The 56261-nt window shown below is 62.7% G+C and carries 58 protein-coding genes and 1 riboswitch (2 of these 59 cut by a window edge); of the genes, 30 read left to right on the forward strand and 28 right to left on the reverse strand.

Annotated features, from left to right (window positions below):
• From DBV08_RS27355 to DBV08_RS27395, 9 genes are all read right to left on the reverse strand, one after another.
• Positions 1–257, reverse strand: partial view of an enoyl-CoA hydratase/isomerase family protein gene (locus DBV08_RS27355; protein ID WP_124569486.1) — the 5' portion only. The gene continues 802 nt to the left of window position 1, outside the view; only the first 257 of its 1059 coding nucleotides appear in the window; it begins with the start codon at positions 255–257; its stop codon lies beyond the left edge, outside the window.
• Complete coding sequence (locus DBV08_RS27360; RefSeq protein ID WP_007726145.1) at positions 254–1414, reverse strand: isobutyryl-CoA dehydrogenase; 1161 nt, start codon at positions 1412–1414, stop codon at positions 254–256. The genes DBV08_RS27355 and DBV08_RS27360 overlap by 4 nt, the downstream gene beginning before the upstream one ends.
• Before the next feature lie 14 nt (positions 1415–1428).
• Positions 1429–2946: a CoA-acylating methylmalonate-semialdehyde dehydrogenase gene (locus tag DBV08_RS27365; protein WP_124569487.1), complete on the reverse strand. Its 1518-nt coding sequence runs from the start codon at positions 2944–2946 to the stop codon at positions 1429–1431.
• 132 nt (positions 2947–3078) lie between these two features.
• Entirely contained in the window at positions 3079–3798 is a 720-nt protein-coding gene (locus DBV08_RS27370) for a copper homeostasis protein CutC (RefSeq protein ID WP_124569488.1), read from the reverse strand.
• A gap of 1 nt (position 3799) precedes the next feature.
• Positions 3800–4579, reverse strand: a complete 780-nt coding sequence (nagB, locus tag DBV08_RS27375) for a glucosamine-6-phosphate deaminase (protein ID WP_007726140.1) — start codon at positions 4577–4579, stop codon at positions 3800–3802.
• Positions 4567–5808, reverse strand: coding sequence for an N-acetylglucosamine-6-phosphate deacetylase (locus DBV08_RS27380; protein ID WP_124569489.1), 1242 nt, complete (start codon positions 5806–5808; stop codon positions 4567–4569). Before DBV08_RS27380 ends, nagB begins: the two co-directional genes overlap by 13 nt.
• Complete coding sequence (gene ptsP, locus DBV08_RS27385; RefSeq protein WP_124569490.1) at positions 5805–7478, reverse strand: phosphoenolpyruvate--protein phosphotransferase; 1674 nt, start codon at positions 7476–7478, stop codon at positions 5805–5807. Before ptsP ends, DBV08_RS27380 begins: the two co-directional genes overlap by 4 nt.
• Positions 7478–7747 carry an HPr family phosphocarrier protein gene (locus DBV08_RS27390; protein WP_095971572.1) on the reverse strand — a complete coding sequence of 90 codons (270 nt, stop codon included), beginning with the start codon at positions 7745–7747 and terminating at the stop codon, positions 7478–7480. Before DBV08_RS27390 ends, ptsP begins: the two co-directional genes overlap by 1 nt.
• 2 nt (positions 7748–7749) lie before the next feature.
• Complete coding sequence (locus DBV08_RS27395; RefSeq protein ID WP_003941307.1) at positions 7750–9093, reverse strand: PTS transporter subunit EIIC; 1344 nt, start codon at positions 9091–9093, stop codon at positions 7750–7752.
• Between the two features lie 327 nt (positions 9094–9420).
• Between DBV08_RS27395 and DBV08_RS27400 the strand changes: the two genes are divergently transcribed.
• Entirely contained in the window at positions 9421–9651 is a 231-nt protein-coding gene (locus DBV08_RS27400) for a glucose PTS transporter subunit EIIB (protein ID WP_003941324.1), read from the forward strand.
• Complete coding sequence (locus tag DBV08_RS27405; RefSeq protein ID WP_003941386.1) at positions 9648–10106, forward strand: glucose PTS transporter subunit IIA; 459 nt, start codon at positions 9648–9650, stop codon at positions 10104–10106. Before DBV08_RS27400 ends, DBV08_RS27405 begins: the two co-directional genes overlap by 4 nt.
• A 54-nt stretch (positions 10107–10160) precedes the next feature.
• On the opposite strand, the gene DBV08_RS27410 is transcribed toward DBV08_RS27405, so the two are convergent.
• The 3 genes from DBV08_RS27410 to DBV08_RS27420 all read right to left on the reverse strand — a co-directional run bounded on the left by DBV08_RS27410 (position 10161) and on the right by DBV08_RS27420 (position 14640).
• A complete protein-coding gene (locus DBV08_RS27410; RefSeq protein ID WP_095971570.1) occupies positions 10161–10910 on the reverse strand; it encodes a GntR family transcriptional regulator in 750 nt (249 codons plus the stop codon).
• Between the two features lie 143 nt (positions 10911–11053).
• Positions 11054–11827, reverse strand: coding sequence for an SWIM zinc finger family protein (locus tag DBV08_RS27415; protein ID WP_124569491.1), 774 nt, complete (start codon positions 11825–11827; stop codon positions 11054–11056).
• Positions 11824–14640 carry a DEAD/DEAH box helicase gene (locus DBV08_RS27420; RefSeq protein ID WP_124569492.1) on the reverse strand — a complete coding sequence of 939 codons (2817 nt, stop codon included), beginning with the start codon at positions 14638–14640 and terminating at the stop codon, positions 11824–11826. The genes DBV08_RS27415 and DBV08_RS27420 overlap by 4 nt, the downstream gene beginning before the upstream one ends.
• 92 nt (positions 14641–14732) lie before the next feature.
• Between DBV08_RS27420 and DBV08_RS27425 the strand changes: the two genes are divergently transcribed.
• Positions 14733–15653 (forward strand): NADP-dependent oxidoreductase, encoded by a 921-nt coding sequence (locus DBV08_RS27425; protein ID WP_124569493.1) that lies wholly within the window; start codon positions 14733–14735, stop codon positions 15651–15653.
• A 53-nt stretch (positions 15654–15706) separates the two neighbouring features.
• The gene (locus DBV08_RS27430; RefSeq protein ID WP_124569494.1) at positions 15707–16408 is read left to right on the forward strand and encodes an HNH endonuclease family protein; all 702 of its coding nucleotides are present in this window, start codon (positions 15707–15709) and stop codon (positions 16406–16408) included.
• A 1-nt stretch (position 16409) separates the two neighbouring features.
• Here DBV08_RS27430 and DBV08_RS27435 read toward each other — a convergent pair whose 3' ends face one another.
• Positions 16410–17642, reverse strand: a complete 1233-nt coding sequence (locus DBV08_RS27435) for an amidohydrolase family protein (protein WP_124569495.1) — start codon at positions 17640–17642, stop codon at positions 16410–16412.
• 158 nt (positions 17643–17800) lie between these two features.
• On the opposite strand from DBV08_RS27435, the gene DBV08_RS27440 reads away from it, so the two are divergent.
• The gene (locus tag DBV08_RS27440; protein ID WP_124569496.1) at positions 17801–18436 is read left to right on the forward strand and encodes a TetR/AcrR family transcriptional regulator C-terminal domain-containing protein; all 636 of its coding nucleotides are present in this window, start codon (positions 17801–17803) and stop codon (positions 18434–18436) included.
• On the opposite strand, the gene DBV08_RS27445 is transcribed toward DBV08_RS27440, so the two are convergent.
• Positions 18423–19997, reverse strand: a complete 1575-nt coding sequence (locus tag DBV08_RS27445; RefSeq protein WP_124569497.1) for a molybdopterin-dependent oxidoreductase — start codon at positions 19995–19997, stop codon at positions 18423–18425. The genes DBV08_RS27440 and DBV08_RS27445 overlap by 14 nt on opposite strands.
• Positions 19998–20124: 127 nt before the next feature.
• On the opposite strand from DBV08_RS27445, the gene DBV08_RS27450 reads away from it, so the two are divergent.
• Positions 20125–20943: a shikimate 5-dehydrogenase gene (locus DBV08_RS27450; protein ID WP_124569498.1), complete on the forward strand. Its 819-nt coding sequence runs from the start codon at positions 20125–20127 to the stop codon at positions 20941–20943.
• A 13-nt stretch (positions 20944–20956) separates the two neighbouring features.
• On the forward strand, positions 20957–21418 hold the full coding sequence (locus DBV08_RS27455; RefSeq protein ID WP_095971548.1) for a DUF6328 family protein: 462 nt from the start codon (positions 20957–20959) through the stop codon (positions 21416–21418).
• A 1-nt stretch (position 21419) separates the two neighbouring features.
• Here DBV08_RS27455 and DBV08_RS27460 read toward each other — a convergent pair whose 3' ends face one another.
• Both DBV08_RS27460 and DBV08_RS27465 read right to left on the reverse strand, forming a co-directional pair.
• Positions 21420–22256 (reverse strand): sulfurtransferase, encoded by an 837-nt coding sequence (locus DBV08_RS27460; protein ID WP_124569499.1) that lies wholly within the window; start codon positions 22254–22256, stop codon positions 21420–21422.
• Between the two features lie 22 nt (positions 22257–22278).
• Entirely contained in the window at positions 22279–22902 is a 624-nt protein-coding gene (locus DBV08_RS27465) for a LysE family translocator (RefSeq protein ID WP_095971546.1), read from the reverse strand.
• Positions 22903–23004: 102 nt separating this feature from the next.
• On the opposite strand from DBV08_RS27465, the gene DBV08_RS27470 reads away from it, so the two are divergent.
• Genes DBV08_RS27470 through DBV08_RS27480 form a run of 3 tightly spaced genes read left to right on the forward strand, consistent with a single transcriptional unit; the run spans position 23005 to position 25199 of the window.
• A complete protein-coding gene (locus tag DBV08_RS27470) occupies positions 23005–23478 on the forward strand; it encodes an Lrp/AsnC family transcriptional regulator (RefSeq protein WP_003941284.1) in 474 nt (157 codons plus the stop codon).
• A 36-nt stretch (positions 23479–23514) separates the two neighbouring features.
• Positions 23515–24753 (forward strand): benzoate/H(+) symporter BenE family transporter, encoded by a 1239-nt coding sequence (locus tag DBV08_RS27475; protein WP_124569500.1) that lies wholly within the window; start codon positions 23515–23517, stop codon positions 24751–24753.
• A complete protein-coding gene (locus DBV08_RS27480; protein ID WP_124569501.1) occupies positions 24750–25199 on the forward strand; it encodes a thioesterase family protein in 450 nt (149 codons plus the stop codon). Before DBV08_RS27475 ends, DBV08_RS27480 begins: the two co-directional genes overlap by 4 nt.
• Here the strand turns inward: DBV08_RS27480 and DBV08_RS27485 are convergent.
• Positions 25196–26224 (reverse strand): phosphotransferase family protein, encoded by a 1029-nt coding sequence (locus tag DBV08_RS27485; RefSeq protein WP_095971619.1) that lies wholly within the window; start codon positions 26222–26224, stop codon positions 25196–25198. The two genes, DBV08_RS27480 and DBV08_RS27485, sit on opposite strands and share 4 nt — an antisense overlap.
• Positions 26225–26445: 221 nt before the next feature.
• Between DBV08_RS27485 and pdhA the strand changes: the two genes are divergently transcribed.
• The 5 genes from pdhA to DBV08_RS27510 are packed head-to-tail and all read left to right on the forward strand — an operon-like array spanning position 26446 to position 31603.
• Positions 26446–27534, forward strand: a complete 1089-nt coding sequence (gene pdhA, locus DBV08_RS27490; RefSeq protein WP_124569502.1) for a pyruvate dehydrogenase (acetyl-transferring) E1 component subunit alpha — start codon at positions 26446–26448, stop codon at positions 27532–27534.
• Positions 27531–28508: an alpha-ketoacid dehydrogenase subunit beta gene (locus tag DBV08_RS27495; protein WP_124569503.1), complete on the forward strand. Its 978-nt coding sequence runs from the start codon at positions 27531–27533 to the stop codon at positions 28506–28508. The genes pdhA and DBV08_RS27495 overlap by 4 nt, the downstream gene beginning before the upstream one ends.
• Entirely contained in the window at positions 28505–29704 is a 1200-nt protein-coding gene (locus DBV08_RS27500) for a dihydrolipoamide acetyltransferase family protein (protein WP_124569504.1), read from the forward strand. The genes DBV08_RS27495 and DBV08_RS27500 overlap by 4 nt, the downstream gene beginning before the upstream one ends.
• A 10-nt stretch (positions 29705–29714) precedes the next feature.
• The gene (locus tag DBV08_RS27505; RefSeq protein ID WP_124569505.1) at positions 29715–30920 is read left to right on the forward strand and encodes an MFS transporter; all 1206 of its coding nucleotides are present in this window, start codon (positions 29715–29717) and stop codon (positions 30918–30920) included.
• A 29-nt stretch (positions 30921–30949) separates the two neighbouring features.
• Positions 30950–31603: a hypothetical protein gene (locus tag DBV08_RS27510; protein WP_095971539.1), complete on the forward strand. Its 654-nt coding sequence runs from the start codon at positions 30950–30952 to the stop codon at positions 31601–31603.
• A gap of 372 nt (positions 31604–31975) precedes the next feature.
• Here the strand turns inward: DBV08_RS27510 and DBV08_RS27515 are convergent, their stop codons facing one another.
• From DBV08_RS27515 to DBV08_RS27525, 3 genes are read right to left on the reverse strand one after another with little or no spacing between them, the layout of a single operon-like run.
• Entirely contained in the window at positions 31976–33406 is a 1431-nt protein-coding gene (locus DBV08_RS27515) for an NAD(P)(+) transhydrogenase (Re/Si-specific) subunit beta (RefSeq protein WP_003941368.1), read from the reverse strand.
• Entirely contained in the window at positions 33406–33729 is a 324-nt protein-coding gene (locus DBV08_RS27520) for an NAD(P) transhydrogenase subunit alpha (RefSeq protein WP_003941319.1), read from the reverse strand. The genes DBV08_RS27515 and DBV08_RS27520 overlap by 1 nt, the downstream gene beginning before the upstream one ends.
• Positions 33729–34838 carry a Re/Si-specific NAD(P)(+) transhydrogenase subunit alpha gene (locus DBV08_RS27525; RefSeq protein WP_095971538.1) on the reverse strand — a complete coding sequence of 370 codons (1110 nt, stop codon included), beginning with the start codon at positions 34836–34838 and terminating at the stop codon, positions 33729–33731. Before DBV08_RS27525 ends, DBV08_RS27520 begins: the two co-directional genes overlap by 1 nt.
• Positions 34839–35112: 274 nt before the next feature.
• Here DBV08_RS27525 and DBV08_RS27530 point away from each other — a divergent pair, with 274 nt between their 5' ends.
• On the forward strand, positions 35113–35274 hold the full coding sequence (locus DBV08_RS27530; protein WP_235169793.1) for a DUF488 family protein: 162 nt from the start codon (positions 35113–35115) through the stop codon (positions 35272–35274).
• 91 nt (positions 35275–35365) lie between these two features.
• Here DBV08_RS27530 and DBV08_RS27535 read toward each other — a convergent pair whose 3' ends face one another.
• Positions 35366–36904, reverse strand: coding sequence for an AMP-binding protein (locus DBV08_RS27535; protein ID WP_124569506.1), 1539 nt, complete (start codon positions 36902–36904; stop codon positions 35366–35368).
• Positions 36905–37095: 191 nt separating this feature from the next.
• Between DBV08_RS27535 and DBV08_RS27540 the strand changes: the two genes are divergently transcribed.
• Both DBV08_RS27540 and DBV08_RS27545 read left to right on the forward strand, forming a co-directional pair.
• Positions 37096–37914: a maleylpyruvate isomerase family mycothiol-dependent enzyme gene (locus tag DBV08_RS27540; protein WP_095971536.1), complete on the forward strand. Its 819-nt coding sequence runs from the start codon at positions 37096–37098 to the stop codon at positions 37912–37914.
• Positions 37915–37966: 52 nt separating this feature from the next.
• Positions 37967–38590, forward strand: a complete 624-nt coding sequence (locus DBV08_RS27545; protein ID WP_124569507.1) for a Type 1 glutamine amidotransferase-like domain-containing protein — start codon at positions 37967–37969, stop codon at positions 38588–38590.
• 40 nt (positions 38591–38630) lie between these two features.
• Here DBV08_RS27545 and DBV08_RS27550 read toward each other — a convergent pair whose 3' ends face one another.
• A complete protein-coding gene (locus DBV08_RS27550) occupies positions 38631–38957 on the reverse strand; it encodes a hypothetical protein (protein ID WP_003941297.1) in 327 nt (108 codons plus the stop codon).
• Between the two features lie 574 nt (positions 38958–39531).
• On the opposite strand from DBV08_RS27550, the gene DBV08_RS27555 reads away from it, so the two are divergent.
• The gene (locus DBV08_RS27555; RefSeq protein WP_007726096.1) at positions 39532–39801 is read left to right on the forward strand and encodes a GNAT family N-acetyltransferase; all 270 of its coding nucleotides are present in this window, start codon (positions 39532–39534) and stop codon (positions 39799–39801) included.
• A 185-nt stretch (positions 39802–39986) separates the two neighbouring features.
• Positions 39987–41189 carry an MFS transporter gene (locus DBV08_RS27560; RefSeq protein ID WP_172436617.1) on the forward strand — a complete coding sequence of 401 codons (1203 nt, stop codon included), beginning with the start codon at positions 39987–39989 and terminating at the stop codon, positions 41187–41189.
• On the opposite strand, the gene DBV08_RS27565 is transcribed toward DBV08_RS27560, so the two are convergent.
• Positions 41182–42750: a carboxylesterase/lipase family protein gene (locus DBV08_RS27565; RefSeq protein ID WP_124569508.1), complete on the reverse strand. Its 1569-nt coding sequence runs from the start codon at positions 42748–42750 to the stop codon at positions 41182–41184. The two genes, DBV08_RS27560 and DBV08_RS27565, sit on opposite strands and share 8 nt — an antisense overlap.
• Positions 42751–42854: 104 nt before the next feature.
• Positions 42855–42950, forward strand: a riboswitch (TPP riboswitch).
• On the opposite strand from DBV08_RS27565, the gene DBV08_RS27570 reads away from it, so the two are divergent.
• The 7 genes from DBV08_RS27570 (at position 42938) to DBV08_RS27605 (ending at position 49346) form a co-directional block, all read left to right on the forward strand.
• The gene (locus DBV08_RS27570; RefSeq protein WP_124569509.1) at positions 42938–43681 is read left to right on the forward strand and encodes a TenA family protein; all 744 of its coding nucleotides are present in this window, start codon (positions 42938–42940) and stop codon (positions 43679–43681) included. Its footprint overlaps the riboswitch before it by 13 nt.
• The gene (locus DBV08_RS27575) at positions 43681–44709 is read left to right on the forward strand and encodes an ABC transporter substrate-binding protein (RefSeq protein ID WP_095971618.1); all 1029 of its coding nucleotides are present in this window, start codon (positions 43681–43683) and stop codon (positions 44707–44709) included. The genes DBV08_RS27570 and DBV08_RS27575 overlap by 1 nt, the downstream gene beginning before the upstream one ends.
• Entirely contained in the window at positions 44687–45490 is an 804-nt protein-coding gene (locus DBV08_RS27580; protein ID WP_124569510.1) for an ABC transporter permease, read from the forward strand. The genes DBV08_RS27575 and DBV08_RS27580 overlap by 23 nt, the downstream gene beginning before the upstream one ends.
• Positions 45491–45498: 8 nt before the next feature.
• Positions 45499–46293 carry an ABC transporter ATP-binding protein gene (locus tag DBV08_RS27585; RefSeq protein ID WP_124569552.1) on the forward strand — a complete coding sequence of 265 codons (795 nt, stop codon included), beginning with the start codon at positions 45499–45501 and terminating at the stop codon, positions 46291–46293.
• Positions 46294–46581: 288 nt separating this feature from the next.
• Positions 46582–47139, forward strand: coding sequence for a LysM peptidoglycan-binding domain-containing protein (locus DBV08_RS27595; RefSeq protein ID WP_020908363.1), 558 nt, complete (start codon positions 46582–46584; stop codon positions 47137–47139).
• A 165-nt stretch (positions 47140–47304) separates the two neighbouring features.
• Positions 47305–47787: a hypothetical protein gene (locus DBV08_RS27600; RefSeq protein ID WP_124569512.1), complete on the forward strand. Its 483-nt coding sequence runs from the start codon at positions 47305–47307 to the stop codon at positions 47785–47787.
• A 212-nt stretch (positions 47788–47999) separates the two neighbouring features.
• The gene (locus tag DBV08_RS27605) at positions 48000–49346 is read left to right on the forward strand and encodes a T3SS (YopN, CesT) and YbjN peptide-binding chaperone 1 (protein WP_124569513.1); all 1347 of its coding nucleotides are present in this window, start codon (positions 48000–48002) and stop codon (positions 49344–49346) included.
• Between the two features lie 21 nt (positions 49347–49367).
• Here DBV08_RS27605 and DBV08_RS27610 read toward each other — a convergent pair whose 3' ends face one another.
• The 3 genes from DBV08_RS27610 to DBV08_RS27620 form a co-directional block, all read right to left on the reverse strand.
• Positions 49368–50735 (reverse strand): acetamidase/formamidase family protein, encoded by a 1368-nt coding sequence (locus DBV08_RS27610; RefSeq protein ID WP_124569514.1) that lies wholly within the window; start codon positions 50733–50735, stop codon positions 49368–49370.
• A 113-nt stretch (positions 50736–50848) separates the two neighbouring features.
• Positions 50849–51967: a class I SAM-dependent methyltransferase gene (locus tag DBV08_RS27615; protein ID WP_124569515.1), complete on the reverse strand. Its 1119-nt coding sequence runs from the start codon at positions 51965–51967 to the stop codon at positions 50849–50851.
• 129 nt (positions 51968–52096) lie between these two features.
• The gene (locus tag DBV08_RS27620) at positions 52097–53212 is read right to left on the reverse strand and encodes a Glu/Leu/Phe/Val dehydrogenase (RefSeq protein WP_124569516.1); all 1116 of its coding nucleotides are present in this window, start codon (positions 53210–53212) and stop codon (positions 52097–52099) included.
• A gap of 219 nt (positions 53213–53431) precedes the next feature.
• Between DBV08_RS27620 and DBV08_RS27625 the strand changes: the two genes are divergently transcribed.
• Positions 53432–53944 carry an Lrp/AsnC family transcriptional regulator gene (locus DBV08_RS27625; protein ID WP_003941343.1) on the forward strand — a complete coding sequence of 171 codons (513 nt, stop codon included), beginning with the start codon at positions 53432–53434 and terminating at the stop codon, positions 53942–53944.
• 46 nt (positions 53945–53990) lie between these two features.
• Entirely contained in the window at positions 53991–54452 is a 462-nt protein-coding gene (locus tag DBV08_RS27630; protein ID WP_070797143.1) for a 6,7-dimethyl-8-ribityllumazine synthase, read from the forward strand.
• 56 nt (positions 54453–54508) lie between these two features.
• Here DBV08_RS27630 and DBV08_RS27635 read toward each other — a convergent pair whose 3' ends face one another.
• Together DBV08_RS27635 and DBV08_RS27640 are read right to left on the reverse strand one after the other, a co-directional pair.
• Positions 54509–54745, reverse strand: a complete 237-nt coding sequence (locus tag DBV08_RS27635; protein ID WP_260395782.1) for a hypothetical protein — start codon at positions 54743–54745, stop codon at positions 54509–54511.
• A gap of 98 nt (positions 54746–54843) precedes the next feature.
• Complete coding sequence (locus DBV08_RS27640; RefSeq protein ID WP_311716942.1) at positions 54844–55371, reverse strand: DUF3558 domain-containing protein; 528 nt, start codon at positions 55369–55371, stop codon at positions 54844–54846.
• Positions 55372–55551: 180 nt separating this feature from the next.
• Here DBV08_RS27640 and DBV08_RS27645 point away from each other — a divergent pair, with 180 nt between their 5' ends.
• On the forward strand, positions 55552–56261 hold the beginning of the coding sequence (locus tag DBV08_RS27645) for an FAD-dependent oxidoreductase (protein WP_019749255.1). 967 nt of this gene lie beyond the right edge of the window; only the first 710 of its 1677 coding nucleotides appear in the window; the start codon lies at positions 55552–55554; its stop codon lies beyond the right edge, outside the window.

Genomic DNA, 56261 nt, shown 5'->3' on the forward strand with positions numbered 1-56261 from the left:
AAGTCGAGCGAACCGGTCTTGCCGTCCTTGGCGTCGTGGTAGATCGAGACGATGTCACCGCCCGCGCACAGACCGCGTTCGCCGGCGCCCGTGAGTACGACCGCCTTGACGTCGTCGTCGGACTTCCATTCCTCGAGTGCCTTGGCCATCGCCTTGACCATCGAATGGTTGAGGGCGTTGATCGCCTTGGGCCGGTTGAGGGTGATGAGCCCCAGTCCGTCACGCTTTTCGATCAATACCTCGAGCTCGTCGCTCATGCTGCTCCCTGCTTTCCCTGACCTGATGCGACCACGCTGCGCGCGATGACCACCCTCATGATCTCGTTGCTGCCTTCGAGGATCTGATGAACCCGAAGATCGCGGACGATCTTCTCGATCCCGTACTCAGCAAGATAGCCGTAACCGCCGTGAAGCTGGAGAGCCTTGTTGGCGACGTCGAATCCGGTGTCGGTCGCGAAGCGCTTGGCCATCGCACACAGCTCCACGACGTCGGACGCTCCGTCTTCGAGTGCTGCGGCGGCGCGCCACAGTAGTGTCCTGGCCGCTTCGAGTTCTGTGCGCATGTCGGCGAGCTGGAACTGCAGGGCCTGCGACTCGATCAGCGCCGAACCGAAAGCCTTGCGGTCCACCAGATATGCGACGGCTTTCTCCAGCGCAGCTTGAGCTCCACCCACCGAGCAGGCGGCGATGTTCAGTCGGCCGCCGTTGAGACCCTTCATGGCGATGCGGAATCCACTGCCCTCTTCACCGAGCATGTTGGCAGCGGGAACGCGCACGTCTTCGAAGATCACCTGACGAGTCGGCTGTGCGTTCCAGCCCATCTTGACCTCGTTGGCGCCGAACGACAGTCCGGGTGAATCCTTGGGCACGATGAACGCCGAAATGCCCTTGGCACCTGCAGATCCGGTGCGCGCCATCACGACGTACACGTCGGAAGTGCCTGCGCCGGAAATGAACTGTTTGACGCCGTTCAGGATGTAGTCGTCACCGTCGCGAACGGCCTTGGTGCTCAGGCCCGCAGCATCGGAGCCCGCACCGGGTTCGGTGAGGCAGTAGCTGCCCAGTTGATCCATCGAGCAGAGTCCGGGCACCCACTTGTGGCGCTGTTCGTCGTTGCCGAACTGGTCGATCATCCACGTGACCATGTTGTGGATGGAGATGTATGCGGCGATCGACGGATCGCCCTTGGCCAGTTCTTCGAAGATCCGGGCAGCGTCGACGCGGCTCAGTTCACTGCCACCCACGTCTTCACGAATGTAGATACCGCCCATCCCCAGGGACGCCGCCTTACGGAGGACGTCCACCGGGAAATGCTTGGTCTGATCCCACTCCACTGCGTTGGGCGCCAGATGCTCGGCCGCGAAGTCGCGGGCAGTGTCACGAATCGCCCGCTCGTCATCGGTCAGAGTAAACATGGAAAGTGTTCCGATCAGTTCATCGTGGGGATGACGAAGTGGTTGGTCTCTTCCTTCTTGCCGGAAGGCCAGCGCTGCGTCACGGTCTTGGTCTTGGTGTAGAAGCGGAAGGAGTCGGGACCGTGCTGGTTCAGGTCACCGAATCCGGAGCGCTTCCAGCCACCGAAGGTGTGGTAGGCGATCGGGACCGGGATCGGCACGTTGACGCCGACCATGCCGACGTTGACGCGAGCGGTGAAGTCACGTGCGGTGTCGCCGTCGCGGGTGAAGATGGAGACACCGTTACCGTACTCGTGTTCGGTCGGAAGACGCAGCGCCTCTTCGTAATCGGCAGCGCGGACCACCTGAAGGACGGGTCCGAAGATCTCTTCCTTGTAGATGCGCATGTCCGAGGTGACGTTGTCGAACAGGGTTGCGCCGGCGAAGAATCCGCCTTCATGGCCTTCGAGAGTGAAGCCGCGGCCGTCGACGACTGCCGTTGCGCCCTCGTCGATGCCGATCTGCACGTAGTTGTTGACGCGGTCGAGGGCATCCTGGCAAACGAGCGGGCCGAAATCGACACCTTCGTCGTCACTGCGACCGATCTTGAGCTTCGCTACGCGCTCCTTCAGCTTCGCGACAAGAGCGTCCGCGGTCTCCTCGCCGACGGGAACGGCAACCGAGATGGCCATGCAACGCTCACCGGCGCTGCCGTAGCCTGCACCGATCAGGGCGTCGGCAACCTCGTCGAGGTCGGCGTCCGGCATGACGATCGCGTGGTTCTTGGCGCCACCGAAGCACTGTGCGCGCTTGCCATGAGCTGCGGCCGTCTCGTAGATGTACTGAGCGATCGGCGTGGAGCCGACGAAGCCGACAGCCTTGATGCGATCGTCGGTGAGCAGGACGTCGACAACTTCCTTGTCACCGTTGACGACGTTGAACACGCCCGCGGGCAGGCCGGCTTCGAGGAACAGTTCAGCCAGACGCAGCGGGACGGAGGGGTCACGCTCGGAGGGCTTGAGGATGAAGGCGTTACCGGCGGCGAGGGCGGGGCCGGCCTTCCACAGCGGGATCATCGCCGGGAAGTTGAAGGGCGTGATGCCGGCGACGACGCCGAGCGGCTGACGCATGGAGTACACGTCGATGCCGGTGCCGGCACTCTCGGTGAATTCGCCCTTGAGCAGGTGCGGAGCGCCGACGGCGAATTCGATGACCTCGAGGCCACGCTGAATGTCACCCTTGGCGTCGGCGACGGTCTTGCCGTGCTCGGACGAAAGGAGGCGCGCCAGAGAATCCATCTCGGCCTGAGCGAGCTGGAGGAACTTCATCAGCACACGGGCGCGCTTCTGCGGGTTGAACGCCGCCCACACCAGCTGCGCCTCTTCGGCATTGGCGATGATGACTTCGGTCTCGGCCTTGCTCGCGAGGGGGACGCGGGCCTGCACCTTGCCGGTGTTGGGATCGAACACGTCCGCAAATCGATCAGATGTCCCGGGAACACGCTTGCCACCGACGAAGTGCGTCAACTCGTGAACCGTCGCATTTTCAACCATTGTGCTAACCCGTTCCTTGCTCGTATGGACCGCCCAGGAGGCAGCAGTGAATATGTCTACCATCCTATAGTTGGATGTCCATGTATGTCTAGAGCCGAACGGCCGTGAGTGGCTAAGGAGTCCCAGGGCTCTCTAAGCACTCACAGCGCGGAGCGCTGACGCCGCATCCTGCGCGACGTCGGCATCGGTGACGTCGTAGCCATCCGATCCCCCGCCAGGGCCGCCGGACACCGCGACGACCTTGCGTGCCGAGAGATGCACCGCATCGACGCCGACGGCAGCGATAGCCGGGATGTCGTCGACGGTGATTCCGCCACCGGCCATGATCTGGATCCGGCCCGCGGCATGTTCGACCATTCGACCGATCTCGTCGAGCCCCTGACTGCAGGTATCCGCACCCCCGGACGTCAGCACGCGGGTCACGCCCAAGTCGATCAGTTCGTCCAGCGCGGTCAGACGGTCGGCCACCACGTCCATCGCACGATGCACTGTCACCTCGACCCGCGCACGGTCCATGCATCCGATGATGCGACGCAGCACGACGGTGTCGATCGTATTGTCTTCTGTCAGTGCGCCGATCACGACGCCGGAAGCTCCTCCGGCCACGGCAGCACGTACGTCGTGCTCCATCACCCACACTTCGTCGGGTGAGAACACGAAACCTCCGGCGCGCGGACGGATCAACGGGTGAACCGCAATCCCCACTTCCGACGCAGCCTCGATCACTCCGATGCTGGGCGTCAATCCCCCCGTCGGGCCGAGTGCCGCACACAACTCGACTCGAGTCGCTCCTACCGAACGCGCGATCCTCGCCCCCCGCACGTCCTGCACAGCCAGCTCCAGAACCGCCATGTCAGAAGGACTGCCACGACGGCTTGTGTTCGAGCGCATACCGGTAGTAGTCGGCAAGTTTGAGCGAGCTGGCCGCAGCTTCGTCGATGACGACGGTGACATGGCGATGCAATTGCATCACCGAGGCCGGGCAGAACGCGGACAACGGCCCCTCGACGGCGGCAGCGATCGCATCGGCCTTGCCTTCGCCGGTCGCGATCATCACCAGATGCCGTGCATCGCTGATGGTTCCGAGCCCTTGGGTAAGCACGTGGTGTGGGACGTCGTCCACACCGTCGAAGAAGCGTGCGTTGTCGATCCGGGTCTGCTCGGTCAGCGTCTTCACGCGGGTTCTCGAGGTCAACGACGATCCGGGCTCGTTGAAGCCGATGTGGCCGTCGGTACCGATGCCGAGCAACTGCACGTCCACTCCCCCGGCCGCCGCGATGCTCTGGTCGTACCGGGCGATCTCCTGCTCCGGGCACGGCGCTTCACCGTTGGGGCTGGACACCATCGCCGGATCCAGGTTGACGTGATCGACGAACTCCGACCGAATCACCGAGTAGTACGACTGCGGATGGCGTTTCGGCAATCCGAGGTACTCGTCGAGCAGGAATGCCCGGGCCAGCGAGAAGTCGAGTTCGGCGTCGCGATGCCGCGCTGCCAATTCACGATAGGTTCCGATCGGCGACGACCCCGTTGCAAGCCCAAGCGTCGTCGCCCCGGCTCTGACATATCCTTCGACGATGTCCGCGACGGTCGAGTCGACCTCCGCGGGTGTCGGCTGAATTACGATTTCCATGATTGTTCCTTTCCGGCGGCTTTTCCGCCGAGTAGCACACGCCCCAGGCGCAATTGACGATCGGTGACCAGGATGTCGGCTCGGCAGCCCGCGGCCAGCGTTCCGATCAGGTCGCCAAGCCCCAGCAACCGCGCTGGGCTCCGAGTTGCCGCTGCAACAGCGTCTTCCATCGCAACCCCGCCGTCGAAGACGGTGCTGCGCAGTACGTCGAGCAGCCTCGCGGTCCCTCCTGCGATCGCGCCGGCAGAGCCGTCGATTGTCGCGAGCCGTGCGACTCCCCCGTGAACCGTGACGTCGAGGGCACCAAGTTGGTAGTCGCCGTCGTCCATTCCGGCAGCGGCCATGGAATCACTGACCAAGGCGATCTGGTCCGGGCCGACAGCGTCGAAGACCATCGACACGGTCTCGGGTGCAAGATGCACACCGTCTGCGATCAGTTCCACCACCATCTCGCCTCTCGCGGCAGCCGCCAGGCACGCTGAGACGGGCCCCGGTGATCGATGGTGCAGCGGCGGCATCCCGTTGAAAAGGTGGGTCGCGCTGATCTGACCGGCCCAATCCCCCTGCACCGCAGCACCGATGCGCGCCGACGTCGTTGCCGCATCCGCATCCGTGTGACCGAAACTCGGCACGATGTTGCGATGACGCATGATCGCGAGCAACTCTTCGAAGTTCTCGGTCTCGGGCGCCAGAGTCATGGACCGTACGGTCCCCCGTGCGGCGTCACACACGGCTTCGAGCAGAACCGGATCGCCGGGAATGATCGCCGCCGGATCCTGGGCACCGCAGCGGACGCCGTTGATGAACGGCCCCTCGAGGTGAATACCCAGAAGTTCTCCGCGTTCGACCAGATCGGCGAGCATCGTTGCTTGTCGCACCAGATCTGCGCGCGGCGCGGAAACAAGGCTGGCCAACATCCCGGTCGTGCCGTGCTCGCAATGGTGCGCCGCCGCGCGACTCGCTCCCTCGGCGTCGGTGTTCGGGAAACCGGCACCCGCTGCGCCGTGACTGTGTACATCGATCAGCCCAGGCATGATCACAGCGTCGGTCCGATCCGGAATAGCCACGACCGGTGCGGACGCCACGTAGTCCGCAGCCGAGCCGATCCAGCTGATCTTCTCGCCGTCCACGACGACAACCCCGTCGTGAATCTTCCCGATCGGAGAGCCGATCACCGTTCCCCGCAACACGATCGGATCGCCTACAGCGGCCGAGCCTGGCGTACTCATACGGACTCGCGAATCCGGGCGACGGCCGCTCTACCCTCGATCGGGTTTCGCGCGCCCCGTGCCGCCGCGGCCATGTCCTTGCACACCGCCAGGTCGAGAGAGGCCAGTTGCGCGCGAACGGCACCCAACGCGGGGACCGACATCGACAGGCTCGTGATGCCCAAACCGACCAGAACCGGCGCCAACAGCGGATCCGACGCGGATTCACCGCACACACCGACCGGTTTCCCGGCGTCGGCGCCCGCCTGACCGACCATCGCGATCAGATCGAGGACCGCCGGTTGCCACGGATCGAGTAATTGCGCCAAGCTCCCGGCCATACGATCCACCGCGCAGGTGTACTGGCTCAGATCATTGGTGCCGATACTGACGAAATCGAGATGCTGCAGGAGGTCCCTCGCCCGCAAAGCTGCGGCCGGAATCTCGATCATCGCTCCCACCTTGCCGATCCCCCGCGAACGCGCAAGTTCTGCAAAGTCTTTCGCTTCGTCGGCCGTGGCCACCATCGGCGCCATGACCCACAACTCGGCGCCAGACGCGTTTCCTGCGGCAGCAAGAGCGTCGAGCTGACTGATGAGCGTGTCGGGATAGACCGTGCCGACACGGAGCCCGCGGATACCAAGGGCCGGGTTCTCCTCGACCCCGAGATCGAGAAACGGCAACGGCTTGTCCGAACCCGAATCGAGAGTGCGGACCACTACCTTCTCGCCGGCGAAGTGCCCGAGCACCGACGCGTATGTCTGTGCTTGCTCCTCCACCGAAGGTGCGTCGTGGCGCCCGAGGTACGAGAATTCCGTACGGAACAATCCGACGCCCTCACAATCGGCCGCCCCGGCCCGCGCAGCGTCCTCGAGGGTTCCGATGTTGGCCGACAACCTCACCGCGAACCCGTCACGCAAGCGTCCTGGGCCATGTGCCGAAGCCGACTGCTCTGCCACGAACGATGCTTCGAGGACAGCGCGCTCGCGCATTTCTGCCGAGGGATCGATGGTGACCGTCCCGGTGGTGCCGTCGAGGATGAGGAGTTTCCCCTCCGTCAGCTGATCGGTTCCCGAGCAGTTGACCACGGCCGGGATTCCGAGCGACTTCGCCAAGATCGCCGTATGGCTGGTCGGACCTCCTTCCGAAGTCAACAGTCCGACCACGTCACTGTTGCCCAGCGTCGCTGTATCCGCCGGCGCGAGGTCGCGCGCCACCAGGATGTACGGGTAACCGGGGGTGGGGATTCCGGGCATCGGCTCCCCTCGAAGAACGGCTACGGCTCGCTGCCCGAGATCGCGCAGATCGGTTGACCGTTCGGCCATGTACCCGCCGAGCGCCGTGAGCTTTTCGCAGAATGCGTCGAAGGCAACTGCGACGGCGTGGGCGGTCGGCAGCCCGGATTCCAGGTTCGCCTTGGCCGCCTTCACGATGCCTGCATCGCGCGCCATCGCAGCCGACGTCGTCAGAATCTCCGCGGAGACGCCCTCGACTGTCTTTGCACGCGAGAGCAGTTCCTCCGCGACGGCGTCCAGTGCCTCACGGATCCTGATCAGCTCCGCCTCGGGGCTGCCCGTGATCGGGTCCGACGCAGAGGTCGGCTCAGGCGTGGAGAATCGCAACCACGGCGCACAGACCGAACCCGCGCTCACTCCGATACCCGCGATGCGGTTGTCCACACTCGCCGTCATCAGGCTTCGTCCAGTTCGGATGCGAGAAGCTCTGCGAGCGAACCGAGCGCAGCATCGGCGCCGTCACCGTCGGCACGCAAGGTCACCGAATCCCCGAATGCGGCACCGAGAGTCATGACAGACAACATGCTGGAGGCATCGACGGGTTCGCCGTCGCCGAGCGCAATGGTGACGTCTACCGGTAGATCGGCTGCGGCGCGCGCGAAGAGCGCTGCGGGTCGTGCGTGGAGTCCGACGCGGGATCCGATTGTCGTGGTTGCGATCGCCATGTTCAGCGTCCTTCCAGTTCCTTGTCGAGCTTGTTTTCCAGTTCGGCGACGAGCGGGGCGTCGGTGCGGCTGTCACCTTCGGCAGCCAGCGCCAGTTCGGCCTCGAGCAGCGCGGGGTCGGGCTCACCTGCGGCCACCTCGACCTCTTCTTCTCGTCCCGGCGTGCGCAGATTCCACTTCTTGATGACGAAGCTGAAAAGGAAGTAGTAGATCACGGCGTAGCCGAGTCCGATCGGGATCAACATCCATGCGTTGGTTGCCTTGCCGAAGTTCAACACGTAGTCGAAGAAGCCTGCGGAGAACGTGAATCCGTCGTGAATCCCCAGCGCATTGACCAAGGCCATCGACGTTCCGGTCAGGAGCGAGTGGATGACGTACAGGGGCCACGCGACGAACATGAAGGAGAATTCGAGCGGCTCGGTGATACCGGTGAGGAAGGCGGTCAGGCCGGTGGAGAGCATGATGCCGCCGACGAGCTTCTTCTGAGAAGGCTTGGCGTTGCGCCAGATTGCGAAGGCCGCAGCGGGGAGGGCGAACATCATGATCGGGAAGAAGCCGGTCATGAACGTACCGGCGGAGGGGTCACCGGCGAAGAACCGGTTGAGGTCACCGCGAACGATCTGACCGCTCGCGTCCTGGTAGTCGCCGATCAGGAACCACACGGCGGAGTTCAAGATGTGGTGCAAGCCGGTGGGGATCAGGAGACGGTTCGCTGCGCCGTAAATGCCGCCGCCCACAACGGTATTGGAAGCAACTGCTTCACCGACCCAGTTGAGGCCGGAGTTGAACAAGGGGTACACGAATGCCATCAGGACACCGACGACAAGACCGGTGATCGCTGTCAGAATGGGAACGAGCCTGCGCCCGTTGAAGAATCCGAGATAATCGGGAAGTTTTGTTCGATAGAATCGCTGCCACAAGATCGCCGACAGCAAGCCCATCACGATGCCGGCGAGCACACCGTAGTTGATCAGGGATTGATCCCCGTTCGGGTCCGTCTTCCCTTCGAGGACGATCGGCGACATCGCCTTGAACACACCGTCGATCACCATGTAGCCGACGACGGCGGCCAAGGCAGTCGAGCCGTCGGCCTTCTTGGCCCAGCCGATCGCGATACCGACCGCGAAGATCAGCGGCAGCCACGTGAAGACTGCTTGTCCTGCCGCAGAGATCACTGCCGCAGCGCTGTGCATCGAACTGAATCGCCCGAGCAGATCGTCCTGGCCGAGGCGGAGCAAGATTCCCGCAGCCGGCAGAACGGCGATCGGAAGCATCAAGCTTCGGCCGAGGCGTTGAACCCCGGCGAACACTTTCGATTCCTTCTTCGGGGTGTCTTCGAGAGTCATCAAGGACCTTCTTCGTTCGCCGGGCCGCGTCGCGATCGGCCGCTGGTTCTGGAAATTCGGGTGTCGTACACGTGCAGGTTTCGTGAAAATGCAGGTCACGGTTCTTGCTCGCAAGTGAGGGCAAAACCGTTTTGTCGAAACTGTTGTGGAGCCGGACTTCCAACGGGTACTGTCCGGTCATAACCAGTTGTAGTTTTACCTGGTGGAGGCGAGTTGTCAACACCCAAATGTGACATACGTAACCGGGATAGCCTTGACCAGCAACTAGTCAGCCCACCTGTACGACCGTTCAACGATCACGACCAACCCGACAATCAGGAGCAGCAAATGTCGAAAGCGGAAGCAATCATCAAGGGCCTCGGCGGCGCAGAGAACATCGTCGAGATCGAGGCTTGCATCACCCGCCTGCGTACCGAGGTCAAGGACGGAGCGAAGGTGAACGAGTCCGCTCTCAAGGCTGCCGGCGCACACGGCGTACTCAAGGCCGGAACGGTTGTCCAGGTCATCGTCGGGCCCGAGGCCGACACCCTTGCCGAGGACATCGAGGACATCCTGTGACGGTCGTCCTCGCCCCGCTGCCCGGCCGGGTCGTCGCACTTGCCGACGTACCGGACCCGGTGTTCGCTCAGCAGATGGTCGGCTCGGGCGTCGCGATCGAACCCGCTCGCGGTCAGGGCCCGCTCACGGTCGTGGCGCCGATCAGCGGGAAGATCCTGAAACTTCACCCTCACGCATTTGTGATCTTCGGCGAGAAGGCCACGGGCGTGCTGGTCCACATCGGCATCGACACGGTCAAACTCGAAGGCGACGGATTCACCCTCATCGCCGCCGAGGGTGACACCGTCAATGCCGGTGATCCCGTCGTCAGCTTCGATCCAGCGCACATCGACACGACCGGTTACTCGGCGATCTGCCCGGTAGTCGTGATGGATTCCAAACCGGACACCGTCGAATCCCCTTCCGTCGGTGGAGACGTCGCCACCGGCGACACTCTGTTCGACTGGTCGGCGTAACACAAAGGGCGGGCACACCGGAAGGTGTGCCCGCCCTTTCGTTTCGAACGATGGCTACTGGTCGCCGCGTGTCTTGGGCCGCGCTTGGCCCTGGACTTCCATCTGCAACTGGTAGCGGTCGGATCGGTACCAACTACGAGTGTGCTCGACCGGTGCGATCTCGCTGAACGACACTCGATCGAAGTACAGAACCGGGGCGCCTTTACGAGTACCGAGGAGAGTCGCGATCTCCGTACTCGCACCGTCTGCACTGACCGTCTGTTCGGCCCGATCGATCGGCTTGTCGTACTTGTCGGCGGTCGCTCGGTAGATCGAACCCGTCAAGTCCATGTCGAGTAGACCCGGCAACAGTTCGGGATTGAACCAGCCGTCGTCCACACTCACGGGCTCGCCGTCGGCGAGGCGCAAGCGCTTGACGTGGTAACCGTCGGAACCCGGTCGCATATTCAGTGCGGCAGCAGTGCTTTCGGGGACCGGCCCCTGCTCGCTGACCAGGACCACTGTCGTGGGGTGATGCCCCTGGGCGCGCATTTCCTCGGTGAAGGATGCAAGGTGCAGCTTGGACTGGACGGCACGGTGCGCAACGAAGGTGCCCTTGCCACGCACGCGAACGAGGTGTCCGTCATTTACCAGTTGTCCGATGGCCTCGCGAACGGTGATCCGACTGACGCCGTAGTCCTGCATCAGGTTTCGCTCACTGGTCATCAAGTCGCCAGGCTGGAGTTCTTGGGTGCACTTGCGCAGGAGAATGGTGCGCAACTGTTCGTGTTTGGGTATTGCGCTGTCGCGCAAATGAACGGGCATCACAGCGACTGTCCCTCCGAGAAATGAATAGTCGTCTATTCGCCAACGATATGAAATCGCAGGCAGGTCCCGACCGGACCGGTCCAATAAACGATACTGGAATTCACGACAGGAAACTAGCACCAGTCCGGAGTTGTCCGATTTCAACCGTCCAACCGTCGGTAGATGGACCGTATTTCGTCCAAGGCGACGTTCTGCTGAGCCATGTCCAATCCCAGTGCCGCAACCGCCTCGCGCAACCGCCGGATATCCAGATCGTCGATCGCCGCACGAAAAGGCACCTTCGGTAGCGCCGGCAGGGCAGCCGCGATTCCGAACCAATTCTCGACGTCCACCGCAACGGTCGACTCGTCTTCCACTCCCCCGATCAACTGCTCCAGGTCGACCCCGCGAAGTCTCAGCAACCTCAGCGGATCGGTGTCGATCCGCTCGGCGGTCAAGAACGCCACGGCCGCAGCGTGTTTGCACGGCCAACCGACATCGGGGCAGGTGCAGTCGAAGCGAAAAGCCGACGGGCCGTCCGGTATCAGTTGGGCGGCAAGCATGTCCGGGACAGTGCCGGACACCAGTGCGGCAAGGCTTCCCGGCACTCGGCGGATCTTGGTGATGATGTCGTCGATATCCGATTGATCGAGTGTGTCGATCGACAGCGTGGAAACGAACGGCTGAAGTTGGCTGCCCTGAACCTCGGCCGTCACCACTCCCGGTTCGATGTCGAGCGCCAAGACCTGACCCGAACGCGCATACGTACGCCCACGCGTGACGCGAGGTTTGTCGCCGATCTCTTCGACGACGCGGACAAAAGCCTTGCCCCAGAACGTCCTCCCGAACGCTGGACGAGGCTTGACCGGCGCGGGTGCCCGCCGCCGAGGCCCGGTGTACTCGCTGAAATCGGGACCCTTACCGCGCGGACTCATTCGCCCACCGCGTCGTCGCCGAGTCGCAACAACTCGTCCAATTGCTCGACACTCATCTCCGTCACCCAGTTCTCACCGGTCCCGACTGCAAGTTCGGCGAGTTCACTTTTACTCGCGATCATCGTGTCGATTCGCTCTTCCAAGGTTCCGACGCACACCATCTTGCGGACCTGAACGTTCTTTCTCTGACCGATGCGGAAGACACGGTCCGTCGCCTGGTTCTCCACCGCGGGGTTCCACCATCTGTCGAGGTGAACCACATGGTTGGCCGCTGTGAGATTCAGGCCCGTGCCGCCGGCCTTGAGCGAGAGCACCATGATGGGCGGGCCGTCTTCACCTTGGAACGCCTCGACCATGGCGTCGCGCCCGGCTTTCGACACTCCGCCGTGGAGGAACGGAACTTCGGTGGTGAACCGGTCTGCCAGGTACGGCACCACCAACTCGCCGAACTCACGAAACTGTGTGAACAACAGAACCTTCTCGTCGTCGCCGATGACCGACTCGACGATGTCCTCGACCAGTCCGAGCTTTCCCGAACGGTGTTGCCCGCGTCGCATCACCGGCGATCCGTCGCGCAGGAAGTGCGCCGGATGATTGCATACCTGTTTGAGTTTGGTCAGCGCAGACAAGACGGCACCCTTGCGCTTCATACCTTCCGTCCCCTTGATCTGCGCCATCATCTCGTCCACCACCGCGCGGTACAACGCGGCCTGTTCCTCACTGAGATTCGCTCGAACCGTCATCTCCAACTTCTCCGGGAGGTCCGCGATCACGGCGGGATCGGTCTTCACGCGCCGCAGCACAAAGGGGGACGTGACGGCGCGCAGTCGCGAGACGGCAAGTTGATCCTTTTCCCGCTCGATCGGTACGACAAACCGTTTGCGGAACATCTGCTCCGAGCCGAGTACACCGCGATTGGCAAAATCGAGGATGGACCGCAACTCGTCCAGTCGGTTCTCCACCGGCGTTCCGGTCAGAGCAACGCGATGATCCGCGGGGATGCTGCGAGCAGCTCTCGCCTGAGATGTCTTGGCGTTCTTGATGTGTTGAGCCTCGTCGAGCACTACGCGCCGCCAGTCGAGTTCCTTGAGGGCCGCGACGTCGCGGGTCATGAGCGCGTAGGTGGTGATCACCAGATCACTCTCACGAACAGCGTGTTCAAGCTCCGTCCCGGTAGCGCGGTCCGAACCGTGATGAACGTAGACGCGCAGGCTCGGCACAAATCGCGCCGCTTCACGCTGCCAGTTTCCCACGACCGACATCGGACACACCAAAAGTGTTGCCGTCTTGGACTTCTCGTGGGCAAGTAACGCCAACAATTGCAGCGTCTTCCCCAGCCCCATGTCGTCGGCCAAAACCGCGCCGAGACCGAGTGCACTCATGTAGGCCAACCAGTCGAGACCGCGTCGTTGATACGGACGCAAGGTCGCGTTGACCGTCGACGGCACCGCGACCTGCCGCGGTGCCACCGACTGGTCGAGTAGTGCGGAGGCCCATCCGGTCGCCTTCACTTCCTCGACCGGTAGGTCTTTGAGGTCGTCGGCGATCAAGTCCTTGATCAGATCGACAATCGCTCGATCCCCGCTCGAATGCCGCTGACTGACAAAACGAGCCGCGCGGGCCAGTACGTCTTTGTCTGCCTGCACCCACTCGCCGCGCAACTGGACCAGATCGGACTTCGCGTCGACGAGTCGGGTCATTTCCTCGGCGGTGAGCACCTTGTCTCCGAGCGCCAATTCCCAATCGTATTCCAGCAATTGATCCATACCGACCGTGCGATTCTCCGCAACGATCGGAGACGACGCCGAGGTCACCCGCACACGCAGCGAAGGAGACACCACGTTCCAGGCGCGGGGAAGCAGCAGCGTGATTCCCCGCTCTCGCAAGACAATCGCGCCGTGTCCGACCAGGTCCATCACGACCGGCGTGGGCAGCAACAGATCGAGACTGTCTTCGTCGCGCGGCACGTCGCGAAAACGTGGGTACGCCTTGATCGCCTCTTCGAGCTTCCGACTGCCGAGCTGGATGCGTTTAGGGTCGGCCCGGTGCAGTCGAACACGCTCGGGCGCTTCGCCTTCGGGACGCAGGCACACCTGCAGACGCCACAGCGCATCGTCGTCCGGATCGGAATTGTCGTCGAGTTCCGGCTCGATCAGCCGCAGAACCAGGTCCGGCTCTCCGGCGGTGAACGTGGATCCCCATTCGGCGAGTCCCTCGGCCGCTCGTACCGACACGTCGTCGAAAGGGTCCCCGGACAACACGGCCTGCCAGAGCGAGGTCTGCATCGCCGGCACCGAGCCACCGAGAACACGGCGGACGATCGGGTCCGTGAGTTCGTTGGTGATGTCTTCGATCATCGCCCTCGGCGAGCCGACGGCCCGCTGTACCGGTGGCATGGCCACGACCAGTTCACCGATCCACGCGCGCTGACGTTCCCCCACCGACAACTGCCAGCGTGGCCACCAACTTCCTTCGGCCCGCGTCAGCGCCGGCACCACCCGCCCGGCACGAACCCAACGGTCGATCCCTCGCGCCACGTGCACGAGAAAATGCAGGTCGCCCGCGATTCGCTGGTCATCAGCCTTGAACCGCAACAGGAGATCGACCGCGTCCGGCGGTGCCAACGCAACGGCTGCGTACTCACTCTGCAAAGGCCCGCCAGGCACAGGCGGCATGGGGACGTTGACACGATGACGGAACTTGCGGTGCAGGACAGCACTGACCGGATCACGGGGATCGTCGGTCCCGGCACCGTCGTGCCCGTCGACCCACAGTTTGAGCCCCGATCCCGGTGACCAGAGTCCATGCAGCATCCGACCATCCAATCAGGTGCCACCGACACCGCTGTTCGTCACCACCCTTCCGGACCGCCCTTCCGGCATGCCGGGGCAATAGGCTGGCAGGCATGACGACGGCATACGGCTTCACCGAGTACGGCGGCCCCGACACACAGTCCTACTTCGACGTCACCCTCCCACCTCCCGGTGCGGGACAACTGCTGGTGTCGGTCCGAGCTGCGGGCGTCAATCCAGCCGATTGGAAGGTTCGCGCTGGTACGCGGAAAGACACCGTGCCAGTGACGCTGCCTGCGGTTCTGGGCCGCGAAGTGTCCGGTGTCGTCATCGGAGTGGGTCCGCGGGTCACCGAGTTCGAGGTCGGCGACGAAGTGTTCGGCGCTACCGCGACCGGCTTCGGCGGCTACGCCGAGTCGACCATGCTCAACGTCTCGTCGACAGCACACAAGCCGCCTGCCGTGTCGTGGGCGGATGCCGCGGTGTTGACGGTTGCGGCGGGGACGGCCTACGACGCGCTCCACGGCCTCGGACTGAAGCCCGGGGCAACTCTCCTGCTCCTCGGCGCCGGTGGCGGCGTCGGCCGCAGCACCACCGCGCTTGCATTGGCACAGGGTGTCAACGTGATCGGTGTCGCGAGCGAGTCCAAGAGAACCGCGATCGAGGACGCGGGAGCACGCTGGGTCGAGTCGGGAGACGGATTCGCAGACAAGGTGTCCGCGCTGTCCTCAGGTGGGGTGGACGCGGTTTTCGACCTTGTCGGCGGGGACACTCTCGCTCGCGGTGCTGCGCTCACCCGACCGGGTGCGCCCATCCTGAGCATCGCCGATCCCCTGGCGGCGAGCCGACTCGGCGGCGGTCGTGTCGAACGCCGAAGGACCACAGCAGTATTCACGGAGGTCGCGGCGCTCGTGAGCGACGGGACCCTCGACCCGTCCGTGTCCGGCCGCTACCCGTTCTCCCGCGCCGGGGAGGCGCTCGCTGCAGTCGAAAACGGCCATGCCGCCGGCAAGGTGGTGATCGAGTTCGGCTGATCTCTGTCGGACGCCGATGGTTCAATCACCGTCTACGACGGGCGGGGGCACAGGTGGTTGCACGGTTAACTGCGATCCTTGCAACGCTCGTGCTCGTATGTCTCGTCGCGTCCTGCGGATGGTTCGGGAACGCGCGTCTCGATTCTGCCACGGGCAGCCCGACTCGATCGGAACTGGAGGAGCTCCTGTCCCGGACCGCGGTCGTCGACAACCGACCACATCCGGGTGGATACGAGCGCGGCTGCGGTAACGGCGAGGCCTGCGTATTCGGCCCCGCGTGGTCCGACGACCAGGACGCACCAGGTGGCCACGACGGGTGCGATACCCGCAACAACGTTCTGGCCCACGATCTATCGGACGTGGTGTTCAAACCGGGAACACGTGACTGCCTCGTATTGTCCGGCGTGATGACCGACCCGTACTCCGGTGACCGCGTCGAATTCGAACGAAGCCGGGCCAAGTCCGTCCAGATCGACCACGTCTTCCCACTCGCCGCGGCCTGGGACTTCGGCGCGAACTCCTGGACGCCCGAGCTTCGGATGAGGTTCGCGAACGACACGTCACTGAACCTGTTGGCCGTCAACGGCCCCGACAACCAGTCGAAAGGCGACAGCACGCCCAGCGACTGGTTGCCGCCCAATCCTGCGTACCGATGTTTCTACGCGGGCAAGTACTTGACCGTCGCGATTTCCTATGGCTTACCGGTCAGCCGGGCGGATCACTCGGCGTTGACAGAACTCGCCACTCGCTGTTGAGCTACCGGCCGTCCTTCACCACTCGACCGCTCTGAATGACGAGTGCGATGCGCTCACGATCAGCGAAGATGGACGGATCCGTCAACGGATTGCCGCGGAAGGCAACGAGGTCGGCGAACTTGCCGACTTCGATGGTGCCGACCTCGTCGGCGATGCCGAGAATGTCGGCGTTGATCCGGGTAGCGGAAACCAATGCGTCCATCGGGGTTTCGACCTTGGCGCGCAGGACAAGCTCCATCCCCCGGCCCGTTTGATCGGTACCGATAAGGTCCGATCCCAATCCCACTCTGACGCCGGCATTTCGAGCGGCGAGGAGTCCGTCGATCTGCCCCTGCATCATCTGGCCGATGCGCGCCGAAATCGATTCGGGTAGACCCGCTGACGCCGCGCTGTCCGAGAGCGCCTGCACCACAGCCAAGGTCGGTACCAAAGCGACGTCGTGCTCGGCCATCAACTTGGCCGTCTCGTCGTCGATGTCGGAACCGTGCTCGACGCATTTCGCGCCGGCGGTAACCGCGTTCCGGATTCCCTCGTTGTTGTGAGCGTGCACCGTGACATACGTACCGCGCGCATTGGCTTCCTCGACGGCAACTCCGATCTCGTCGACCGTGAACTGCGTGTCGGTGAGCTTGTCATGAGTGGATACCACTCCCCCGGTGACGCACAGTTTGAGGAAGTCGGCACCTCTGCGGAACGTCTCACGAACGTTCTTTCGCATTTCGTGCGGGCCGTCGGAAAGCAGAGACATACAACGCAATCCGGGGATGTCGTGATCGGACCAGTCCGAAGTCGGCTCCCACTCGGCCGCCAGGTGTCCGTGTCCGCCGGTCTGGCATTGGATCGGGCCACACTGAATGATCCGCGGCCCCGGAATCTTGCCCGAGGCGACAACTCCGGCGAGTCCACCGTCGATTCCGCCGCAGTCACGAACCGTGGTGAATCCCCCGTCGAGAGTAGACGCGCAGGTCGCGAACATGTCTGCGGCCAGTTCGGCTACCGATATCTGACGCCGCAGGCTCGGGGCGAGATCACTCGATCCACCGAGATGAACGTGTGCGTCGATCAGTCCGGGCGTGATCGTCAACCCGGTGCAGTCCAACACCTCTACCCCCTCGGGCGGCGTGCCACCGATCGCACTGATGCGTCCGCTTTCCACAGCAACAGCACAGTTCTCGATCGGTTCGGCTCCCGTACCGTCGATGATCGTTGCACCGGTCAGCCATACGACAGACATATTGAATGTTCCTCCGACGTGTACCGATCGCCGGAAGAATCCGCCGACATACCGAATAGGGTTCGGTTAGTATGATGCATGTCGGCTCCTGAAATCAAGGAGTTGTCATCAATCGATCGAGTCCGAGATTGCCGACGAATCCCTCACCAGGAGAATCGATGCCGCGCCCCACCCAGCCGATACTGTCCACGGGCAACATCACCGACGCGGCCCTGGATGCTGTCGACGCGACCGGTGACTTCACCATGCCCGGAATCGCCAAGCAATTGAACGTGACTCCGTCTTCGCTCTACACACACGTTTCGGGTCGATCCGAGATCGTCGAACTCATGCGCATCCGCGTGATGTCGTCGATCGCGGTCCCGCAACCACCCGCAGGATGGAGCGAGCGGGTCAGCGCGTGGGGGTGGGCCTATCGCCGAGCTGCGGTCGAGCATTGGCGTCTCATCCCGCTGCTCATGACGCGAAGCGTCCGCACCGAGGCGACTTTCGACATCGATACCGCACTGGTCCAAGCATTTTCGGATGGCGGGTTCGATCCGATCGACACTCGTCACGCAATTTCCACGCTGGACAGTTTGGTCCTCGGATCAGTCGTCAAGCTGTCGACGCCGGATGTCGCGTGGACTCAATCCTCGAACCCGAGCGAGATCACCCGTGAGGCCACGACCCCACTGCGAACCGACGACACCTTCGACTTCGGCCTGAGAACCCTGATCGCCGGATGGATGGCCCAGTGCGTCATCCGCCTGTATACCGAATCCAATTCGGATCTACCTGTCACTTCACCGTGAACGACCTCGTATGCCATCCCGTGGCGCCACCGGGAATCGGCGGAGTGCGCTCTTCCACCTGAATGTTCCCGTCCAAATCCGTCGCCCTGACCTGCACGGTGTGCAAACCTGAGCCTGCATCCCACATCCACGACCATTGCCGCCAGGTGTCGATCGAGTACTCCTGCGCCAGTGTCGCCGGTTGCCATTCGCCGTTGTCGACGCGAACCTCGACCTTCTCGATCCCGCGATGCTGCGCCCAGGCCGTTCCCGCCACCAACACCTGGCCCGGCTCGATCGGCGCCAAAGCGGCCGGCACCTCGATACGCGACGACGTCTTGATCGGTGCCTGCGCACCCCAACCGCGCTGGGTCCAATAGGCCTCGACCTTGTCGAAACGCGTGAGTTCCCACTCCGTCACCCACTTGGTGGCGGAGACGAAACCGTACAGGCCGGGAACCACCTGCCGAACGGGGTAACCGTGCTCGAACGGCAACGGCTCACCGTTCATCGCCACGGCGAGAATCGCGTCACGACCATCGGTGACTATCTCGACGGGAGTGCCGACTGTGAAGCCGTCGACGCTGGTCGAGAGAAGCATGTCCGCGTCGGGATGGACACCGACTTCGTCGAGCAGGTCCTTCATGGGATAACCGATCCACTTCGCGTTCCCAGCCAGGACACCACCCACCTCGTTGGAAACACACGTCAGCGTGATCACCCGCTCGATGGGCGTTCGCGCCACCAGGTCGTCGAACGACAACGTCATCTCGCGGTCGACCATGCCGTGAATCCGCAGTTCCCATGAGTCCGTCGTCAATTGCGGAACGAGGAGAGCGGTGTCGATGCGATAGAAGTCGTCGTTGGGCGTGATGTACGTCGACGCACCCGCAATCCCGATGTCCGCACCCGCCGGAATCGGCGGCGCCGGGTCAGCGGCGGTGGGCACGACAAAATCTTCACGATTCGCGACTGCTCCAGCGATTCTCTGCCCCACGAACTTCCCGGCGGCACCCGCGGCCGCAGCCACTGCCAACGCCGCACCTGCCAGCAGAAGGAACTGACGACGAGGCAACCACGAGTCGGCGACGCCCGGCGAGAGCGGCACCTCCAGTTGCGTGATCAGCAACCGCAGAGTCGCGACACCCGCCACCACACCGACCAGTGTCGGGAACACGTACATCGCATCGGCAGTCGGGCGCTGCATCGCCGCATACACACCAACCGCGCCCAGAAGAACAAGGATGACACTGCCGATCGGGCGGCGCCGCCGTTCCAACAGCCCGGCCACCGCACCGAGCAGAACGATCAAAATCGACATTCCGATGAACAGCGCCGGCTTGTCGTTGGTGCCGAAGGTGTCGATCGCGAACTCGCGAGCCCAGGCCGGGGTTCGGTCGACGGTCGTTGCCCCGACGGCGTAGAAGGGCGACGCGTCGGGGTTGATCGGCAGCGCCACCAGTTCACCGACGCCCAGGACGACAGCCGCGGCCAAGACCCCGGAGATCGCGTGAGCAGCCCATCTACGACGCGGTGGACGAGATTCGGTGCTCGGGTGCTCGTCGATGTTCTGTGTGACCATGTCGTCTCGGCTCTGTCGGTGCGAGTGGTGCTTCGATCGGATACCCGACATTCGGCGCTGCGGGACGTCCGGATGGGTGCACTCCTCCATCAAGAACTACTCCGAACTCGCGATTAGAGTGGGAACGATGACCGTCGACCTCAACAAGGACACGCTCCTGTGCATGTCGCTCTCCGGGCGACCGAGCAACATCGGCACCAGGTTTCACAATTACCTCTACGAGGAATTGGGCCTGAACTTCGTCTACAAAGCCTTCACGACCGAAGACGTACCCGCGGCGATCGGCGGCATACGAGCACTCGGGATTCGAGGCTGTGGGGTGTCGATGCCGTTCAAGGAACAGGTCATCGAGCACATCGACGTCATGCACGATTCGGCCAGCGCCATCGACTCCGTCAACACGATCGTCAACGAGTCCGGAGTGCTGCACGCCTACAACACCGACTATCAGGCGGTGGCCGATCTGCTGCGTGACAACGACGTCGATACGAGCCTGTCCGTCGCTGTCGCCGGCAGCGGCGGCATGGCAAAAGCAGTCGTCGCCGCGGTACGCGACACCGGATTCACCGACGTCACCGTAATCGCCCGCAACCAGGAAGTAGGGTCGGCGCTCGCCGAGCAGTACGGCTTCGACTGGCAGGCCGAACTCGGTCCGCTTCGTCCCGGTGTGCTGATCAATGCGACCCCGATCGGAATGTCCGGCGGTGCTGAAGCCGATGCACTGTCGTTCCCCGAAGAAGCAGTTCGCGCAGCGGAAGTAGTCTTCGACGTCGTCGCGATGCCCGCGAACACTCCTCTGATCGCGTTGGCGACCGAACTCGGGAAGACGGCGATCACGGGAGCGTCGGTCATCGCTCTTCAGGCAGCCGAGCAGTTCGTGCTCTACACCGGCGTTCGTCCGAGCGCGGAGCAGATCCAGCGAGCGTCGGAATACTCACGGACGTAGGAACCACGTCATCGTGAACGAGACCGGGGAGACTCCACCTCAACAGCTGGCGCGGAATTTCAACGAGTTGTTGCAAGAACTGCGCGTTGCACTCTCGGGTGTTCAGATCCTGTTCGCCTTCTTGCTGGCCGTGGCATTCACCGAACGCTACGAGGAGGCCTCGACGTATATCCGCGGCATCCACTTGGTGACGGTGATACTTGTGGCCGTCTCCTTCGGGTTCCTGATGGCGCCCGCGGTGTGGCATCGTATGCTCTTCCGCCGTGGGCACCGCGAGAACATCTTGCCCATCGCCAACCGATTCGCGCTGTGCGGCATAGCTTTTCTCGCCGCCTCCATGACCGGCACGGTCCTGCTGATTGCCGAGGTCGCCGTCGGCGGAGTTGCCGCAAAGATCTTGGCTGCGTGCGCCGCCATCATGTTCACAGCACTGTGGTTTCTCGTGCCGTCATTCATCGATCGCGCCAAGGGCTGACTCAGGCTCCGGTTTCGACAGCGCGAGTGCCGTCGTTCGACCACTGCGACCACGAGCCCGGAAACAGGGTCGCGTCGTACCCTGCGATCGCGAGTGCGGCAATCTCGTGCGCCGCAGTCACTCCGGATCCGCAGTACACCGCCACCCTGTCCCCGACGCCCAGGCCGGCGAACCGCTCACGCAACGCGGCCGCATCCAGGAATCGACCGTCGCCGGTGATGTTCTCTGCGGTCGGTGCGCTCACCGCACCGGGAATGTGACCCGCGACGGGATCCATCGGCTCGACCTCGCCGCGGTACCGCTCCCCGGCCCGGGCGTCGAGCAGGACACCGCCCTCGCTCGTCCAGTTGCCGACGCCGTCGATGTCGACGGTCGGCATGTTGCCTCCCGTGAAAGTCACATTGCCCGGGCTGACGGACTCGCCGATACCGGCCGCCAACGGCAGTCCCGCGGACTCCCAGGCCTGCAACCCGCCGTCGAGGAGTCGTACGTCCGAGAGTCCGGCCCACCGCAGCAGCCACCAACCGCGGGCAGCGGCGGTATTGCCGGTGGCGTCGTAGAGCACCACCGAATCACCGTCGTCGATTCCCCAACGACGCGCGGCCTCCTGCAGGTCTTCGAGTCCAGGCAGCGGGTGCCTTCCCTTGTCCGTCGACGGCGTCGAAGCCAGTTCGTCGTCGAGGTTCACGAATACCGCACCGGGAATGTGTCCGTCGCGAAAATGCTGCTCGCCGTTCGAATCACCCAGCGCCCACCGGACATCGAGCAATCGCGGCGCGGCTCCGGCCTCGATGAGAGCGGACAGTTCTTGGACGTCGATCAGCACGGGAAGTGTCATGAGCCCATCCTGACACGACCTCTCACGCAACCCCGAAGAAGGCACCGAGACCCACCAACAACACTCCAGTCACGACATCGATGCGCTTGCCGACGCCAGGACGACGCAGCTTCTTGCCGGCTCCGGCCGCCATCACCACCACGATCGCCCACCACAGTGCCGCGGCGACCACCGTCGCTCCCGCCAACATCAGTGTGCGCAGCCCTGCTCCTTCACCGGGCTCGATGAATTGTGGGAGTAGCCCGAGAAAGAACAACAACGCCTTCGGGTTCAGCAAGTTCGAGAGGAAGCCGTAACGAAACGCCGTGGTGACCGCGATCGGTTCTTTCGCTGCCGGAAGTCCCTCGTCCGAGGCTCGCGCCTTGAATGCACTTCGGATCGCGGAGATGCCGAGCCAGGTCAGATATGCCGCCCCGGCGTAAGTGAGCGCAGAGAGCAACTGCGGACGCGTCGCGACGAGTGCGGAAAGGCCCAGTGACGCGGCCGCCGTGTGAACGAAGAGCCCCGAAATCACGCCGGCCGCCACCACCGCACCGGTCCGTCGATCTGCCAGAGAATGACGCAGGATCAGGACAAAATCCGGTCCCGGCGTGAACAGGACGATGGATAGCAGGGAGCCGAAAGCAAGCCATTGACCGACACTCATCCGAAATACCTCACACCCGAGCTGATTCGAGACACATGTTCATGCCAGGAGTGTGCAACTGGATCCGGGAACTTCAAAACGACTCCGGATATAGTTCGGCAGATGACGAAGAATGAGCCTCTGGATCCGGTGGACTGGAAGATTTTGGCCGAATTGCAGAACGACGCGTCGATCACCAACAAGGTGTTAGCCGATCGTGTCGGCTTGGCGACGTCCTCGTGCCACGAGCGCGTACGACGCCTGCGTGCCAACGGAACGATCAGCGGTATCCATGCGGTTGTCGACCCGGCCGCGGTGGGCCGCTCGATGCAGGCGATCATCGCCGTGCAATTGCGACCGCACCGACGCGACCTCGTCGACCGCTTCACAGCGGACGCGCTCGCGTTGCCGGAAACCCTTGCGCTCTTCAACGTCTCGGGGCCCGAGGACTTCTTCCTCCACGTCGCGGTCCGCGACAGTGCGCATCTACAGCGAGTATTGATCGACCACCTCGCCGCGCATCCCGAAGTCTGGCACGCCCAAACGCACCTTATCTACGGCAAAGCGGTCACCTCACCCATCCGGCCGGACAGGTAAATCGCGCCCCGAGCGGGTCGGGCAGAATCACTGACCATGTCGGACTCCACAGAAACCACCGAACCGGAAGCCGTTCGTAGCAACTCGCAACCGATGAGCGCAGGCATCGTCACGGCCCTCGTCGGCTTCACCAGTTCGTTCGCGGTGGTCCTCACCGGCCTCGCCGCTGTCGGCGCGGACGCGACCGAGGCGGCGTCCGGACTGCTGGTTCTGTGTGTGACCCAAGCGTTGGGAATGCTCTGGCTCTCACGCCGGTACCGGATGCCGATCACCCTGGCCTGGTCGACGCCCGGTGCCGCTCTGCTCGCCGGCGCCGGAGCCGTCGAGGGTGGGTGGCCGGCGGCGGTCGGAGCATTCATCGTCGTCGGAATCGCGATCGTGCTGACCGGACTGTGGCCGACGCTCGGAAGGATCATCTCGGCAATCCCGACGCCCCTCGCGCAGGCGATGCTCGCCGGAGTTCTGATGCCGTTGTGCCTGGCGCCGATCATCGCCGTCCGGGACGCACCGGCAGCAGTCGCGCCGGTCATCCTGGTTTGGCTTGCGGCGCAGCGCTTCTCCAAGCGATGGGCGGTTCCGCTCGCGTTCCTCACCGCAGCGGTCGTGATCGGGATCAGCCTCGTCACGTCGGATCGAGTGCTCGACGCCGGCGCCATGATTCCCCGCATCGATCTCACCGCGCCGTCGTGGACCTGGCAGGCGATGATCGGCATTGCGATTCCGCTCTACATCGTCACGATGGCTTCGCAGAACATTCCCGGTGTGGCCGTGATGAATTCGTTCGGCTACACCGTTCCCTGGCGGCCGTCGATGATCGTGACGGGTATCGGCACCATCGTCGGCGCTCCGGCCGGTGGCCATGCGATCAACCTCGCGGCGATCAGCGCAGCCCTGGCCGCCGCCCCCACCGCACATCCGGATCCCAAACGTCGATGGATCGCTGCCTTCACCGCAGGCTGGGCCTATCTCGTTCTCGCTGCCGGCGCGGCCGCCGTGGCCGCTCTGGTAGCCGCCGCTCCAGCCGGAGTCGTGGAAACTGTTGCCGGACTGGCGCTCCTGGCAACTCTTGCCGGCGCCCTCACATCGGCGCTGAGCGAGGCGAGTGAACGTGAAGGTGCCGTGGTCACGTTTCTGATCGCCGCATCCGGGGTCGGTATCCTGGGAATCGGTTCGGCATTCTGGGCACTGTTGGTGGGACTGATCGTGCGTGCCGTCCTGCAGGGCACCACCCTGCCCTCACTCTCGCGGAAGTCGTCACTACAGTCGAAGCCGTGAGCACAGCGCAAACGCCCCCGTCGATCAGCGAGTTTCCCGTCCTCTGGCCCGTCCCGACGCGGTGGGACGACAACGATCACTACGGCCACGTCAACAACGTGACCTACTACTCGTACTTCGACACCGCGGTCAACGCCTGGCTGATGTCTTCCACCGGAGCCGACATCCGCAATCTGCCTGCCATCGGCGTCGTCGCCGAGACGTCGTGCCGGTACCTGAGCGAACTGTCGTTCCCCGAGCTGTTGCAGGTGGGTATCTCCGTCGAGAAACTCGGCACCAAGAGCATCGTCTACGCCCTGGCGATATTCCACGAGGTCGACGATGGCAATTGGGAACCCGCCGCCTCCGGACGCTTCGTCCACGTCTACGTCGACGCCGACACCCGTAAGCCGGTGGAGATCCCGGCCGCCATCAGATCGGCAGCCGGGACCTTGACCGAAAACTAGCTCAGACCGAGCTGATCTGCCGTCAAGACGGCGCGTGCAACGATTCCGTCGATCAGCGCGACCGTCGGGCCGCCGTGCTCGGCCTTGTTGCGCGGATCGTCGAGGATGCGTCGCAGCACGCCCTCGGCGATGATCGAGAGCTTCCACAGCGCGAGTACGTGCCAGTATCCGACGGCTGACACGTCGCGGCCCGTCGCCTCGACGTAGGCCGCGACCAGCTCCTCGCGGTTCGGAAAGCCCTCCAGCGTGGACGCCATGAACGGACCGGCAACTTTGTCACCGGCTTCCGGCCAGTACGCGAGCAGTGCACCGAGATCCGCGAGCGGCTCCCCCAACGTGCACAACTCCCAGTCGACGACCGCAACGATGCGACCCTCGACCGGATCGGTGATGACGTTGTTGAGGTGGAAGTCGCCGTGAACCAAGGTCACTTCGTTCTGTTCCGGAATGTTTCGGTGCAGAATCTCGGCCAACCGGTCGACGTCCGGAACATCGCGGGTCTTCGACTTCTCCCACTGCGCCGACCACCGTTTGAGCTGACGCTCAGCAAAGGGCTTTCGGCTGGCCAGATCCTCGAGGCCGGTCTCTTCGAGGTCGACCCCGTGGATGCTCGCGAGGGTTTTGGGCATCGCCAGTCCGACCGCACGACGCTCGTCCTCGGTCAACTTCTGAGCCACCGGGACGCCGTCGATCACAATGCCGTCGATATAGCTCATCAGGACCAGCGGAGCGTCCGTGATCTCCGGGTCTTCCGTGATACCGAGGATTTTGGGAACCGGAACCTTGGTTCCCTGGAGCGAGGACAGAATGCGGTGCTCACGAACGACGTCGTGCGCCGACGCCAACAACGTGCCCAGCGGAGGTCTGCGCAGTACCCACCGTCCTCCGCCCGCATCCGTCACGGAGTAGGTCAGATTCGATTGCCCGTTACCGATCCTCTCGAAAGTCAGTGGTGTCGTGGCGCCGACCCCCAGTTCGGCGATCCACGCGGAAACAGCTTCTTCGTTCAAACCGACTGCAGTCACCGCACCGATGCTAGCGGTTGACACCGGATCGGTTGGGCGTACCGACACGTTTGTTACTCGCCAGTTCTCAGTCCAGGTCTTGATACGGCAGTGAAAATACTTGCGGATTTCCCAATCAGGGGGATCCTGATGGTAGAGCGACAACTGCATACAACACATCGGGATTGTGCGGCGTACTCACGAGGCGCGCCGGGCATGAGCAGAAACCGAGGTGAGCGAAGATGATCGACAACCTCGATTATCCGGTCCAACTCATCCAACCGAACGGCGCACGAGTGTGCCGGCCCGAATTCGACCGTCTGATAACAGACATCGGGCCTGACGAACTGCTGTCGTTGTATCGCGATCTCGTCGTCAGTCGCCGAATCGACACCGAAGCTGTTGCCCTGCAGCGTCAAGGCGAAATAGGTTTGTGGGCTCCGATGCTCGGCCAGGAGGCCGCGCAGGTCGGTTCCGCGAGAGCGCTTGCCTCCGACGACTTCGCCTTCACCAGCTATCGCGAACATGCCGTCGAGTACTGCCGGGGAGTTCCCCCCGAATTGCTGACCACGATGTGGCGCGGAATCTCCCATTCCGGTTGGGATCCAGAACAATTCAACGTCACCAATCCGGCGATCGTCGTCGGCTCTCAAGGGCTGCACGCCACCGGATACGCATTGGGCGCACATCTGGACGGCGCCGAGATCGCGACGATCGCCTACTTCGGTGACGGCGCCTCGAGTCAGGGCGACATCGCCGAGGCGATGGGATTTGCTGCCAGTTTCCGTGCCGGCGTTGTCTTCTTCTGCCAGAACAATCAGTGGGCCATCAGTGAACCGGTATCCCTGCAGTCCCGCACACCCATCTCACATCGGGCGATCGGTTACGGCATCCCGGCGATTCGCGTCGACGGCAACGACGTACTCGCCGTGCTCGCAGTCACGCGCTGGGCACTCAATCGCGCACGGGAAGGCAGCGGCCCGACGTTCGTCGAGGCGATCACCTGCAGAATGGGCCCACACACGACGTCCGACGATCCGAGCAGGTACCGCGCCGATACGGATATGTCGGAGTGGAGAAACCGCGATCCGCTCGAGCGCGTGCGTCTGCTCCTGGAACAACGCGGCCTTCTCGGTGAGAAAGAACTCACTACCATCGCGGCGGCCGCCGACGACGTCGCATCTGGACTACGACGCGCAACCATCGCGCTCGCCGATCCGCCCCCGTCAGCGCTCTTCGATTACGTCTACGTCGAGGCACACCCACTGATCGACGCCGAACGTGAAGAGCATCGCGCGTATCTCGGCAGCATGGAAGGGGCGCTGTCATGACCGTCATGAATCTGGTGACCGCACTCAACACCGGCCTGCGACGCGCACTCGAAGACGATCGTCGCGTGGTGATCATGGGAGAGGACGTCGGCCGTCTCGGCGGTGTATTCCGGGTTACCGACGCCCTGCAGAAAGATTTCGGTGATACCCGGGTGATCGACATGCCGCTCGCCGAATCAGGGATTGTGGGAACGGCTTTCGGCTTGGCTCTGCGCGGGTACCGGCCGGTCTGCGAGATCCAGTTCGACGGTTTCGTCTACCCGGCTTTCGACCAGATCGTCTCGCAGGTGGCAAAGATCCACTACCGCACCCGGGGAGCCGTGACAGCGCCACTGACGATTCGGATTCCCAGTGGCGGCGGAATCGGTGCCGTGGAACATCATTCGGAGTCGCCGGAAGCCTACTTCGCTCACACCGCAGGACTGCGGGTGGTGTACCCGAGCAATCCGGTCGACGGTTTTCACATGATCCGGCAATCGATTGCCGCCGACGACCCGGTGATCTTCCTCGAACCCAAACGGCGGTACTGGGATACCGCCGAGGTGAATACCGATGCCGCGCCCGAGCTTCCGCTCCACCGCGCCCGTGTCGCCCGCTCGGGAAACGACGCGACAGTGGTCGCGTACGGATCCATGGTCGCCACCGCACTCGACGCCGCACGGATTGCCGAAGACGAAGGCCGCGATCTGGAGGTGGTGGATCTGCGTTCGCTCTCCCCCGTCGACTTCGACACGATCGAGGCGTCGGTGAACAAGACAGGCCGGCTGGTCGTCGTCCACGAGGCGCCGAAGTTTCTCGGCGTCGGCGCCGAAATCGCAGCACACGTCGCGGAACACTGCTTCTATCAGCTGGAGTCACCGATCCGTCGGGTCACCGGATTCGACATCCCCTATCCGCCTGCCAAGCTCGAGCAATTCCACCTTCCGGACGCCGATCGGATCCTCGCAGCGCTCGACCGAACGCTGGCAGCATGAGTACGACGCACGAATTCCGGTTGCCGGATCTCGGCGAGGGCCTGACGTCTGCCGACCTGGTCGAGTGGACGGTCAGGGTCGGTGACACCGTGGCACTCAATCAAGTTCTCGCCCAGGTCGAGACAGCCAAAGCTCTTGTCGAACTGCCGTCACCGTATGTCGGCGTTGTCAGCGAGCTTCTCGTCGAACCTGGCACCACGGTTCCGGTCGGTACTCCGATCATCCGTATCGAGGGTTCGGACGATTCACATGATCCACAGCCGCCGAGTGTGCTGGTCGGGTACGGACCCGCGGCCGAGAGACCGAGTCGGCGCCGGCGCAGGATCACGCCGGACTCACTATCCGCGCCGAATATCGAGCGTCGGCCCGCAACACCCTCGGCGCGGCGCGCGGCCCGCGAAGCCGGCATCGACCTGAGCGAAATCACCGGCAGCGGATTCGACGGCGCCGTCACGGCCGCTGACGTCGCAGACGTGCTTGCCGTGAAGGCGCCTTCGGATGACGCGACACGCCTGGCCTCGTCCGGCATACGGAAACAGATGGCGTCGGCGATGGTTGCCAGCGTCCGCGCTCCGCAGGCCAGCGTCTTCCTCACCGTCGATGTCACGCCTTCGATGGAACTACTCGGCAGGCTCCGTCCCTCGGACGCATTCACCGGACTTTCTCTCACTCCGCTGACTCTCGCGGCCAAGGCCTTGGTTACGGCGATCTCGTCGCACCCGACGGTGAACGCGCATTGGGACGAGACCCGCGGCGACGCCGTCGTCGACGATCACGTGAATCTCGGCATCGCCGTCGCCTCCGAACATGGGCTGTCCGTGCCCAACATCAAGAGCGCCGAGACCTTGAGCCTGGTCCAACTCGCACGCGCGGTCACCGAACTGACCGTCGCTGCCCGCGCGGGAGTGACTGATGTCCATCACTTGACCGGTGGCACCATCACGATCACCAACGTCGGAATCTTCGGCGTCGACGGGGGCGTTCCGCTCCTCAATCCGGGAGAAGCCGTCATCCTCTGTCTGGGCGCAGTGAGCGAGCGTCCCTGGGTAATCGAGCGCAAGATCGAAGCGCGGAGCGTCGCGACACTGACGTTGACGTTCGACCACCGGATACTCGATGGTGAGCAGGCCGCGAGATTCCTCTCATTTGTCGCACAGATGCTCGCGGACCCGGACCTGTTGCTGTCTCACCTGTAAAAAGGAACGAGTGAGCGTCAACCCCACCGACCGAGTAGTCCCCACCTCCGCCCTGGTACGCGCCCGGGCCGGCATCTTCGGCATCTTCGGCATCAACGGATTTCTGCTCGCGATGTGGGTCGTCCACATTCCGTCCATCGAACACCGTGTGGGAATCAGTCACTCGACGCTCGGCTCACTGCTTCTCCTTCTTGCTGTCGGAGCCATTGCCGGTATGCAATTGAGCGGTCCGCTCGCCGATCGATATGGCAGCAGGCGCATGGTCATCCTGGCGGGTAGCGGGCTGGCATTCGCCACTCTCGGCCCGGGATTTGCCACGAACACCTGGCAACTGGGCGCCGCACTTGTTGTATTCGGCTTCGCGAACGGCGCGTTGGACGTGTCGATGAACTCGCAGGCTGTCGAGGCCGAACAGTTGTACCGGCGCCCGATCATGGCGGCCTTTCACGGCATGTTCTCGGTCGGCGGCGTATTAGGGTCCGTCATCGGATTCGGCACTCTCGCACTGGATCTTCCGCCGTACGTCACGCTCAGCATCGCGTCGGCAATCGGCTTGCTCGCGGTCTGGTTGTGCTCGCGACCCCTGCTCCCTCACGTCGACGTGCATGCCGAAACCGCGTCGACTACCGGAAAGACACACGGCAGATTCTCGGCTCGCGTACTTGCCCTCGGAACCCTCGCCTTTGTTCTGATGCTGGCCGAGGGAGTGGCAAACGACTGGAGCGCACTGCAGGTCAAGGAAGATCTGGGGGTCTCGAATGCCGTTGCTGCACTGTCGTTCGGTGCATTCTCCGCCATGATGACCGTCGGCCGATTCACCGCGGATCGGATCAGCGCGGCAGTCGGCCCGGTGGCAGTGGTTCGCTACGGTGCGTTGCTCTCGTCCATCGGAATGCTGACCGTCGTGGTGTCGGGCTGGCTACCACTGACGTTGCTCGGTTGGGCGCTGTTCGGCGCCGGCCTGTCGGGATGCATTCCGCAGATCTTCACCACGGCGGGAAATCTGGGCTCAGGTTCGGCCGGCACCAACATGTCTCGCGTCGTCGGCATGGGATACATCGGATTCCTCGCCGGTCCGGCAACCATCGGCTGGGTCACCACGCTTGTGCCTCTCACCACAGCAATGTTGATCCCGTTTGCATGCGTCCTGGTCGCAGCGGGTTGTGCGGGTGTCGTTCGGCGCGATTCTCCGACCGCCTACAGACCTCACAGCTGATCCTCACGATCGGCACAGACTCACCAGGGATGCTGGTACTCGTGACCGTCTCGACCTCCACCCAGCACCCCACTCCCTCCACAACCACTCGCTTCCTCGTCCTTGCTGCGATCGCCGTCGTCGCGCTGGGCGCCTTGTATATTTTGCGACCCACCTCGCCTGGCGTGAACGTCCCGGAACAGGTGCGCGCACTTGCCGAGTGGACGGTAGGCCGATTCGACGTCACCGCTGTACTCGCAGCCACTACCGCTCTGGCCGTCGTCTCGATGGTCCGCGGACTGCCGTACGGCATCGGCGCGATCCTGCTCCTCGGAATGGGCGCTAATCTCACCAACGCGGCATTCGGTTCCTGGCTCCCCGATGTGCCCCAGGACCTATTGCCCAGCGGTCACGTGGCAGCGGCGACCGCGCTGTACTGCTCGGCCATCTTGATCTCCGCCCCGCAGTGGCGTCCGGTGGTCGCCGGTCTCGGATTCGTCGGAGTTGCTGCGATCGGTGCCAGCGCACTGGCCGCCGAGCTGAGCGGCCTTTTCGGAGTGATAGCCGGCGTTCTGATCGCTCTGGTATGGGCCTGTGCCGCAGCCATTTTGATGGCACGATCGCCCATCGCCGCGAAACGTGAAGAGCTACGCCCGGATACGGCAGCCATCGCGTTCTCCAGGCACCGGAGCATCCGACTTTAGTCCTAAATCTTTGGTATCCAGAGATTTTCGCCGATAGCTCTCCCGCGACGGCGGGGCATGACGTATGTTCTGAAATGTCCGAATCAAGTAGTTCCACAGCGAAGGAGTCTTTACCGTGAGCCTCGAAGATCTGAACCCGCTCGAACTGATCCAGAAGTTGATCGAACTACTTTCCGGCTTCTCTTCCGACCCCGAAACCCCCGAGGTCCCGTAAAACGTCGCCAGAGGCGCCTGTTCCGAGTTTCGTCTCGGACCAGGCGCCTTTGTCGTTTCAGCACACGCCGTTGCAGCACACGAAGTCGTTGCAGCGTGAGAACACGAGAAAGGCGCCCACTCGCGGTTGCGAGTGGACGCCCCTTCCGAGTTCCAGCGCTACAGCGCCTTGAGTTCCTCGGTAACCTCGGAGACCGACTTCTTGGCGTCACCGAAGAGCATCGAGGTGCCCTCGGCGAAGAAGAGCGGGTTCTCGATACCGGCGAAACCGGAGTTCATCGAACGCTTGAGCACGATGACGGACTTCGACTGGTCCACGTTGAGGATCGGCATTCCGTGAATCGGTGAGCTCGGATCGTTGCGCGCCGCCGGGTTGGTGACGTCGTTCGCGCCGATCACCAAGGTGACATCGGTACGAGAGAACTCGTCGTTGATGTCGTCCATTTCCTTCATCGCGTCGTACGAGACATCCGCTTCTGCGAGAAGAACGTTCATGTGACCGGGCATACGACCGGCGACCGGGTGGATGGCGTACTTGACCTCGACGCCCTTCGACTCGAGCAACTTCGCCATGTCCTTGACGGCGTGCTGAGCCTGCGCGACCGCAAGTCCGTATCCCGGTACGACGATGACCTGGTTGGCGTAGGCCATCTGGATAGCCGCGTCGGCGGCCGAGGTCGCCTTTGCCGTGCGCACGACACCGTCGGAGGATGCAGCTTCGCCGCCGCCACCACCGAAGCCACCGGCTACGATGGCCGGGATGGACCGGTTCATGGCCTTGGCCATGAGGTTGGTCAAGATGGTGCCCGAAGCACCCACGATCATGCCGGCGACGATCATCGCCTGGTTGTTGAGCGCCAAACCTGCAGCAGCAGCTGACAAACCGGTCAGAGCGTTGAGCAGCGAGATGACGACGGGCATGTCCGCGCCGCCGATGGGCAGCACGACCATCAGTCCGAGGATGCCCGAAAGCACGAGGACGCCGACGATCCACAGTGAGCTGGTCGGGCCTTCCGGCGAGATCGCCTTGATGCCGATGATCACCGAGAACGCGACTGCGGCAATGAGCAGCAGCGCATTGAGCGGCTGCTGGAGCTTACCGATTCCGATCGGACGACCAGGCAGAGTTTCCTGCAGCTTCAGGAACGCGATCACGCTGCCCCAGAAGGAAATCGATCCGATCACGGCAGCAAAGAGCGAAGCGATGACGATGTGCACCGTCGGCGACTCGCCGTGCTGGAATGCGGTGAATCCGTCCGAGTCCAGGAATTCCGCGTACGCGATCAACGCGACGGTGCCACCACCCACGCCGTTGAAGAGCGCGACCAACTGCGGCATGGCCGTCATCTTGGTGCGGAGCGCCGGCGGGACACCGAGCACGACACCGATGACCAGGCCCGCAGCAATGAGGATCCAGTTACCCATCTCCGCATCACGAATGGAGATCAGCGTTGCAACGACGGCGATGAGCATGCCGACCGCGGCGATCTGGTTGCCGCGGACTGCGGTCTTCGGGCCGGTAAGACCCATGAGGCCGTAGATGAACATCGAGAACGCGACAATGTAGAGCGCATTGACCAGGTATTCCATTACTGGTCACCATCCTTCGACACAGACTTGGCGGCCGGCTTGGCCTTGAACATCGCCAACATGCGGTCCGTGACCACAAACCCACCGACAACGTTCACGGTTCCGAAGACGAGCGCGACGAACAAGATGATCTGCAACCCGATCGACGGATCGTGCACCTTGCCCAGGACGACCAACGCACCCAGGACGACGATGCCGTGGATGGCGTTCGTGCCTGACATCAACGGGGTGTGCAGGGTGTTCGGAACTTTGGAGATCACAGCGAAACCGACGAACCCGGACAACACCAGGATCGCGATGTTCGCCAGAAGTGATGTGTACATCAGGCGCCCTTCTCTTCACGGGTGACGCACGCACCGGCCAGAACCTCGTCGGAGAAATCAGGCGCCAATGCACCTTCCACCAACATCAGTTCGATCAGCGCGGAAATGTTCTTCGAGTACAACTCGGACGCATGCTCAGGCATCGACGCCGGCAAATTCAGCGGAGAGCAAATGGTCACGCCGTGCTTGACGACGGTTTGACCCGGCTCGGTCAGCTCGCAGTTACCACCGGTTTCACCCGCGAGGTCGACCACGACACTGCCCGGCTTCATGCCTTCGACCGCGGCGGCGGTGACCAGGCGCGGCGCGGGACGACCCGGAACCAGAGCCGTGGTGATCACGACGTCGAAGCCCTTGATCGCATCCTCGAGTGCCTGCTGCTGCTTCGCGCGCTCCTCGTCGGTCAGCTCGCGGGCGTATCCACCCTCGCCCGCCGCGTCGATTCCGAGGTCGAGCCACTGTGCACCCACCGAGCGCACCTGGTCTGCGACCTCAGGGCGCACGTCGTACCCGGTAGCGCGGCCACCGAGACGCTTGGCTGTCGCCAGCGCCTGCAGACCTGCAACACCCACCCCGAGCACCAGAACCGTCGCAGGCTTCACCGTGCCTGCAGCGGTGGTGAGCATCGGGAAGAACCGCGTGGACTCCGATGCCGCCAACAGAACAGCCTTGTATCCGGACACGTTCGCCTGCGAGGACAACGCGTCCATCACCTGTGCACGGGAGATACGGGGAATCGCCTCCACGGCATATCCCTCGATGCCGGCGGCCTTCAACTCTGCAATGCGATTGTCTGCGTTACGCGGGTTCAAGAAACCGATGAGCTTCGCGCCGGTGCTGATGCGGGCGATTTCCTCTGTCGACGGAGGCGCTACCTTGACCACCACGTCGGCAGTCCACGGATCGCCGATCTTCGCGCCCGCAGCGGTGTACAGCTCGTCGGGAATCAACGCCCCCAGACCGGCCCCGGACTCGACGACAACGTCGACACCCTTGCCGATCAAAGCGGACACAATTTTCGGCACCAACGCGACCCGACGCTCACCGTCACTCGATTCTCGAGGGACGCCGACCGACGGACGCACTTGTGCGCTCTTCGATGTTTCCATTTTCCATTACCTTCTGCGGTTGGTGGTTCGCCTGCTGCGACGAGCGGCAACCAGCATGTGATGAGCGGAAGATGACCCGCTTTTGGGTGAATGGTGACTGATAGTAGCCAGAGTTACCGCGGCGTAGGGAAACCGACGACGCACTTTCTCCATCTGAATCGAGTCCGAACAGTATGTTTGGACTTAGTTGGAGAAGCCTACTGTGAGGCCGATCACACTCGAATGGCGGGCTATTCCACTATTTGAAACGTCCGAAAGACGTAAAGGCATCAAAATGACGCGCAGAATCATCAGGGTCGAGCGAGTTTACGAACCTACTTCCGAATGTAACGCCGTCCGACTCCTCGTCGACCGACTCTGGCCACGCGGCGTCAAACGCGAAAACCTGCAGTACGCGTCGCGCCGGCATCGGATGCTCGACCCGTTGTTCTACTGACAGCAAGCAAGGACCTGCCATACAGCCACGCGCAGGTCCTTGCCGACTATCTCGCAGAATTACTCTGATGCCCTAGCATTTCCTCTGATGGTCAATTGCTCACATATTGAGACCGCAACTTGTGCTTCACGAGTTTTCCTGTCGCGGTCCTAGGCAATTCGTCGGCAAAGTCGATGCTTCGCGGAGCTTTGAAATGTGCAACCTGGCTGCGGACATATTCCAGCAATTCCTCGGCGACATGAGCACTCGGCTCGATCCCGTCCGCTAGTTGGACAACCGCCTTGACCTGCTCGCCCATTTCCTCGTCGGGAACACCGATGACCGCCACGTCGAACACCTTCGGATGCAAGGTAAGAATGTTCTCGGACTCCTGCGGATAGATATTGACGCCACCAGAGATAATAGTGAATGCCGCGCGGTCGGTCAGATAAAGAAAGCGCTCCGAATCGATATAGCCGATATCACCACTCGTCGTCCACGTCGGATGATCCGGATGCTGCGCGGCGGCCGTTTTCTCGGGATCGTTGTGGTAGCGGAACGGCAGAGTCTCCCGTTCCCAGAACACGGTACCGATCTCGCCGACCGGAAGATCGCGCCCGTCGTCGGCACAGATGTGCACGATCCCCATCACACCGTCACGACCGACGGAACCCGGATGAGACAAAGCCTGCTCGCTGTTGATGAAAGTGGCGCCCGAGCCCTCGGTCGAGGCGTAGTACTCGTGGATCACCGGACCCCACCAGTCGATCATCGCCGTCTTCACTTCGGGCGGGCAGGGAGCGGCCGCGTGAATGGCGACTTTCACCGTCGAGACGTCGTAACGATCGCGGGTCTCCTTCGGCAGTTTCAACATTCGAACGAACATCGTCGGTACCCACTGACTGTGCGTCACAGCGTATTTACCGATCAACTCCAGCGCGGTCTCGGCTTCGAATGCATCCATCAAGATCACGGTTCCGCCGACCGAATTGATCACGCCGCAAAAGCGCAGGGGCGCCGCGTGATAGACCGGAGCCGGGCACAAATAGACTGTGTCGGAATCGAACCCGTACATCGGCGCGAACACCGCGGTGTACGGATCCATGGTGGTGTCCACCTCACCCTCCGGAAGATCTCCCTTGATTCCCTTGGGTCTGCCGGTGGTTCCGGACGAGTACAGCATGTCAGCCCCGCGTGGCTGCGAGTCGAGCGGATCGGCGGACTGAGCATCGACCGCATCCTCGTAGTCGTCGAAACCCTCGAGAGCGCCGCCGTACACCAGCCGATGGCGAACACGTGGAATCAGCTTCTCGTCCAACGGAACTGCTGCCGACGCCTGCCCCGACGCCACCAGAATTGTCGCCTCGCAGTCGTCGACGATGTAGGCGGCCTCCGCAGCCGTGAGATGCCAGTTCACCGCAGTGATGTAGAGACCGGATCTCAATGCGGCCCAGTACACCTCGAACGCGCGGAGATCGTTGTTCGAGATGAGAGCGACGTGGTCTCCAGGCTTGGCACCGACACTTCGGAAGTATCGCGCCAACTGCGTCGACCGTTCGTCGAGTTCCCGATAGGTGATGGACTCACCCGTCGCGGGGCGAATGACGGCGGGCTTGTCCGGCGTGGACTGGACGAAATTTCCTGGAAACACGAAGACTCCTCTGTCGGTGACGACAACGCCGGGTGAGCCTGCTTCGGCGTCGACAATCCTGGTCTACCACAGGAACTCTGCTTCCCTCGGAGGTTTGGCGACACCGACTCGAGGCCTGGGAATGCCCGCTCACTTATCCGGCGCGACATACAGTGAGGAGAACCGAACCGTCCGAAACAGGAGATGTCCGCATGAGTGGTTGGCCCCAGGACGCAGTAGTCGACGCGTTGACGGAGGAATGGCGAGTCATCGACGCGCTGCTTGCCGAACTCGACGGTGACCAGTGGTTGGCACCGTCGAACCTTCCGGGGTGGACGGTTCACGACATCGTGTCGCATCTGATCGGTACGGAATCGCTGCTCTCCGGTATCGAACCACCGTCGATCGACCTCGACGTCCACGCATTGCCTCACGTCCGCAACGAGATTGCGGCGTTCAACGAGCGCTGGGTCGAAGGCCTGAGGCGGACACCGCACGCGGACCTGTTGGCGCACTACCGTGATATCACCGCCAGCCGAACCGAGGCACTTCGCTCGATGACGGGCGCCGACTGGGACGCCGAGACACAGACACCGGTCGGTCTTGCGCCTTATGGCCGGTTCATGCGTATTCGGACCTTCGACTGTTGGATGCACGAACTCGACATCAGAGATGCTGTCGGCATCCCGGGCGAGGAAGGCGGATTGCGCGCGGAGACTGCCTTCGGCGAAATCACCAGCGCGCTCGGTTTCGTCGTCGGAAAACGAGGAAAGGCGCCCGAGGGAGCACGGATCACTTTCGAACTCGAAGGGCCACTTGCCCGTTCACTTCACGTCTCGGTTGATGCGCGTGCAACGCTCGTCCCGGAGCTGGACGGGCCGGCGACCACGACAATCTCGATGAGCTCACCACTCTTCACCCGAATTGCCGGTGGACGCGTCCACGCGTCCGATCACCGAACCGACATCTCGCTTCGCGGTGACACCACGGTGGGCACACGCGTCGTCGACAATCTGGCGTTCACGATTTGAGGGTTGGGTGGATAGGGCACAAAGGGTTCGAGGGTCGCGAAGGTACTGAGAAGTGAAACTGTTTCTCTCGTCCTACCGATTCGGCGACCACCGCGGGGCTTTTGTCGATCTTGTAGGCCGCGGCGCTCGCATCGCAGTGATCGCTGCGGCTGCCGATTCGTGGCCGCTCAATGCCCGCAGTTCGGCAGTGACAAGCGAATTGACCCCACTACGGGCAGCGGGTTTCACGGCAGAGGAAGTGGACGTCCGCGACTTCGCGGGTGCACCGGAAGCACTCGAAGCCCGGCTTCGCGAATTCGACTGCCTGTGGGTCCGCGGCGGAAATACGTTCGTTCTGCGTGCACAGTTAGCCCGAAGCGGCGCAGATCGGGTCATCGAGATGTTGGTTCGTTCAGGCGTCGTGGCCTATGCGGGATACAGCGCGGGAGCGTGCGTGGCGACTCCGACTCTGATCGGGCTCGACGCGTCGGACGACCCCGCTGAAGTCATGCCCACGTGCGGTATCGACCCGATCTGGTCCGGGCTCGCGCTGGTCGACTTCGCGATAGTGCCGCACGGCGGCGATTCGCTACTCGAAGATCCACAGGTGACCGCGCGGACGGTTGCGGCGCTGACCACTGCGGGCGCGCAATTCACCGTGCTTACCGATCAAGAGGCGATAGTCGTCGAACGCTGATCGTGACGCAGACTGAGCAGTCCACGTCGGCCGGACTGGATCAGCCGTGCTCTGCCACTGCGGTTCCGGCTGCCGGCGACTGACGCTCGAGCCTCGTCCACGCAATCTCCCAGCGCTTGACCGAGACCTCGTCGGCGTCCTCGAGAAGGGCGTCGAGGAGCAGGCGTGGGTTTTCGCGCCATGCCAGCTCAGCGGCATGGACCTCCGCAGCCGAGAACAACCCGGACGCCTCGAGGTCGCGAATCCACTCGCAGATCTCGCCCCGGTGGATCCGTGCGATGGTCTCGTATCCCAGACCTTCGTCAAGGAAGTCGTACGAAAAAATTGCGGCAAAGTAACTGTTCGACTCACGCTGCCCGAAAATCATGTGCGTTCCTTCCTCGAAGTTGTCCGACGAAGACTCGAAATCGAACCGTTGCGAAGCCGCGCCAAAGTTTTTTGGCGAAGTTGTAACGCTTCTTCTATCCCCGACGATTCAAACGCTAACCCCCCAAGCGGGTCTTTGGGATCACGTCCGAGAAACGATCTGATGACCAAGGCAATACCCCTGGGGTTTCCGGGCGCTCGCACCCTACGCCGGCACGCAATCAGCGCCCCGCTGACCTGCAATTTGCCCGTTTCAGGCCCTCCACTTAATCCATCCGAACAGATGACAAAAAACTTTGTGACGAGTCCCACATATTGGGATGTTTACGATCGCGATGCATATGTATCACCCATCGTGGGCACAAAAGTACGGGCAAATCGGCACGTACAGACCAGTTTTGTTCGTTACGCGCAGCGACGAAGGTCCCTTGAACGGTCGTCCAGTTGTAGTTGCGCTAAGTAACGGAAGTCACGGCGGCAACCGATATTGCGGACGGCCTGCCAGGTAGCGTGACTCCACAGAACGCAGACGCGGCGCGCCGCAGCCGGCCGCCCTTTCGAAACGGAGCCCGAAGATGACCGAGACAGTGGCGCACAATCCCGCGGAAACGCGCTTCGAGATCCGCGTCGACGGCGAGCTCGCCGGTTTTGCCGAGTACTCGGACCATTCCGGCGTCCGTGATTTCCACCACACGGTGACCTATCCGCAGTTTCGTGGGCGCGGGCTTGCAGCCATCGTGGTGCGTGAGGCGCTCGATCAGACCCGGAACGAGGGATTGAAGATCCTTCCGACGTGCTCGTACGTCGAGAAGTTTGTTGCCGAGAACCCCGTTTACCAGGCATAACCGAACGAGGACGCTCCGCGAAAAATCACTCGCGGACCTGCAGACCCCGCTGCTAGCGTCGATGGTGCCGTCGTCGAAATCCCAGGCGGCACCGTCTCGGGGAAGGAAAGAACGTGGTCGCCTCAGCAGATCGGCGTCCACCTGCGTCCACGGACGTAGCTACCCCCAGCTATCTCCCTCTCGTCCTGGTCAATCTCGCGACGCTGTTTTCGGCGATCGGCAACGGTATCGCCATCGTCGTGCTCCCCTGGCTTGTTCTCGAACGAACCGGCAGGGCTACCGACGCGGCAATAGTTGCCGGCGCAGCAGCCGTTCCACTACTCGTGTCGAGCCTGTTCTCAGGGACCTTCGTCGACAAATTCGGACGTCGTCGAACGTCGATGATTTCCGACGCTCTCTCTGCGATGTCCGTTGCAGCGATTCCGATCATCGCGGCCACCGCGGGCTTGACGATCCCGGTGATCGCGGCGTTGGCCGCACTCGGCGCCGTGTTCGACCCCGCCGGAATGGCGGCGAGGGAGTCGATGCTGCCCGCAGCAACGCGGACCGCCAAGTGGAAGCTCGATCGAACCAACAGCGTGTACGAGGCCAATTTCAACGTCGCATATCTGATCGGCCCTGGCATCGGCGGTGTCCTGATCGCAACGATCGGAGCGGTGAACACGCTCTGGGTGACTGCGGCAGGTTTTGTGTTCTCGATCGTCGTGGTCGCCTTCATCCGGCTTCCCGGCGCCGGAGTGCCCGAACACGAGCATCGGCCGAAATCGATCTGGCACGGCACACTCGACGGTCTTCGGTTCGTCTGGAACAACAAACTGCTGCGCACTCTGGCGCTGATCGACATGGCCGTCGTCGCGCTCTACATGCCGGTGGAGAGCGTCGTGTTCCCGGTGTACTTCACGGAGTTGGACCAACCGGCCCAACTCGGATCGGTATTGATGGCATTGGCGATCGGCGGCATCATCGGCTCTCTCGCCTACGCCCCGCTGGCACCGATCATGTCCCGGCGCCTGATCATGATTTTTGCTGTCGCCGTCCTCGGCATAGCGATGCTGGCCATGGCGCTTCTACCTCCGCTGTGGGTGATCCTCGTACTCGCCGGACTACAGGGTCTCGTCTACGGACCAGTCGGCCCGATCGCCAACTACGCCATGCAGACGCACAGCCCGGAGCACATGCGCGGACGCGTCGTCGGTGTCATGACGTCGACGGCCTACGCCGCCGGCCCGCTCGGCTACCTCGCGGTCGGCCCTCTGCTCGATCAACTCGGAATCGCGTCGACCTTTGTGGCCCTGTCGATTCCGATCATCCTGATCGCCGCGGTCTGTGCCTCCCTGCCGGTGCTTCGCGAACTGGATCGTCCGCGGCACTCGACCGACGTCAGTTGAACCCCATCACGTCGTTGCCCCAGGCGACGCGCAGTCCGTGATCGGGGTCGCTGACGAGGGTGTCGGCAGAGTCGATCAACAGCGTCGACCGCTTCTCCTCCTCGTACGGCGCCCAATGTTTCGAGCCGTCGAGAGCTGCCGGCACGGCATGCCTGGCGAAGGCCAGCCATCGCCGTTGGATACGGCCGGCCACCTCCATCGCAGCCTTCCGCCCACCCAGCCAGAATGTGGGGTCGACGTTCAGGGTCCCGAAATTGCCGAAGACATAAGGTAATTCCGTCGCGTGACCCGCGCCGATCCGTGCGGCTTTGAGCATCGGCGTCGCGTGATCGAAGCGGTACACCCACGTGGGGGAATGCCTGCAGTGAGCGTCGGCGATCCACAGAGTCGGCATGCGAAACGCCGCGTCCCGTGAGAGCGCCAGCGCGCCACTCGGTTTCGCGTGATCTGGGTAGGCCGACATGATCTCGGCAAGTTTGGTCGCGGAGATGTCGGGGTGATCGTCCGCCAGTAATTGGAGCATTGCCTCGACGGACTGCGCGCTCACCGGCATCAGTGGCGACTTCATGAACTTGAAGATCGACGCCTCGTCCTTGTTGGAACCGATGATCAGTGGGATTCGGTGCGCGTAACCCTTCTGGAAAGCCGCAACCGGGTAGTGCGGCACCAGATCGCGATCGACTACGGGTGCCATTGCCAAAGTTCCCGGAATCCGTGTCGGAATCTCGTTGACCAGGTCATCGCTTGCCTTCACGAGAAGTTCGAGATCCGTGGTCAGCAGATCGCCTGCGTCTTCAGGGTCGATCGAGAGCAGTTCGAGAAACCGCTCTGCCACGGTCTTGGCGCGCTCGGCCCCGTAGACGGAGGTCGCGGGAGGACTCTGGGCAATCGCACGATGGAACAGACCTTCGGTGCTCGGACAGGTCATGAGCGTCGTGATGGATCCTGCGCCGGAAGACTCACCGAACACGGTCACCGCACTCGGGTCACCACCGAAGGCGTCGATGTTGTCTCGAACCCATTCGAGCGCCGCAATCTGATCTCGCAGACCGCAGTTCGATTCGAAAACGGTATCCCCGGTGGAAAACGCGGACAGGTCCAAGAATCCGAGTGCGCCGACGCGATAGTTGAAGGAGACTAGAACGACGTCACCGGTTTCAGCCAAATGACGGCCGTCGTAGATCGTTTGGGCGGCAGACCCGAGGCAGTAGGCGCCGCCGTGAATCCACACCATCACCGGTCGAGGCGTGCCGTCGGGTCGCGGGGCCCAGACGTTGATCGACAAGCAGTCCTCGTCGATCTTGAACGCCCGATCGATCGGAACCGCCGGACTCTGACCTTGCGGCGCGATCGGCCCGAATTCACGACAGTCGCGCACCCCGTCCCACGGGTCAGCGGGTTGCGGCGCGCGGAACCTCCGTGCACCTACCGGCGCTGCTGCGTAGGGCATGCCCTTCCACGCGAACACACCGCCATCCGGATACCCGCGGGCTTCTCCGCCTCTGGCACGGATCACCAGTGTTCCGCCCTCGCCGAGATTTGGTCGAACGTCGGTCTCCATGTCTGAATCCCCTCCCGACCCGCGCGTGTGGCAATCAAGACCAAACCTACCAATCTCGGACGGGTGTGCGCCGAGTGCACAATCCCTCGGTGTTAAGGTCGCCTAGTTCTGACACGGGGTGCTCCGCATGGGCGGGGCTGAGAACACACCCGGGAACCTGATCAGGTAATGCTGACGAAGGGATGTCATGGCTACTACGCAGCCTGCATACAATTCTGCCGAAAACTCGGTGGCCACAGCGCCGTCGACGGATCGGTTCACCGATCGACTCTGGGCCGAGACGAAGGTCCTCCGCGAGTCGATCGACTCGCTCGAGTTCCTCCGCCGCCTCGGCGACGGAACGTTGCCTCTCGACGCGTTCCGCACGTACATCGAGCAGGACAAGCTCTATCTCGAGGGATATTCGAAAGCGTTGTCCCTGGTCGCGGCCCACGCCCCGGATCCGCAGGCCGCGGGCTTCTGGTCGAATTCCGCGTCCACGGCAGCGACGGTGGAATCTGCGCTTCACGACGGTTTGCTGACCGGTGGAATTCTTCCACCCGGTTCGCAGCGGCTGGAGCATTCGCAGGCCTGCCTGGGATACGTCTCGTATCTGACGGCGACTGCGGCAACGGCGCCTTACCCGGTCTCCGCAGCGGCAGTACTCCCCTGCTTCTGGATCTACGCCGAGGTCGGCCGCGATCTTGCCGCTTCAGCGCGCGAGGTACTCGACGCCGATCCGTCGCATCCGTACGCACAGTGGGTCACGACCTACGACGCACCCGAATTCCACGAATCGGTGGCGCAGGCTCGCGTACTGGTCGATGCTGCGGCTGAAGCTGCCACCGAGACAGAGCGAGAGGCGATGAGTGAAGCGTTCCGCATCGCCAGTCGCTACGAGCTGATGTTCTGGGATTCCGCACTCCACCAGCAGCCTTGGCCGGCGTCGTGATGTCGTTTGCGGCGCTACGCCGCACGCTTGCCACGTCTGCCGCGATCGCAGCCGCATTCACGGTTCTGACCGGATGCGCCTCTGACACCGGCTCTTCCGACGGGACCATTCGGTTCGCACTCGACTGGACACCGAACACGAACCACACCGGTTTGTACGTTGCCCTCCAAGAGGGCTACTTCGAGGACGCCGGTCTGGACGTCTCGATCCTGCCGTACAACAACACCTCGCCCGACACCCTCGTCGACGCCGGTAACGCCGAGTTCGGCATCAGCACACAGAGTCAGGCCACGTTCGCCCGTGCGGCCGGCGCCGCCACGACGTCCGTCATCGCGCCACTTCAGCACCGCGCCACCGGCATCGGCGTGAAGGCGGATCGTGCGGACATCACGCGTCCGCGTGATCTCGACGGAAAGACGTACGCCGGGTTCGGCGATCCGGGTGAAGTCGAGACGCTGCAGCAGATCATCCGCAACGACGGCGGAACCGGGAACTTCACGACGGTCACGCTCGGAACGTCCGCGTACGAAGCCGTGTACTCGGGCCAGGCAGACTTCACCGTCTCCTACTTTGCTTGGGAAGGCCTCGAAGCGGAGCGAAACGGAACTCCGATGCGGTACTTCCAGTACACCGATTACGGCTTCCCCGATGCGTATTCGATCGTGATCAACGGCAACCAGCAGTGGTTGAAGGACCATCCCGACGAGGCACGCAAGTTCGTCAAGGCCGTTCAACGCGGTTATCAGACTGCTGCCGACAACCCGGACCAGGCCGCGCAGGACCTCATCGACGCGAATCCCGGAGCATTCACCGACGAAGACCTCGTCCGTGAGAGCCAGCGGATGCTCGCCGCCGACTACATGAAAGACGCCAACGGAGTCGTGGGCGCCCAGAATCTCGAAACCTGGTCGGGCTACTCGGGATTCCTCTTCGACAACGGGTTGCTCGCCGGACCGGACGGGAAGCCGTTGACCCAGAAGCCGGACTGGTCGGAGTACTTCACCAATGAGTATCTCGACGCGTCCTGACGTGAGCGGGCGATTGGTCTCGACCACGCGGCGGGCGCTTCCCGCGCTCGCCGTGGTGGTGGTCCTCGTGGCGGCATGGCAGATCTACGTCGAGATCAGTGGGATTCGGCCGCAAGTACTCCCGTCTCCGGGTCGCGTTGTTTCCCAGGGTTGGGACAACCGCGAGATCATCGCCGGCCACGCCTGGTCGACATTGCAGGTCACGTTGGTCGGCTTCACCGTTTCATTGGTGTTGGCCTGGATTCTTGCTGTGGTCGTGGACTTTTCGCCGTGGTTGTCACGCGCGCTGGTACCACTTTTCGTCGTCTCGCAGACGCTGCCGATCATCGCCATCGCGCCACTGATGATCATCTGGTTCGGCTTCGGGTTGCTGCCGAAGGTGTTGGTGATCGCACTTGCGACGTTCTTCCCCATGACCATCGGACTCATCGAGGGATTTGCCGCGGCCGACCGGGAAGCGGGCGCTCTCCTGCGCAGTATGGGCAGCACTCGTTGGCAGGAGTTCCGCTACGTCCGCCTTCCTTCTGCGATTCCGCGATTCTTCACCGCCCTGCGCATCGGCATCACGTATGCGGTCGTGGGCGCGGTGTTCTCCGAATACGTCGGCGCTACTTCCGGTTTGGGTATCTACATGAGCACCCAGAAGAACTCCTTCCGCACCGATCTGGTGTTGGCGGCTGTACTGGTGACCGCGTTGATCAGTGTCACGCTGTACTTGCTGACGTTCGCCGTCGAGCGCATCGTTGCACCATGGGCGATGAACGAAAGGTCGCGGACATGACTGACCCGATGGTCGAGGATGCAATGGTCGAAATCCAGGACCTGACCAAGAGGTTCGACACGGCCGGAGAATCACGTCTCGTACTCGATTCGGTGTCCTTCCGCGCCGACGCGGGCGAGTTCGTGTCGGTGATCGGGCCGAGCGGCTGCGGCAAGAGCACGATCTTCAACGTCCTGGCCGGGCTCGAATCCCCGACCTCGGGTTCGGTCCGTGTCGGCACGCGCGCAACGGAATCCGAAGCAGCCACCGAGGTGCACACCGCGTACATGCCGCAGAAGGACCTTCTGTTTCCTTGGCGCTCGGTATTGGACAACACGGCCCTCGGTTTGGAAGTCCAGGGAGTCTCAAAGAAGGACGCACGCGAGCGCGCTCGGGAGTTGTTCCCCGCGTTCGGCCTGACCGGATTCGAGGACGCCCGCCCGTCACAGCTGTCTGGTGGCATGCGCCAGCGAGCGGCAATGCTGCGCACCGTTGTTCAGGGCAAGCCGGTCCTGTTGCTCGACGAGCCGTTCGGCGCGCTGGACTCGTTGACCCGCACCGAGATGCAGGCTTGGCTACAAGACGTGTGGCAGCAGTACCGGTGGACCGTTCTGATGATCACCCACGATATTCGTGAAGCGATCTATCTGTCCGACCGCGTGGTTGTTCTGTCTGCGCGTCCGGCAACGGTCAGATGCGTCGTCGACGTTCCCTTGCCGAGGCCACGCGAACTGGACATGATCACCACGCCCGAGTTCGCCGAGGTCGAGCGTGAGCTGCTCGCCGTGCTCCACGACGAGACTCGCAAATCGATGCGGCCGTAACGGTTACTGATAATGCGCTGAGAACGCGCCGATTTCACCTGCCGTTCAAGAGAAAGTGCATCGCAACGGTGCAACTTCACGTAGGATGTCGCGGCACTTTCGCTCAAAACTCCTTAATATCAGCAAGATCCGAACGCTCGACACGCAGTCCGTGAACGCTGCACAATTCTCCGTACTCTTCGGTAACGTACACTCGGTCGCCTACGAGACCAACGGCCAGAAGGTAACTGGACGGTAAAGCGGGATCGTGGAGGCACAGTCATCGCAACAGATTTGGAAAGGGACAGCGTGAGCACACTGCAGTCAGGTCAGAGCCTCGGAGTCGGCCAGGAACTCAAGTCCGACAACGGCGCGTACACCCTCACCTTGCAGGACGACGGCAACCTGGTTCTGTCCGAGGGCGGACAGGCTGTTTGGGCCGCAGGCACCAACGGATCCGGCGCCAACCGCGCCGAGGTGCAGGCTGACGGAAACTTCGTCATCTACAAGGACTCCGACGCCGTGTGGGCATCGCAGACCGCAGGCAACGACGGTGCCTCCCTCTCGGTTCAGGACGATCGCAACGTCGTTCTGTCCGCCGGTGGAAATGCTCTGTGGTCTTCGGACACCGCAATCGAGGCCCCGGCCGCCGAGGCTGCTCCGGAGCCCGCTCCGGCACCCGAGCCCGAGCCTGCACCCGCAGCTCCGGCAGCGCAGAGCTACACCGTCGAAAGCGGCGACACCCTGTGGGCGATCGCAGAGCGTTTCTACGGTGACGGCAACCAGTACCAGCGCATCGCGGATGCAAACGGCATCCCGAACCCGGATCTCATCAACGCCGGTCAGGTGCTGACGATCCCCGCCTGATTCACTGCTTGACCTGGCCCTGGGTGCCGACGTCCGCGTCGGCACCCAGGGCCTTTTGTGTTCTACGCCACACAGATTCGCGTCCCGCCCAGCAGGCCCTGATACTCCATTGCGGCATCTTTTCGCCTACAGTACTTCCGTACTGCTCCCGAAGGACAGGTGTGCATGAAAGACAGAACAGTCATGATCGGCGCTGTCGCAGTGGCCGCTCTCTCTCTGACATCAGGCCTCGTGTTCGGCGGAGCAGCCGGCGCATTCGGTGCCGGCGGCCCTGTGGTGACGCCTCCCGCTCTGGTCTCGTCGGTTTCCGTCGAGTCCGTCGCCGGGATCGAACCCGCCGCGTTCTACAGCTCGGTTGCAGTCCCCACGGTTGTCATTCCGCCGACGCCGACCTGGCGAGTCGCAGACGAGACGACTGCTCCTCGTAATCAGCCGCTCGTGGTCACAGCGACAAGCTCGAGTTCCGCTACCTCGACTACGACGGCAACCAGCACGACAACACCGGCCTCGTCCACGACCACCGCGTCGGCTACCTCGACGTCGTCACCGACCGCGACAGCCACGACCACCAAGACCAGCGCCACCCCCGTTGTCACGACCGGGTCCACACCCCCCGTCGTCGAGGTCTCGCCCGTTCTCGCCGGATAGTCCTCGCTCTTTCGCCTGCATACCGCCTGGCGTGACGGCGGTTACAGGCACACGTCGGTCGCCGCTCTCGAATACCCGATCTACCTGCGACAACCTTGCTCGTCGTCACGGTTCGTCGCCCTCTGCAATCCGGTCGACCGGAAAAGGACAGCAGCATTGTCGGAGCCTCGCGATACCGTATAGGTCTGAGCTTTTGCGGAAGGAGGTGGCTGATGAGCGCAATGGGCTTCGATCTCGATGTCAGTGTCGACCGTGCGTGGGTAGAATTTCAACGTCGCCTCGGCGATCACATTTCCATCATGGTCGACGGCGACGTGCTTGCCGTGGAATCGTCCACCGGCGACTTCGATCCTGCTGACGGCGCAGCGCCATGCGTTCAGTTCCTCGTGTGGGACGAGAACACAGTCCGCTGCGAGGTTCCTTCCAACGACTTCCTTCATCCGCGCTATCGACTCGAAGATGCCGACGAACAAAAGTTGATCGCACTCGGCTGGAATCCGCCTTCCGAAAATCTCGACGATCCGAACAACTCCCCAGCCTTCTGCGTCGACAAGGCGCAGAACTGGGCCGATCAGCTCGCAGCGATGACTGTCGCGGCATTCCGGGACGTGTTCGGTGTGCAGCACCCGGCTTTCCTCTCCAGCGATCTCACCGGCAACGAGCAGACTCCGGATTTCGATCCGTCGGTTGTCGAGTCGACCGAACTTCCGACACTGGACCCCACTGCGGCCTACATGCCCAATGATGTCGACCACCTCAAGGAGTTGGTCACTCTCGCATTGCTTCCCATGCTCGGTACTCTTCCCGAGCGGGACAGCGACGGCGACATACCCATTCGTGTCGGTTCGACTGTCATGTTCGTCGGTCCCCTGTCCGAGTCCATGGACGTGCAGTTGTTCTCCCCGCTCGTTCAGGACATCAGCAACCGCACTCGTGCAGCCGAGGTGATCGCCGATCTCAACCGCAAGTGGTCACGCATCAAGTTCGTCTTGATCGACGACCGTCTGTCGGTGTTCCTCGAGGTGGCGGGTTCGCCATTCGTTCCCAAGCAACTCACGGATACGTGCGCGGCCCTGACGTCGTTCCTGCGTACCGTGGACGACGAGTTCGCCGCGCGCGTCGGCGGAGACCTCTTCTTCGCGAACAAGAGCGGTGATTCCTCCTCTCTACAGCCCGATCTGACGGCCGAGGACCTGCCTCCCGAACTCGAGACCCTGCTGCACCTCGATCTGGATGTGGCCGAGGATCTCGATGCGGTAGCCGATGTCTGCGGTCGCGATCGCGATCTGATTCTTCAGCTCCTCCACATCAGTAACGAATGGCAGATTCAGCTGCGTAGTCAGGCCGTCGACGCCCACAGCCGCGGAGATGCCGAGGAAGCCGCGGGCTACGAGGATCAGGTCGGTGGATGGGAACTCATAGTCGACCGTTTGCGTGGGGCTTTGCGACTGGTGGTCCTGCCCAATTCTCGAACCGAGACGCCGGCCAAGCCGCAACCTGAGCAAATGGGCTTGTTTGCCGACCCCTTGCAACAGAGTCTCTTCGACGATCCGTCCTGACACGACAGATCGCCTTTCCCACTATTCGAAGTGGGATTTGAAGATCTGGCCGTGGACGCCCACGGTTCGATCGACTACCTGTGAGACCGTGAAATCCGCTGCGGCAGAAAGATAGGCGTAGGCCGTCGCTCGATCCATTCCGCGATCATGCTCGAGGAAGTCGAGTGCGTTGACCACCGCACGTCGCATGGCTCCGTTGAGGTCACTGTTCTGGCCATCGACCGAACCGTTGGGGTCGGACAAGCCGATCGGAATCCAGGCCTCCTCGGTTTCGGCGAACGGGTATCCGAATGCCACCGATGGGGCGTCGCCGGAATCCCTCTTGCACACACTGAGTCGGAACGTGCCGCGCAGCGAACCTTCCATCGCGGTCAACGCGGCCTCGCCGTCACCCATGGCCATGTGTGGGTCACCGACGTAGAACAGGGCACCTTCGGCAAAGACCGGCAGGTAGAAAGTTGATCCGACACCGAGATGCCTGATGTCGATGTTTCCGCCGCCCAGCGTCGGAGGAATGGAGTTCGACGACGGGGATGTCGGATCGGCATCCGTGGAATAGGCAACTCCCATCATTCCCATGAAGGGCCGCAAGGGAAACCGCACCTTGGACTCGCCGAAGGGCATCACACCCTTGCCGTCTTCGATCGCGGTGAAAGTGGAGACCCCTCCGTACTTCAACGGATCCTTCGTCGCCCGCCCGTCCGTGGCGACCGGCGGCATGACTTCGTCCAGAGTGATTCCCGCCGGAGCGGTTCCGTCTGCCGTGACAGCAAGAGCGCCCTTGCCGTGCCTGCTCGACACAACCCCGTACGGCACGCGGGGAATCGCTTCGAGTGTCTCGATCTTGAGTACGTCTCCAGGCTGTGCGCCTTCGACGAAGACCGGGCCGGTGACGACATGTGGGCCGTCCTTGTCGAAGTTCCGTTCGGTTCGGTTGTATTCGGCCGCAACGGCAATCGCATCCTCGAGCACGTCTTTCTCGGAAACGCCCTTGCTGCCGAAGTATTCGAGGGGATTGCGCCCTTGATCCTCGAGGATTCCCTCGTGTGAGAGGGCGTCGATGGTGACGGTCTGGCCCGACTTCATCCGCATCACTTCGCGGGTGTGGACGTTGGGCACATAGCCCCACATGACGTCCGACGGATCCGAACTCAGATAGTGGTCGCCGCTGACGTTTCCACTGCCCGGTTGCAGAATCGGCACACCATCGGCGAACGGCAGTGCAGAGGAGGATGATCCAGCTGGCGACGCGTTGGAGTGCGCGCACCCCGAAGCCACACTGGCAACGCCTACTCCCGCACCGAGAGCAGCGACCGCCCTCATGAATCCGCGTCGGCCAAGACCTTTCGTCAGGTCTTCGGCTGCGTTGCGGGCAAGCGTGTTTTCCATCGAGTTTCCTCCGGAGTGCGTGACGATGTGCGACTGCGAAGAAAGCTAGACCCGATTTGTTACTCGTTCATTACCATTTCATAGCAAGGAAATGCCGTTGACTGAGAATGAGTTCAGCGACGGCGAAGCCGCCAGAGCGACGTCGTTTCGCGTGCCCGGGCAGCGTGAAGCGCATCGGTTCGGTCACTGACCTTTGCGTGCGTCGGTTTGACGTCCATGCGGTCGACAACAGTGAGCCCACCGGCCGCGATCAGATCGTGCAGTTCGGATCGCGTTCGGAGACCGAGGTGTTCGGCAATGTCCGAGAGGATCAGCCACGCTTCTCCCCCGTCGTCCAAATGCGCTGCGACACCAGTCACGAAGCCCTTCAGCATCGCTCCGGCGGGGTCGTAAACGGCGTATTCGATAGGCGAGGTGGCCTTTGCCGGAATCCAGGGAGGATTGCAGACCACCAACGGAGCAGTGCCTTCGGGAAAGAGGTCTGCTTCCACCACATTCACCTGATCGCCGTAGCCAAGCCGCGACAGGTTGGTGCGCGCGCATTGCAACGCCCGGGGGTCCTGGTCAGTGGCCGTCACTGTCTTGACCCCGCGCCGCGCCAGGACGGCAGCAAGAACGCCGGTACCGGTGCCGATGTCGAAAGCGGAATCCGTCGACGGCAGCGGCGCAGACGCGACAAGGTCGACATACTCGCCACGGACGGGCGAGAACACACCGAAAGCGGGATGAATTCGTGCGTCGAGCGCCTCGATGAAAACACCTTTGCGATGCCACTCGTGAGCGCCGATTGCGCCCAGGATGTCTCGCAACGAGCGAACCGACGGCTCATCGGTGATCCCGAACGCCTCGGTCAACGCTACTTGCGCGTCCGGGGCACGCCGGAGTGGAATCGACAGATCGGCGTCCAAGGGAATGAGCAGCATGCCGAGAATCTGCGCGCGACGTCCTTGGGTCTGCCGGTGGAGGTGGAAAGCTTTGGCGGGATCGTCGGACGCTCGGCGCGGCTTGCGGTCGATGCGCGACGCAACGGCCTTCGACAGTTGGCGACCGTTCTGAAAGTCTCCGCGCCACAGCAACGCCGTGCCTTCGCACGCCAGGCGATAGGCGTCGTCGGCCTTCATCGTGTCGTCGGCGACGACGATGCGCTTGGGCGCCGGGGCATTGCTCGTCGAACCCCAACGGGCCGACTGCTCGGCATCGTTCTCGGTCCACACAGCGAATTGTTCAGTCATGTAAGCCCTTCCGGCGTCCGACGCATAGCGGCCGGTCTACCGGCTGATGTGGTCCAGATCTGCAAAATCTGCTTGTCTGGTGTCCACACTAGTCGGGACCGGCCGCGCTACATGACTGCGAGAGGGATGTCAGCTCTTGGCTACGCGAGCTGCCTCGGCGATGCGAGCCTCGGCGACCGCGTCAGCAGCCTCGCCGGCGAGGATTCCGTCCTTCTTGGACTTCGCGAAGATCTCGGTGACCGTGTCGAAGATCTTCTCGACCTTGAGCTTGACCTCTTCGGCCGAGTTGCCCTTCAGCTCGCCGGCAACCTGGATGAGGCCGCCGCCGTTGGCGACGTAGTCGGGGGTCCAGGTGATGCCGCGGTCGCGGAGGATGTTCTCGACCTCGGGCACGGTGAGCTGGTTGTTGGCAGCGCCGCAGACAACCTCAGCCTTGATCGAGCGTGCGGTCGTATCGGTGAGGGTTGCGCCCATCGCGCAGGGTGCGTAGACGTCGAGGTCGGCGTCGATGATGCTGTCGACGATGCTCACCTGCGGGAAGTCCGCCTTGACGCGATCGAGCGCTCCGGCGTTGACGTCGGTCGCGAGAACGGTCGCGCCGTCTGCGAGGAGGAGCTTGATGAGTTCGTAGCCGACCTTGCCTGTGCCCTCGACACCAACGGTCTTGCCGGCGAGAGACGGAGTGCCCCAATGCGACTGTGCCGCTGCGCGCATCGACTGGAATACGCCGAGGGCCGTCATCGGAGCGCTGTCGCCGGAACCGCCGACGGTGGCGTTGCGGCCGACGACGAAGTCGGTGTTACGACCGATGATGTCGAGATCGTTGGAGTTGGTTCCGACGTCACCAGCGGTGATGTAGCGGCCGCCGAGGGTCTGGACGAATTTTGCGTAGGCGCCGAGCAATTCGTCGGTCTTGGCCGTTGCGGGGTCGCCGATGATGACGGCCTTGCCGCCGCCGAGGTCAACGCCCGCAACCGCAGCCTTGTAGGTCATGCCGCGAGAGAGACGCAAAACGTCTGTGACTGCGGCGGATTCGTCGGAGTACGGGTAGAAGCGCGTTCCGCCGAGCGCGGGGCCGAGCGTCGTGGAGTGGATGGCGACGATGGCCTTGAGGCCGCTCGCGGGATCCTGGAAGAAGCTCACCTGCTCGTGGGGGTAATCGCGCAGGTAGTCGGCGCGATCGAACACGCCCGCAGTGTCGTCATGGGAAACAACGGAGTTCACGGGCTCGGCGGTGAGAGTCATTGTGGGATAGACCTTTCCGAAGAATAAACGGGGCGCAGTCGAAATATTGGGGCGAAATGGCCATTGGGTACTATTGGGGACAAATAACCCAAAGAGAATCCCGCTGAGCAATTCGTGGAACCAATGCTCTGCCTGAGTTACGATTTGGTCAATGCAAATCTCTTGAACTAGTCAATTCGATCATCCAGTGACTCAAATCACTGAGGAGAGGTTCACAAAGTGCTCAGCATCGACAAGCTCGACGTCCAGTTGCTCGGACTGCTCAGCAAGGACTCGAGGATGAGTGTGGCCGAGTTGGCCAACTCGTTGGGCGTCGCCCGCAACACCGTCCAGTCACGAATGAAGCGCATGGAATCCAACGGACTTCTCACCGGGTTTCGGCCGAATCTCAATCTCCCCGAGGTCGGTATCCCGATTCAGGCATTTGTCGGACTGGAGCTCGAACAGGGCAAGATCAGCGCAGTCGCTCGCAGTCTGACCGAGCTGCCTGAGGTGATCGAAATTCACGCCACGACCGGTCGCGAGGATTTGCTCGTCCGCGTGGCCACGTCGACGCACGCGGCCCTGCAGAAGTTGGCCGAGCAGATCGTGTCGCTTCCAGGCGTCACGCATTCGACCACGACCATCGCTCTGACCAATCCCCTTCCGTATCGGATTCAGCCTCTCCTCGAGCACCTCACCAATGACGCCGGCTGGGGTCGTTCGACCGCCTTCCCCCGCCAGCAGGACTAGGACGGGTGGTCGCGTCGATGCTTCCCGGTGCGCTAGTTTCATGGTTATGAGTGAGATCCAGGGACAGCGCATCGCGTTCATTCAGGCGACGTGGCATCGCAACATCGTCGACCGTGCACGCGACGGATTCACCGACGCGATCGTCGAGCTCGGCTACCCCAAGGACACGGTTGATTTCTTCGAGGTGCCGGGAGCTTTCGAAATCCCGCTGCACGCTCGGCGGTTGGCCAAGACCGGCCGCTACCAGGCGATCGTCGCCGCAGGTCTGGTCGTCGACGGCGGAATCTATCGGCATGACTTCGTTGCAACTGCTGTCATCGACGGTCTGATGCGCGTGCAACTCGACACCGACGTTCCGGTTTTCTCGGTGGTCTTGACACCGCATCACTTCCACGAGCATGCCGAACATGTCGAGTACTTCAGCACGCATTTCGTGAAGAAGGGCGCCGAGGCTGCGCGCGCCGTAGACGCCACCGTCAAGTCGTTGAAGGCCCTGCCCACCAGCTAGTCGTTACCCAAGTCTCGCTGAGCCGAACGCCATCGGCTCAGCGAGATTTTTTGTGTCTATCGAGGGGTCTCGGTACTTGCGAGTGCCGAGGCGTTCGAGTCGTCGACTTGGCCGTAGCGGTCGACGCATTGCTGGAAGAAGTCCCGCATCTCGGTGACCACTTGGATGTGGCTGTTCAACGACTTCTCCAACGAATCTTCACCGCCGACGGCCTTCTTTGAGAATTTGGCGGCCAGTTCCAGCCCCGACTTGAGGGTTCCCATCCCCTTCACGTCTCCGATTCGCTCACACATGAGTACCATTGCTCGCAGTTCGTCGAGTAGCGAATTGCAAGCAAATACAATCGGTTTCGCAACATCGGGCTCGACAATCACAAGCCCCCTCGCCGTGCTCACCGAGGGAGGTGTCCGTCGAGGTGTGCGGCGACGTCTGCAACCAATTCACACGCCGACTCTTGGTGCGTGACTCCGGCCTTTGCTTCGACATTTACCCACACCGAACCCTGCGTTGCCGCAAAAGCCACGTAGCACCCATCGACTGCTGCATCGCTTCCTCTCCGGAACCGAATACCCGCGCGATCGCCAATCGTCATTTCAACAAACTCCGCATAATCCGGGTTACGGGTCACTTCATTCTGGGTGTATCGGTTGGAGAGAACTGACACGAAGAACCACGCGCCCGTCCATGAACAAATTCTCCATCCTGGCTGCTCAACGCCCGCAATATCAACTTCCTCGGTAGCCGGATCAAGCCCGACTTCTTCCAACACCGAATCCGGAATGTCCGTGCACGGATCGAACAAGCCCTCTTGGCCGGATGCAGGCTCAGCCGCCCCCTCCACGACTGAGCTGCATCCTGCCGCAGCCCACACCAACATCCCAGCCATGAGCAGTCGCCCAACCCCCACCGACCCCCGCATGGCACCCCCTGTTGATGTGGACCCACACTATTGGATGCATCGGAGGCCCGATCGGTTCCCGCAATCTTCAAATTCCCAGTTCACGGTCCCCGGTTCACTCAGAGCGCATCGCCAGCGATTGACGCTCAGCTCAGCAGTCGCATACTGGAGTGGTTGACTACAACTTCGGGAAGGCACCGAGTGAGCGCACCGAAAGCCCCGGCCAAACCAGCGATCCTCAGCGTCGACGACGATCCTGGTGTTTCGCGTGCCGTCGTTCGAGACCTCCGGAAACGGTACGGCGAGAAGTACCGAATCATTCGCGCGGAATCCGGCGACCAGGCTCTTGAGACCTTGCGTGAAATGAAACTTCGCGGCGATGCAGTCGCTGTGATCGTCGCCGACTACCGCATGCCCGGTTTGAGTGGAATCGAGTTCCTCGAACAGGCAATGGACCTGTATCCCGTAGCTCGGCGCGTTCTGCTGACCGCCTACGCCGATACCGATGCTGCGATCGACGCCATCAACGTCGTCGACCTCGACCACTACCTCCTCAAGCCCTGGGATCCGCCGGAAGAGAAGCTGTACCCCGTCATCGACGCGCTGCTCGATGCCTGGGCAAGCTCGAGTCATCACCCCGCCGAGGAAACAAAGGTGATCGGCCATCGTTGGTCCGAGCGATCATCCGACGTTCGAGAGTTCTTGGCACGCAACCAACTTGCCTATCGCTGGTACATGTCGGACGAGCCGGAAGGCCAACGACTTCTCTCGGCTGCCGGTACCGACGAACTGCGGCTTCCCGTCGTCATCGCATCCAATGGGGATGTCCTCGTCGAGCCCACTGACGCCGAACTTGCCGACAAACTCGGGTTGAGTACCACTCTCTCCGAAGACTTTTACGATCTCGTTGT

This window comes from Rhodococcus sp. KBW08 (assembly GCF_003852455.1).
Classification (GTDB): Bacteria; Actinomycetota; Actinomycetes; order Mycobacteriales; family Mycobacteriaceae; genus Rhodococcus_F; species Rhodococcus_F baikonurensis.

Coding starts and splice junctions, on each gene's coding strand:
- DBV08_RS27360 (WP_007726145.1), bottom strand. CDS start 1,414: ATGTTTACTCTGACCGATGACGAGCGGGCGATTCGTGACACTGCCCGC.
- DBV08_RS27365 (WP_124569487.1), bottom strand. CDS start 2,946: ATGGTTGAAAATGCGACGGTTCACGAGTTGACGCACTTCGTCGGTGGC.
- DBV08_RS27370 (WP_124569488.1), bottom strand. CDS start 3,798: ATGGCGGTTCTGGAGCTGGCTGTGCAGGACGTGCGGGGGGCGAGGATC.
- nagB (WP_007726140.1), bottom strand. CDS start 4,579: ATGGAAATCGTAATTCAGCCGACACCCGCGGAGGTCGACTCGACCGTC.
- DBV08_RS27380 (WP_124569489.1), bottom strand. CDS start 5,808: ATGAGTACGCCAGGCTCGGCCGCTGTAGGCGATCCGATCGTGTTGCGG.
- ptsP (WP_124569490.1), bottom strand. CDS start 7,478: ATGACGGCGAGTGTGGACAACCGCATCGCGGGTATCGGAGTGAGCGCG.
- DBV08_RS27390 (WP_095971572.1), bottom strand. CDS start 7,747: ATGGCGATCGCAACCACGACAATCGGATCCCGCGTCGGACTCCACGCA.
- DBV08_RS27395 (WP_003941307.1), bottom strand. CDS start 9,093: ATGACTCTCGAAGACACCCCGAAGAAGGAATCGAAAGTGTTCGCCGGG.
- DBV08_RS27400 (WP_003941324.1), top strand. CDS start 9,421: ATGTCGAAAGCGGAAGCAATCATCAAGGGCCTCGGCGGCGCAGAGAAC.
- DBV08_RS27410 (WP_095971570.1), bottom strand. CDS start 10,910: ATGCCCGTTCATTTGCGCGACAGCGCAATACCCAAACACGAACAGTTG.
- DBV08_RS27415 (WP_124569491.1), bottom strand. CDS start 11,827: ATGAGTCCGCGCGGTAAGGGTCCCGATTTCAGCGAGTACACCGGGCCT.
- DBV08_RS27420 (WP_124569492.1), bottom strand. CDS start 14,640: ATGCTGCATGGACTCTGGTCACCGGGATCGGGGCTCAAACTGTGGGTC.
- DBV08_RS27425 (WP_124569493.1), top strand. CDS start 14,733: ATGACGACGGCATACGGCTTCACCGAGTACGGCGGCCCCGACACACAG.
- DBV08_RS27435 (WP_124569495.1), bottom strand. CDS start 17,642: ATGTCTGTCGTATGGCTGACCGGTGCAACGATCATCGACGGTACGGGA.
- DBV08_RS27440 (WP_124569496.1), top strand. CDS start 17,801: ATGCCGCGCCCCACCCAGCCGATACTGTCCACGGGCAACATCACCGAC.
- DBV08_RS27445 (WP_124569497.1), bottom strand. CDS start 19,997: ATGGTCACACAGAACATCGACGAGCACCCGAGCACCGAATCTCGTCCA.
- DBV08_RS27450 (WP_124569498.1), top strand. CDS start 20,125: ATGACCGTCGACCTCAACAAGGACACGCTCCTGTGCATGTCGCTCTCC.
- DBV08_RS27460 (WP_124569499.1), bottom strand. CDS start 22,256: ATGACACTTCCCGTGCTGATCGACGTCCAAGAACTGTCCGCTCTCATC.
- DBV08_RS27465 (WP_095971546.1), bottom strand. CDS start 22,902: ATGAGTGTCGGTCAATGGCTTGCTTTCGGCTCCCTGCTATCCATCGTC.
- DBV08_RS27470 (WP_003941284.1), top strand. CDS start 23,005: ATGACGAAGAATGAGCCTCTGGATCCGGTGGACTGGAAGATTTTGGCC.
- DBV08_RS27475 (WP_124569500.1), top strand. CDS start 23,515: ATGTCGGACTCCACAGAAACCACCGAACCGGAAGCCGTTCGTAGCAAC.
- pdhA (WP_124569502.1), top strand. CDS start 26,446: ATGATCGACAACCTCGATTATCCGGTCCAACTCATCCAACCGAACGGC.
- DBV08_RS27495 (WP_124569503.1), top strand. CDS start 27,531: ATGACCGTCATGAATCTGGTGACCGCACTCAACACCGGCCTGCGACGC.
- DBV08_RS27500 (WP_124569504.1), top strand. CDS start 28,505: ATGAGTACGACGCACGAATTCCGGTTGCCGGATCTCGGCGAGGGCCTG.
- DBV08_RS27510 (WP_095971539.1), top strand. CDS start 30,950: ATGCTGGTACTCGTGACCGTCTCGACCTCCACCCAGCACCCCACTCCC.
- DBV08_RS27515 (WP_003941368.1), bottom strand. CDS start 33,406: ATGGAATACCTGGTCAATGCGCTCTACATTGTCGCGTTCTCGATGTTC.
- DBV08_RS27520 (WP_003941319.1), bottom strand. CDS start 33,729: ATGTACACATCACTTCTGGCGAACATCGCGATCCTGGTGTTGTCCGGG.
- DBV08_RS27525 (WP_095971538.1), bottom strand. CDS start 34,838: ATGGAAACATCGAAGAGCGCACAAGTGCGTCCGTCGGTCGGCGTCCCT.
- DBV08_RS27530 (WP_235169793.1), top strand. CDS start 35,113: ATGACGCGCAGAATCATCAGGGTCGAGCGAGTTTACGAACCTACTTCC.
- DBV08_RS27540 (WP_095971536.1), top strand. CDS start 37,096: ATGAGTGGTTGGCCCCAGGACGCAGTAGTCGACGCGTTGACGGAGGAA.
- DBV08_RS27550 (WP_003941297.1), bottom strand. CDS start 38,957: ATGATTTTCGGGCAGCGTGAGTCGAACAGTTACTTTGCCGCAATTTTT.
- DBV08_RS27555 (WP_007726096.1), top strand. CDS start 39,532: ATGACCGAGACAGTGGCGCACAATCCCGCGGAAACGCGCTTCGAGATC.
- DBV08_RS27565 (WP_124569508.1), bottom strand. CDS start 42,750: ATGGAGACCGACGTTCGACCAAATCTCGGCGAGGGCGGAACACTGGTG.
- DBV08_RS27570 (WP_124569509.1), top strand. CDS start 42,938: ATGGCTACTACGCAGCCTGCATACAATTCTGCCGAAAACTCGGTGGCC.
- DBV08_RS27575 (WP_095971618.1), top strand. CDS start 43,681: ATGTCGTTTGCGGCGCTACGCCGCACGCTTGCCACGTCTGCCGCGATC.
- DBV08_RS27580 (WP_124569510.1), top strand. CDS start 44,687: ATGAGTATCTCGACGCGTCCTGACGTGAGCGGGCGATTGGTCTCGACC.
- DBV08_RS27585 (WP_124569552.1), top strand. CDS start 45,499: ATGGTCGAGGATGCAATGGTCGAAATCCAGGACCTGACCAAGAGGTTC.
- DBV08_RS27600 (WP_124569512.1), top strand. CDS start 47,305: ATGAAAGACAGAACAGTCATGATCGGCGCTGTCGCAGTGGCCGCTCTC.
- DBV08_RS27605 (WP_124569513.1), top strand. CDS start 48,000: ATGAGCGCAATGGGCTTCGATCTCGATGTCAGTGTCGACCGTGCGTGG.
- DBV08_RS27610 (WP_124569514.1), bottom strand. CDS start 50,735: ATGGAAAACACGCTTGCCCGCAACGCAGCCGAAGACCTGACGAAAGGT.
- DBV08_RS27615 (WP_124569515.1), bottom strand. CDS start 51,967: ATGACTGAACAATTCGCTGTGTGGACCGAGAACGATGCCGAGCAGTCG.
- DBV08_RS27620 (WP_124569516.1), bottom strand. CDS start 53,212: ATGACTCTCACCGCCGAGCCCGTGAACTCCGTTGTTTCCCATGACGAC.
- DBV08_RS27630 (WP_070797143.1), top strand. CDS start 53,991: ATGAGTGAGATCCAGGGACAGCGCATCGCGTTCATTCAGGCGACGTGG.
- DBV08_RS27635 (WP_260395782.1), bottom strand. CDS start 54,745: ATGTGTGAGCGAATCGGAGACGTGAAGGGGATGGGAACCCTCAAGTCG.
- DBV08_RS27640 (WP_311716942.1), bottom strand. CDS start 55,371: ATGCGGGGGTCGGTGGGGGTTGGGCGACTGCTCATGGCTGGGATGTTG.